The organism is Pseudomonas sp. LG1E9 (genome assembly GCF_003290225.1).
GTDB lineage: Bacteria > Pseudomonadota > Gammaproteobacteria > Pseudomonadales > Pseudomonadaceae > Aquipseudomonas > Aquipseudomonas cyclaminis.
Genome location: NZ_CP029983.1, coordinates 2852163 through 2909231, shown reverse-complemented (window position 1 = coordinate 2909231; position 57069 = coordinate 2852163). Strand labels below are relative to the sequence as shown.

Annotated in this window: 52 protein-coding genes and 1 pseudogene (2 of these 53 running past the window's edge); 28 read left to right on the top strand and 25 right to left on the bottom strand. The window is 59.3% G+C overall.

Annotated features, from left to right (window positions below; all coding sequences use genetic code 11):
• From pgsA to DNK50_RS13735, 4 genes are all read right to left on the bottom strand, one after another.
• Positions 1 to 394, bottom strand: partial view of a CDP-diacylglycerol--glycerol-3-phosphate 3-phosphatidyltransferase gene (gene pgsA / locus DNK50_RS13750; protein ID WP_099585065.1) — the 5' portion only. It extends 167 nt beyond the left edge of the window; the window shows 394 of its 561 coding nt (coding positions 1-394); it begins with the start codon at positions 392 to 394; the stop codon falls past the left edge of the window.
• A gap of 32 nt (positions 395 to 426) precedes the next feature.
• Positions 427 to 2250, bottom strand: coding sequence for an excinuclease ABC subunit UvrC (gene uvrC / locus DNK50_RS13745; RefSeq protein ID WP_112194543.1), 1824 nt, complete (start codon positions 2248 to 2250; stop codon positions 427 to 429).
• Position 2251: 1 nt separating this feature from the next.
• Positions 2252 to 2893, bottom strand: a complete 642-nt coding sequence (gene uvrY, locus DNK50_RS13740) for a UvrY/SirA/GacA family response regulator transcription factor (RefSeq protein ID WP_099585067.1) — start codon at positions 2891 to 2893, stop codon at positions 2252 to 2254.
• Positions 2894 to 3044: 151 nt separating this feature from the next.
• On the bottom strand, positions 3045 to 3410 hold the full coding sequence (locus DNK50_RS13735; RefSeq protein ID WP_099585068.1) for a helix-turn-helix domain-containing protein: 366 nt from the start codon (positions 3408 to 3410) through the stop codon (positions 3045 to 3047).
• Between the two features lie 82 nt (positions 3411 to 3492).
• Here DNK50_RS13735 and DNK50_RS13730 point away from each other — a divergent pair, with 82 nt between their 5' ends.
• On the top strand, positions 3493 to 3732 hold the full coding sequence (locus tag DNK50_RS13730) for a DNA-binding protein (RefSeq protein ID WP_034097254.1): 240 nt from the start codon (positions 3493 to 3495) through the stop codon (positions 3730 to 3732).
• A 35-nt stretch (positions 3733 to 3767) separates the two neighbouring features.
• On the opposite strand, the gene DNK50_RS13725 is transcribed toward DNK50_RS13730, so the two are convergent.
• Together DNK50_RS13725 and DNK50_RS13720 are read right to left on the bottom strand one after the other, a co-directional pair.
• Positions 3768 to 4193 carry a GNAT family N-acetyltransferase gene (locus DNK50_RS13725; protein WP_112194541.1) on the bottom strand — a complete coding sequence of 142 codons (426 nt, stop codon included), beginning with the start codon at positions 4191 to 4193 and terminating at the stop codon, positions 3768 to 3770.
• Positions 4194 to 4943, bottom strand: coding sequence for a carbon-nitrogen hydrolase family protein (locus DNK50_RS13720; RefSeq protein ID WP_112194539.1), 750 nt, complete (start codon positions 4941 to 4943; stop codon positions 4194 to 4196). It lies immediately after the preceding gene.
• 146 nt (positions 4944 to 5089) lie between these two features.
• Here DNK50_RS13720 and DNK50_RS29140 point away from each other — a divergent pair, with 146 nt between their 5' ends.
• The 3 genes and pseudogenes from DNK50_RS29140 to DNK50_RS13710 all read left to right on the top strand — a co-directional run.
• Positions 5090 to 5224 carry a hypothetical protein gene (locus tag DNK50_RS29140; protein WP_256592835.1) on the top strand — a complete coding sequence of 45 codons (135 nt, stop codon included), beginning with the start codon at positions 5090 to 5092 and terminating at the stop codon, positions 5222 to 5224.
• Between the two features lie 341 nt (positions 5225 to 5565).
• Positions 5566 to 6636 (top strand): 3-deoxy-7-phosphoheptulonate synthase, encoded by a 1071-nt coding sequence (locus DNK50_RS13715; RefSeq protein WP_112194537.1) that lies wholly within the window; start codon positions 5566 to 5568, stop codon positions 6634 to 6636.
• 142 nt (positions 6637 to 6778) lie between these two features.
• A pseudogene (locus DNK50_RS13710) lies at positions 6779 to 6988 on the top strand (aldo/keto reductase); the annotation flags it as partial.
• Here the strand turns inward: DNK50_RS13710 and DNK50_RS13705 are convergent.
• The 8 genes from DNK50_RS13705 to DNK50_RS13670 all read right to left on the bottom strand — a co-directional run bounded on the left by DNK50_RS13705 (position 6985) and on the right by DNK50_RS13670 (position 17465).
• Positions 6985 to 7407 (bottom strand): chemotaxis protein CheY, encoded by a 423-nt coding sequence (locus tag DNK50_RS13705; RefSeq protein WP_112194535.1) that lies wholly within the window; start codon positions 7405 to 7407, stop codon positions 6985 to 6987. The pseudogene DNK50_RS13710 and the gene DNK50_RS13705 sit on opposite strands and share 4 nt — an antisense overlap.
• Before the next feature lie 134 nt (positions 7408 to 7541).
• Entirely contained in the window at positions 7542 to 11159 is a 3618-nt protein-coding gene (locus DNK50_RS13700) for a transporter substrate-binding domain-containing protein (protein ID WP_112194533.1), read from the bottom strand.
• Between the two features lies 1 nt (position 11160).
• A complete protein-coding gene (locus tag DNK50_RS13695) occupies positions 11161 to 11790 on the bottom strand; it encodes a response regulator transcription factor (RefSeq protein ID WP_112194531.1) in 630 nt (209 codons plus the stop codon).
• 281 nt (positions 11791 to 12071) lie between these two features.
• A complete protein-coding gene (locus DNK50_RS13690) occupies positions 12072 to 12788 on the bottom strand; it encodes an MgtC/SapB family protein (RefSeq protein ID WP_099585075.1) in 717 nt (238 codons plus the stop codon).
• Between the two features lie 16 nt (positions 12789 to 12804).
• Positions 12805 to 15510 (bottom strand): magnesium-translocating P-type ATPase, encoded by a 2706-nt coding sequence (gene mgtA, locus DNK50_RS13685; RefSeq protein ID WP_112194529.1) that lies wholly within the window; start codon positions 15508 to 15510, stop codon positions 12805 to 12807.
• Positions 15511 to 16039: 529 nt separating this feature from the next.
• Positions 16040 to 16627: a GNAT family N-acetyltransferase gene (locus DNK50_RS13680; protein ID WP_371929500.1), complete on the bottom strand. Its 588-nt coding sequence runs from the start codon at positions 16625 to 16627 to the stop codon at positions 16040 to 16042.
• Positions 16628 to 16658: 31 nt separating this feature from the next.
• Complete coding sequence (locus tag DNK50_RS13675) at positions 16659 to 17096, bottom strand: T6SS immunity protein Tdi1 domain-containing protein (RefSeq protein WP_112194526.1); 438 nt, start codon at positions 17094 to 17096, stop codon at positions 16659 to 16661.
• A 24-nt stretch (positions 17097 to 17120) separates the two neighbouring features.
• Positions 17121 to 17465 (bottom strand): FKBP-type peptidyl-prolyl cis-trans isomerase, encoded by a 345-nt coding sequence (locus DNK50_RS13670; RefSeq protein WP_099585077.1) that lies wholly within the window; start codon positions 17463 to 17465, stop codon positions 17121 to 17123.
• Between the two features lie 396 nt (positions 17466 to 17861).
• On the opposite strand from DNK50_RS13670, the gene DNK50_RS13665 reads away from it, so the two are divergent.
• From DNK50_RS13665 to DNK50_RS13650, 4 genes are all read left to right on the top strand, one after another.
• The gene (locus tag DNK50_RS13665; protein WP_112194524.1) at positions 17862 to 18107 is read left to right on the top strand and encodes a DUF6124 family protein; all 246 of its coding nucleotides are present in this window, start codon (positions 17862 to 17864) and stop codon (positions 18105 to 18107) included.
• A 209-nt stretch (positions 18108 to 18316) separates the two neighbouring features.
• Positions 18317 to 19204 (top strand): nitrilase family protein, encoded by an 888-nt coding sequence (locus DNK50_RS13660; RefSeq protein WP_112194523.1) that lies wholly within the window; start codon positions 18317 to 18319, stop codon positions 19202 to 19204.
• A gap of 178 nt (positions 19205 to 19382) precedes the next feature.
• Entirely contained in the window at positions 19383 to 20879 is a 1497-nt protein-coding gene (locus DNK50_RS13655; protein ID WP_112194520.1) for a PAS domain S-box protein, read from the top strand.
• Between the two features lie 103 nt (positions 20880 to 20982).
• A complete protein-coding gene (locus DNK50_RS13650; protein ID WP_099585081.1) occupies positions 20983 to 21255 on the top strand; it encodes a DUF1652 domain-containing protein in 273 nt (90 codons plus the stop codon).
• On the opposite strand, the gene DNK50_RS13645 is transcribed toward DNK50_RS13650, so the two are convergent.
• Positions 21218 to 22411 (bottom strand): MFS transporter, encoded by a 1194-nt coding sequence (locus tag DNK50_RS13645; RefSeq protein ID WP_099585082.1) that lies wholly within the window; start codon positions 22409 to 22411, stop codon positions 21218 to 21220. The genes DNK50_RS13650 and DNK50_RS13645 overlap by 38 nt on opposite strands.
• Before the next feature lie 76 nt (positions 22412 to 22487).
• The gene (locus DNK50_RS13640; protein ID WP_099585083.1) at positions 22488 to 22796 is read right to left on the bottom strand and encodes an RcnB family protein; all 309 of its coding nucleotides are present in this window, start codon (positions 22794 to 22796) and stop codon (positions 22488 to 22490) included.
• Positions 22797 to 22966: 170 nt separating this feature from the next.
• On the opposite strand from DNK50_RS13640, the gene DNK50_RS13635 reads away from it, so the two are divergent.
• Positions 22967 to 25123, top strand: a complete 2157-nt coding sequence (locus DNK50_RS13635; protein WP_112194518.1) for a WG repeat-containing protein — start codon at positions 22967 to 22969, stop codon at positions 25121 to 25123.
• Between the two features lie 149 nt (positions 25124 to 25272).
• Here the strand turns inward: DNK50_RS13635 and DNK50_RS13630 are convergent, their stop codons facing one another.
• Positions 25273 to 25731 (bottom strand): transposase, encoded by a 459-nt coding sequence (locus tag DNK50_RS13630; protein WP_112194516.1) that lies wholly within the window; start codon positions 25729 to 25731, stop codon positions 25273 to 25275.
• A gap of 266 nt (positions 25732 to 25997) precedes the next feature.
• Between DNK50_RS13630 and DNK50_RS13625 the strand changes: the two genes are divergently transcribed.
• From DNK50_RS13625 to DNK50_RS13615, 3 genes are read left to right on the top strand one after another with little or no spacing between them, the layout of a single operon-like run.
• Entirely contained in the window at positions 25998 to 26555 is a 558-nt protein-coding gene (locus DNK50_RS13625) for a helix-turn-helix domain-containing protein (protein WP_112194514.1), read from the top strand.
• 11 nt (positions 26556 to 26566) lie between these two features.
• Positions 26567 to 27913, top strand: a complete 1347-nt coding sequence (locus DNK50_RS13620; protein ID WP_112194512.1) for a glutamine synthetase family protein — start codon at positions 26567 to 26569, stop codon at positions 27911 to 27913.
• A gap of 22 nt (positions 27914 to 27935) precedes the next feature.
• Positions 27936 to 29033, top strand: coding sequence for a DNA alkylation repair protein (locus DNK50_RS13615; RefSeq protein WP_112194510.1), 1098 nt, complete (start codon positions 27936 to 27938; stop codon positions 29031 to 29033).
• A 42-nt stretch (positions 29034 to 29075) separates the two neighbouring features.
• Here DNK50_RS13615 and DNK50_RS13610 read toward each other — a convergent pair whose 3' ends face one another.
• Entirely contained in the window at positions 29076 to 29966 is an 891-nt protein-coding gene (locus DNK50_RS13610; protein WP_099585088.1) for a LysR family transcriptional regulator, read from the bottom strand.
• Between the two features lie 129 nt (positions 29967 to 30095).
• On the opposite strand from DNK50_RS13610, the gene DNK50_RS13605 reads away from it, so the two are divergent.
• From DNK50_RS13605 to DNK50_RS13580, 6 genes are all read left to right on the top strand, one after another.
• Complete coding sequence (locus tag DNK50_RS13605; protein ID WP_112194508.1) at positions 30096 to 31742, top strand: GMC family oxidoreductase; 1647 nt, start codon at positions 30096 to 30098, stop codon at positions 31740 to 31742.
• Positions 31743 to 31807: 65 nt separating this feature from the next.
• Complete coding sequence (locus tag DNK50_RS13600) at positions 31808 to 33433, top strand: MFS transporter (protein ID WP_099585090.1); 1626 nt, start codon at positions 31808 to 31810, stop codon at positions 33431 to 33433.
• Between the two features lie 217 nt (positions 33434 to 33650).
• A complete protein-coding gene (locus DNK50_RS13595) occupies positions 33651 to 35600 on the top strand; it encodes a DNA topoisomerase III (protein WP_112194506.1) in 1950 nt (649 codons plus the stop codon).
• Positions 35601 to 35731: 131 nt separating this feature from the next.
• Positions 35732 to 36172, top strand: coding sequence for a CBS domain-containing protein (locus DNK50_RS13590; protein WP_099585092.1), 441 nt, complete (start codon positions 35732 to 35734; stop codon positions 36170 to 36172).
• A 9-nt stretch (positions 36173 to 36181) separates the two neighbouring features.
• Positions 36182 to 37027 (top strand): NAD-dependent protein deacetylase, encoded by an 846-nt coding sequence (locus tag DNK50_RS13585; RefSeq protein WP_099585093.1) that lies wholly within the window; start codon positions 36182 to 36184, stop codon positions 37025 to 37027.
• A gap of 506 nt (positions 37028 to 37533) precedes the next feature.
• The gene (locus DNK50_RS13580) at positions 37534 to 37863 is read left to right on the top strand and encodes a hypothetical protein (protein ID WP_032886651.1); all 330 of its coding nucleotides are present in this window, start codon (positions 37534 to 37536) and stop codon (positions 37861 to 37863) included.
• A 61-nt stretch (positions 37864 to 37924) separates the two neighbouring features.
• Here the strand turns inward: DNK50_RS13580 and DNK50_RS13575 are convergent, their stop codons facing one another.
• Complete coding sequence (locus DNK50_RS13575; RefSeq protein ID WP_099585094.1) at positions 37925 to 38830, bottom strand: LysR family transcriptional regulator; 906 nt, start codon at positions 38828 to 38830, stop codon at positions 37925 to 37927.
• Positions 38831 to 38963: 133 nt separating this feature from the next.
• On the opposite strand from DNK50_RS13575, the gene DNK50_RS13570 reads away from it, so the two are divergent.
• Genes DNK50_RS13570 through DNK50_RS13560 form a run of 3 tightly spaced genes read left to right on the top strand, consistent with a single transcriptional unit; the run spans position 38964 to position 41551 of the window.
• Positions 38964 to 39662 carry a CoA transferase subunit A gene (locus DNK50_RS13570; protein WP_017530493.1) on the top strand — a complete coding sequence of 233 codons (699 nt, stop codon included), beginning with the start codon at positions 38964 to 38966 and terminating at the stop codon, positions 39660 to 39662.
• Positions 39663 to 39698: 36 nt separating this feature from the next.
• Positions 39699 to 40358, top strand: a complete 660-nt coding sequence (locus tag DNK50_RS13565; RefSeq protein WP_099585096.1) for a CoA transferase subunit B — start codon at positions 39699 to 39701, stop codon at positions 40356 to 40358.
• Between the two features lie 11 nt (positions 40359 to 40369).
• Positions 40370 to 41551, top strand: a complete 1182-nt coding sequence (locus DNK50_RS13560; protein WP_099585097.1) for an acetyl-CoA C-acetyltransferase — start codon at positions 40370 to 40372, stop codon at positions 41549 to 41551.
• Between the two features lie 103 nt (positions 41552 to 41654).
• Here the strand turns inward: DNK50_RS13560 and DNK50_RS13555 are convergent, their stop codons facing one another.
• Positions 41655 to 42071 carry a PaaI family thioesterase gene (locus DNK50_RS13555; protein WP_112194504.1) on the bottom strand — a complete coding sequence of 139 codons (417 nt, stop codon included), beginning with the start codon at positions 42069 to 42071 and terminating at the stop codon, positions 41655 to 41657.
• Positions 42072 to 42226: 155 nt separating this feature from the next.
• Here DNK50_RS13555 and DNK50_RS13550 point away from each other — a divergent pair, with 155 nt between their 5' ends.
• Complete coding sequence (locus DNK50_RS13550; RefSeq protein WP_112194502.1) at positions 42227 to 43021, top strand: DUF4349 domain-containing protein; 795 nt, start codon at positions 42227 to 42229, stop codon at positions 43019 to 43021.
• On the opposite strand, the gene DNK50_RS13545 is transcribed toward DNK50_RS13550, so the two are convergent.
• Positions 43022 to 44107: a DUF1615 domain-containing protein gene (locus DNK50_RS13545; protein ID WP_112194501.1), complete on the bottom strand. Its 1086-nt coding sequence runs from the start codon at positions 44105 to 44107 to the stop codon at positions 43022 to 43024.
• 428 nt (positions 44108 to 44535) lie between these two features.
• On the opposite strand from DNK50_RS13545, the gene DNK50_RS13540 reads away from it, so the two are divergent.
• From DNK50_RS13540 to DNK50_RS13520, 4 genes are all read left to right on the top strand, one after another.
• Positions 44536 to 49335: an RHS repeat-associated core domain-containing protein gene (locus tag DNK50_RS13540; RefSeq protein ID WP_112194499.1), complete on the top strand. Its 4800-nt coding sequence runs from the start codon at positions 44536 to 44538 to the stop codon at positions 49333 to 49335.
• The gene (locus tag DNK50_RS13535) at positions 49332 to 49718 is read left to right on the top strand and encodes a hypothetical protein (protein ID WP_112194497.1); all 387 of its coding nucleotides are present in this window, start codon (positions 49332 to 49334) and stop codon (positions 49716 to 49718) included. Before DNK50_RS13540 ends, DNK50_RS13535 begins: the two co-directional genes overlap by 4 nt.
• Positions 49719 to 50584: 866 nt before the next feature.
• The gene (locus tag DNK50_RS13525) at positions 50585 to 50953 is read left to right on the top strand and encodes a hypothetical protein (protein ID WP_256595598.1); all 369 of its coding nucleotides are present in this window, start codon (positions 50585 to 50587) and stop codon (positions 50951 to 50953) included.
• Positions 50954 to 51102: 149 nt separating this feature from the next.
• A complete protein-coding gene (locus DNK50_RS13520; protein ID WP_112194493.1) occupies positions 51103 to 51516 on the top strand; it encodes a hypothetical protein in 414 nt (137 codons plus the stop codon).
• Positions 51517 to 51574: 58 nt separating this feature from the next.
• On the opposite strand, the gene hemB is transcribed toward DNK50_RS13520, so the two are convergent.
• The 3 genes from hemB to DNK50_RS13505 all read right to left on the bottom strand — a co-directional run bounded on the left by hemB (position 51575) and on the right by DNK50_RS13505 (position 54210).
• A complete protein-coding gene (gene hemB, locus DNK50_RS13515) occupies positions 51575 to 52549 on the bottom strand; it encodes a porphobilinogen synthase (RefSeq protein ID WP_112194491.1) in 975 nt (324 codons plus the stop codon).
• A gap of 116 nt (positions 52550 to 52665) precedes the next feature.
• Positions 52666 to 53508, bottom strand: coding sequence for a PhzF family phenazine biosynthesis protein (locus DNK50_RS13510; RefSeq protein WP_112194489.1), 843 nt, complete (start codon positions 53506 to 53508; stop codon positions 52666 to 52668).
• 3 nt (positions 53509 to 53511) lie between these two features.
• Entirely contained in the window at positions 53512 to 54210 is a 699-nt protein-coding gene (locus DNK50_RS13505) for a glutathione S-transferase N-terminal domain-containing protein (protein ID WP_099584891.1), read from the bottom strand.
• A gap of 255 nt (positions 54211 to 54465) precedes the next feature.
• On the opposite strand from DNK50_RS13505, the gene DNK50_RS13500 reads away from it, so the two are divergent.
• Together DNK50_RS13500 and DNK50_RS13495 are read left to right on the top strand one after the other, a co-directional pair.
• Positions 54466 to 55167, top strand: coding sequence for a histidine phosphatase family protein (locus DNK50_RS13500; protein ID WP_112194487.1), 702 nt, complete (start codon positions 54466 to 54468; stop codon positions 55165 to 55167).
• Between the two features lie 44 nt (positions 55168 to 55211).
• Entirely contained in the window at positions 55212 to 56267 is a 1056-nt protein-coding gene (locus tag DNK50_RS13495) for a permease (protein ID WP_112194485.1), read from the top strand.
• On the opposite strand, the gene mnmH is transcribed toward DNK50_RS13495, so the two are convergent.
• Positions 56257 to 57069, bottom strand: partial view of a tRNA 2-selenouridine(34) synthase MnmH gene (gene mnmH / locus DNK50_RS13490; protein WP_112194483.1) — the 3' portion only. Its footprint extends 288 nt past the window's final position; the window shows 813 of its 1101 coding nt (coding positions 289-1101); its start codon lies beyond the right edge, outside the window; its stop codon occupies positions 56257 to 56259. The two genes, DNK50_RS13495 and mnmH, sit on opposite strands and share 11 nt — an antisense overlap.

Below are 57069 nucleotides of genomic sequence, written 5' to 3'. Positions count from 1 at the left end.
GCGCGGCGGTTTTCCATTTGCCCATGTTGGACACGGCCACATGGGCGCGGGCGCCGATTTCGGCCATCCATTCGCGCAGCGCCGAGACGACGATCTCGCGGCCGATGATCACCGCGGCTGGCAGGGTCAGCCACAGGTTGCCATGCTCCTGCACCAGCAGGACCAGGGCGACGGCCACCATGAGTTTGTCGGCCACAGGGTCCAGGAAGGCGCCGAAAGGCGTGCTCTGTTCCAGGCGGCGGGCCAGGTAGCCGTCGAGCCAGTCGGTAGCGGCCGCAAAGGCGAACACTGAACTGGAGGCCAGGTAGCTCCATTCGTACGGCAAATAGAACAACAGTATAAAAATCGGAATGAGCAGGACGCGTAGAACGGTGATCAGATTAGGGATATTCATCGGCACAACTGGCTACGAGGTGGAAAGGCATTCTATTCGCTGTGCAGATTCGCATAAATCAGCTCAGCGAGCTTTTTACTGATACCGGGTGCTTTGGCTATCTCGTCAATGCTGGCACGGGACAGCTCCTGCAAGCCACCAAAATGTTTAAGCAAGTCACGACGTCGCGTCGGGCCGACCCCTGCCACCCCTTCCAGGGTTGAGGTTCGCCGGGTTTTGCCACGGCGGGCGCGGTGGCCGGTAATGGCGAAACGGTGGGCTTCGTCGCGAATCTGTTGGATCAAATGCAGCGCGGGTGAATCGCCCTTCAAAGTGAACTCATGGGCGGCATCATTCAAGTACAACGTCTCGAAACCGGCCTTGCGCGTGGCGCCCTTGGCGACGCCCAGCAGGATCAGATCGGGTACCGCCAACTCGTTGAGCACGTCGCGGGCCATGGACAGCTGACCCTTGCCGCCGTCGACCAGGAGGATATCCGGCAACTTGCCCTCCCCGTCCTTCAACTTGCTGAAGCGGCGCGTGAGGGCCTGATGCATGGCGGCGTAGTCGTCGCCGGGGGTCACGCCTTCGATGTTGTAGCGCCGATAGTCGGACTTGATCGGCCCTTCCGGCCCGAACACAACGCAGGAGGCCACAGTGGCCTCGCCGCTGGAGTGACTGATGTCGTAGCACTCCAGGCGCTGTGGCGGCTCGTCCAGGTTGAGGACTTCGGCCAGAGCGTCGAAGCGTGCGGCCACATGCTGTCGATTGGCCAGGCGTGCGCTCAGGGCTTGCTCGGCGTTGGTCACCGCCAGTTGCTGCCAGCGCGCTCGGGTGCCGCGTACACGGTGGCTGATGTCCAGTTCCCGGCCGCGAAGTTCGTGGATCGCTTCGATCAAGGTGGGGAAGTCTTCGTGCACCACATTGACGATCAGCTCCGACGGCAGGTCGCGCTCAGGGCTGCTCACATAGTACTGGCCCAGGAAGGCGGCCATGACTTCGGCCACTTCCTCGTCGATCCCGGTCTGCGGGAAGAAATTCTTGCTGCCCAGCACTCGTCCGCCGCGCACGCTGATCAGGTGTACACAGGCGCCGCCTGGGTTGACGAAGGCCGCGATCACGTCCACATCGCCAGTGCCACCTTCCATGCTTTGCTGGTCTTGAACCCGGCGCAGCAAGGAGATCTGGTCGCGCAATTCTGCTGCCTGCTCGAAATCCAGAGTGCTGGCCGCAAGCTCCATGGCCGTGGAAAGCTCGTCGGTCAGCGCGTTGCTGCGTCCTTCGAGGAACATCACCGAATGGCGCACATCCTCGGCGTACTCCGCCGGCTCCACCAGACCCACGCACGGCCCCTTGCAACGTTTGATCTGGTATTGCAGGCAAGGCCGCGTGCGGTTCTTGAAGAAGCTGTCTTCACACTGGCGCACAAAAAAGGTTTTTTGCAGCAGGCTCAGGCTTTCACGGATCGCCCCGGCGCTGGGATAAGGCCCGAAGTACTTGCCCTTCGCCTTCTTCGCCCCACGGTGAATGCTCAGGCGTGGGAAGTTACCGTCGGATAAAAACACGTAGGGGTAGGATTTATCGTCACGCAGCAGAATGTTATAGGGCGGTCGCCATTCCTTGATCAGCGTCTGCTCAAGTAGCAGCGCCTCGGTTTCATTGGCGGTGATGGTGGTTTCGACCTGGGCGATACGCGCCACCAGTGCGGCGGTTTTCGGCGCGAGACCGCTCTTGCGAAAGTAGCTCGCCAGACGGTTCTTCAGGTTCTTGGCTTTGCCGACGTAAAGCAGGCGTGCCTCGCTGTCGAACATGCGGTACACGCCGGGGCGGCCACTGCAGGTTGAGAGAAAGGCACTCGGATCAAACGGTGTGGTCATGTCAGGCGCTGGCGTCCACCATACCGTGGCGCACCGCGAGCAGGGTCAATTCAACATCACTGCTGATAGCGAGCTTCTCGAAAATGCGATAGCGGTAGGTGTTGACGGTCTTGGGTGACAGGCACAGTTTGTCGGAGATCGTCTGGACCTTCTGGCAACCGACGATCATCAAGGCGATCTGGATTTCCCGCTCTGACAGCGTATCAAACGGCGAGTCGCTGACAGGCTGGAAGGACTTGATAGCCAATTGCTGGGCAATCTGCGGGCTGATATAGCGCTGGCCGGCAAACACCAGGCGAATGGCCTGGACCATTTCCGCCAGGCCAGCGCCTTTAGTGAGGTAACCCGCAGCGCCTGCCTGCAGCAGACGTGTCGGAAACGGATCTTCCTCGCACACGGTCACCACTACGACTTTGATGTCCGGATGGCTGCGCAGCAATTTGGTCGTCGCACCAAGACCGCCGATCCCAGGCATCTTGACGTCCATCAACACCACATCGGGTTTCAACTCCCGGGCCTTGATCAGGGATTCCTCCCCTGACTCTGCCTGGCCGACTACTTGCAGGCCATCGATGTCAGCCAGCATTCGTGTAATGCCTGTACGAACGAGATCATGGTCATCGACTACTAGCACCCTAATCAAGCAGACACCTCGCGAAATGGTCTTATAGGTTGCTGAACACCTTAGCAAAAAACCAAGGCGCAGACCTAGTTGCACACGTCATATATATGGAGTTTGGTTAAACGACAGCCACCCGCTGGCAGGCGGGTGGCTTGATTTGCTGGGCGAAGGGTCAGGAATCCTGGGGCTGCGGCTTGGCTTTTCCGTTCATCGCGGATGAATGCTCGGCGAGGGTCGAGGTCAGACGACGGATCGCAGCCTGGTCTTCCTTGAACATTGCGCGGTAGTCCCCAAGCACCTTCTCTTCAATCTGGCTCAGGTTTTCCAATTGAATCGGCGTGGCCACACCGGTCAACACATACAGCACGTCCACGCCTCTTTCGGCGACCCGCGACAGGTAGTCCGCTTTAGGTGCCCGCCCTCCACTTTCGTATTTGCCTTGTGCGTTGGCCTCAACGCCTCCTATTTCACCAAATACTTTTTGCGACAAGCCAAGTCGCTCTCTTTCTTGCCTCAAACGCGAACCGATTCCACTCATTTGGATGTATGATCCTATTTGGCACACCCCAAGAGGTGACACACTCATCTCTTAGTTAAACAAATTTGAACGGTTTTGAACTATGCCCGGAATCCGTACTGCTGCACAAGCCAAGGCCTGGCTGGAACACCAAGGAAAATCAGTTCAAGCGTTCGCCCGAGAACATGGCGTCGATCCGGCAACCACCTATCAAGTGCTCGCTGGGCGCAAAAAGGGACGACGTGGAGAGGCCCATAAGGTAGCGGTCCTTCTGGGCATGAAAGAGGGGATTATCCTTTCTGAGGCTGATGGCCAAAACAACGATCAGGAAGTCGACTCCTGAGGCCAGTATGCGCTTATTGGGATTCAACGCAGGGTTTAACTACAGACACGTTCCATGCGCCAGAAGCAGTCTTCTTCACCCACGATATTGAACCCCATACGCAAATAAAGCGTTTTTGCCGGATTCGTCTTGAACACGGTCAGACGCAATAGGCCAAGCCTCTGTGCCTTGAGCGCCATCTGCCCCAACACCCAGGTCCCGGCGCCGATCCCGCGACAGTCTTCGAGCATATGCAACTCGCGAATGTAGAGCGCGCGGCTGTCTCGACTCAGGCTCACAAACCCCAGCACGGCGTCGTCGCGGCAGATCAGCCAATTTTCCCGACCGGCCCAGGCGGTGTCGAAGCCATCGTTGGACCACCACAGCCCGTACTGCACGTAATAGCGGGCCATCGCTTCGTGGGTGAGCGTTCGTGCGAAGGGCAAGTGCTGATCCGTCGCCGCGCGTAGGTGAAAAACCATTTAGAAGGCCATCACTTGGCTAGTCCAACGCTCACCGTCGCGACGGGCGATCAGCAACGCATCGCCTACCCCAGGCACAGCCGCAAGCAAACCGCCATCGGCGGCCCAGATCGCACTGCGACCGGCGCAGGCCCAGCCACCCGAGGCGCCGCCATGGTTGGCCATCAACACCACCATGCCATGTTCCGCAGCGTAGCCTCGGAGCAGCGCACTGTCCGTTGCGTAACCGCCCTCACTGATCAGCACACCGGCGGCATACACCGTGGCACCCGATTGGGCCGCAGCACGCGGATGGCCAGCATGGGAAAAGTCCGCACACACCGCCAGTGCAATCCGGTCATCCCCGAACTCAAGGGCCGCACCGCCCTGCCCTGGGACAAACGCGCCTTCTTCGCCATTATGCAGATGCTGCTTGGTATAGACCGCCAGTGAGCCATCTGCGCCCAACACCAGCGCACCGATCAACACACCTGTCTGCGGCGCCAGTCGGATCGGCATACCCACTACCACCGTCAGTCGCAGCTCCCGTGCCATTTCACGCAGGGGCGCCAGCATCTGGTCCTCTGGCGCGATCGCCAACTCAGCCGCCAGCGACGGTTCATAGCCCGTCAACGACAACTCGGGGAACACCAGCAATTGCACACCCTGCTGCGCCGCAGCGCGCATAAATGCCAGGTGGCGTTCGATATTGGCCGGCACATCGCCCGCAATGGAAATGGATTGAGCAGCAGCAAGGGTGAAGGCAGTCATGGTCGCGTCCAAGCAATCAATATCTAAGTGTTACCAGCATATCGGCACTCACCCCATAGCCGTAAGTACCCCACCGCAATAGAAATTACTGATTGAATCCCCCTGCGTGCCTCTAGTAAGCTCCCCCCATCATTTGGAGACATACCATGTTGCAACTCACCCACACTCAGGTTTGCCCGACTGCCAGCGCCCAGCGCTCGGTGTCGGCTACCCGTGTGAACGGTTTGAGCGCACTGGTCAGCTCTTATTTTGGGTATTGGTTTAGCCACTGGCGCGCCTGATACCTGAAATCGGCGCCCACTACTCAAGGGGTCGCCTACCAGAGAAATCTAACCCCCGGTCGGCTCCCCGACCGGGGGTTTTGTTTTTCAGGTCCCCACACACTTTTCAGCTTGATCAAGAACACTTAAAGGAATCACGACATGAACTACGCCACTTATTACCGCTACGACACTTGCACTGCATGGCGATTTAGCAAGCTCCGCTCGGGACAGCCTGCCGCCTCCGATCGGTCACCAATGGGTGGCAAGCCAACACACGTAGCCGATACGGCCAATTGTCGAACACCCCAGTAGGCCAAGCGCGCGGGAGCAACCCGCCGCTTGCCCAGGAAGCCTTGAATATGAACTCCTCCGTCGCCGCTCTGCCTGTTTCAAACCTGACCAGCGCCAATGAAGCCCTGACTCAGCGCCTGCCCAGCTCGCTTGAGCTCAAGCACCAGCTCCCTCTCAGCCCGTTCCTCAACGAACAGATCCACGCCCATCGCCAAGCCGTGCGCGCCATCCTCAATGGCGAAGATTCACGCTTGCTGGTAATTGTCGGCCCGTGCTCGATCCACGATCCGGAATCGGCCATGGAATACGCGCGAAACCTGAAGAAACTGGCCCTTGAGGTCAGCGACCAGATGTTGCTGGTGATCCGCGCCTACGTCGAAAAACCGCGCACCACTATCGGCTGGAAAGGCCTGGCGTACGACCCGCACCTGGATGGCAGCGATGACATGGCGGCTGGCCTGACCCTGTCCCGCGAACTGATACGCGAAATGCTGCGCCTGGGCCTGCCGGTCGCCACCGAGCTGTTGCAACCCATGGCCGCCGGCTACTTCGATGACCTGCTCAGTTGGGTGGCAATTGGCGCGCGCACCACGGAATCCCAGATCCACCGCGAAATGGCCAGCGGCCTGGGCATGCCCGTGGGCTTCAAGAACGGTACCGACGGCGGCGTCGCGATTGCCTGTGACGCCATGCGCTCGGCGTCCCACCCGCACCGCCACTTCGGCGTCGACAGCCAAGGCCACCCGGCCATCATCCAGAGCCCAGGCAACCCTGATACCCATCTGGTGCTGCGCGGCGGCCATAGCGGGCCGAACTACGATGCCCAGAGCGTGGCAGCGGTGAAACACGATCTCGCCAAGTCCAAGGTGATGCCACGGATCATGGTCGATTGCAGCCACGCCAACAGCAGCAAGGACCCACTGCGCCAGCCAGCCGTGTTCAACGATGTGCTGGAACAGCGCTTGAAAGGTGACACCGCGCTGATCGGCATGATGCTCGAAAGCCATCTGTTCGAAGGCTGCCAGCCATTGAGCCCGGCGATGAAATACGGTGTGTCCGTGACCGACGGCTGCCTCGGCTGGGCCGCCACCGAGCAGTTGTTGCGCAAGGCTGCAGAGCGCCTGCGCGCTCAAGAGTGATCGATCAAGGCGCTGCTACAGCGGGTACAGCGCCTCAACACCCCGCCCCACACACTTGCCATTCGTGATTTGCAGTCAAGAGTCCTTTTCGGATTCGGCTGTGTTTGCGAAGGAACGACGCGGGATACTTGACTCCATTGCCTACCACGCCACCCCGGCACAAGTGACCCTGGCCTGGGCCATGCAGTTGGGTTATGCGGTCATCCCTTCGTCGACCAAGCGCGCCAACCTGGAAAGCAACCTCAAGGCCGTGCCACTGACCTTGAGCGCTGCCGATATGGCGCAGATTGCCGGGCTGGAGCGCGGCCATCGCTTGACCAGCCCCAAGGGCATCGCGCCGAAGTGGGACTAAACCCCTGCTACCCGTGTGCGTGATAATTCACGCAGCCAGGGCAACACCCGCAGGCCGGCGCAGGCCTCGGGTGGGTCGATAATGTCCATGAAGTGTTCAAGATTGACGTTGTCCGGCACGCCGGGCAGCCGTACCAGCACCGCCGGTGTTACGCCGGGGGCTGCACCCAAATCCAGGTGATCGTAGACCAACACATGGCGCACCTGGGGTTGGGGCCCACAGGCATGAGTTGTCAGCCCCGCATTGATGATCAGCACGTCAAAGGGCTCGGCTGGGATGGCCGTCAGTATCTGGACCTCTTCGAAGGTTTGTACCGGCACGATCCGGTGGTACCCCAACTGATTGAGCATTTTCTCGATGTACAACCGTTGCAGGTGTTGTTCATCGGCAATCAGGATGGTCAGTGCTTTGTTCGGCATGGCAAACCCCTGGGCAGGCAGCGCTCGTCAGTGAGCGACGCCCATTTTCCAGACATATCCCGAAGACAAAATCAGGGATGTTCCCCCTTCGTGTAGGAGTTCTCCCAAATCCACCGAATGGCCATCCACCTCAGTCAAGCCTGATTGCGGTACCGACTCAGGCTGTGATGCAACTGTTCGATGGCCACGCCCAACGCCTCGACCGCAGCGCCCAACCCACTGCTGTCACGCCGCTCACACACGTCTTCCAACGTCTCGCAGCAAGTGATCAACACCTGGGCCTTGACCATGCGAGCGCCGCCTTTGACACGATGAGCCAAGTCATGAAGCTTGGCGATATCGCCTTGGCCGTTCAGCGCCGACAAGCGCCTACGGTCCTCTGCGAGACTGTCGAGCAACGGCAACAGCAGCTCGTTGAGGGCAGCGTTATCACCCTGCGTCAGCATAAGCAGCGGGTTTAAATCAAACGCCGGCGAGGCTTCATCCGTTACGGTTTCGGCGGTACGTGACGCCAAGGCCAACCTCAAGTCGTCAAGCCCGGTAGGCTTGAACAGGCAACCGTCCATACCTGCTTGCCGGCAACGTTCGGTCTCCTGCGGCTGGGCATTGGCGGTAAACCCCAGTATCAGGCACGGTTTCAGCCCACGCTCGCGCTCATCGGCGCGAATATCACGTGCCAGCGCATAACCGTCCTTCAAGGGCATATTGCAATCGGTGATCACGCCATCAAACTGCCCGGCCTGCCACAGTGCAAACCCTTGGATACCATCCTCGGCCGTGTTGATGCGATGCCCCAGAAAACTCAGTTGCCGCGCCAGCAGCAGGCGGTTGGCCGGATAGTCATCTACGACCAGGATGTTCAACGTGGCAGCCGGCGGAAGGTTCGCAGCCTCTGCGCCGGCCGATACCTGCGTGGTGGTCGTCAGTGCCACCGCCACGTCAACCCGAGTGCCCTTGCCCAGCACACTGGTCAGGTGCAGTTGACCGCCCATCATCTCGCACAGGTCCCGACTGATCACCAACCCCAGGCCCGAACCGCTGCGCGCCGACTGCCCGTTGTTGTGACCCTGGATAAAGGGGTTGAACAAACGCTGCTGATCTTCGGCGCTGATACCTATGCCCGAGTCTTCGACCCACAAGCGCAGGTTCAACAGGTCGCCAGCCACTGCCGGTGCGCACTGGGCGCCCAGGCGCACTTGGCCGGCGTTGGTGAACTTGATCGCGTTCCCGAGCAGATTGGACACCACTTGCTTAAAGCGCAGCGGGTCGACCAACACTACCCTGTCGATCAACGGGTCAAGCTCCACCTGCAGCATCAGGCCTTTGTCCCGCGCCAACCCTTCGAATACCCGCGCCACAGAGGCCAGCAGTTCATGCAGGTTGGCCGGCTCCAGGCTCAGGGACAGGTGACCGGATTCGATCCGCGCAATGTCGAGAATATCGCCGATCAACTCCAGCATGCTGCGGGATGCCACCGACGCAACCTCCAGCGCATCGCGGTCGGCCCTGCCATGCTCGGCGTTTTTCAGGGCCAACTCGATCATGCCGATCACCGCATTCATAGGCGTACGGATCTCGTGACTCATGGTCGCCAGGAAGGTGGTCTTGGCGCGATTGGCGGCGTCAGCCTCCTCCTTGGCCTCCTGCAGTTCGCCCAACAACCGCTGGCGCTCGCTGACATCCACCCAACCGGCAATCATGCCCACGACACTGCCATGGCTATCACGGTACGGCAGCATCCACTGGTAGATGGTCAGCACACCACCGGCAGGCAACTTGAGCACGCGGTCATGGATCTGCGGCTCGCCCTCTGCCATCAAGCGCAAGTAATCCGCATGGAACGACTGGGCCTGGGGCGGGTTACCGGTGTCGGTTTCCACCACGGTCTTACCGATGACGTCTTCCAATTTGAAGCCGAACACATCGAGATAGGCATTATTGCAGGCCATCAAGCGACCCTGGCGGTCGCGCACATAAATCGGGTGCGGCGTGCCATCGATCAGCACGCCCATAAACCGCATCTGGTCGCTCAAGGCACGCTCGGCCTGAGCGCGCTTGCGAATCAGGTTGCGCAGATAGAACACCCAGCCCAGGGTGACCAACAACAGCAGGGCGGCCAGGCCGAACCCTTGGATAATCACATTGCGATGGCGTATCCAGTAGCTGTCTTCGAGGATGATTTCACTGCGCCAGTGATTGGTCAGTTCGTCCATCTCTTCCGGGGAAATACTCAACAACGCCTTGTCGAGGATCGAGTACAACTCTAATTGGCTGCGACTGACCCCAAGGGTAAAACGCGCAGGCTCCCTACCGACGGTACTGGTGATACGCAGGCGCTCACGGTAATGGCGCGCGATCATATAGCGTGCACTGATCAGCGAAACGGCCGTCGCCTCGACACTGCCCTTGGCCACCAACTCCATGGCCTGTTCAGGACTCTCGACATCAACATACTCAATACTGGGGTAATCCCGGGCGATCTGCGCAGAAAGGCTGGTATCGCGAATAATCGCCAGGCGCTTGCCGGGCATATCTTCCAGGGTTACCAGATGTTCGTCGTCGGCGCGTACTACCAACACATAAGGGTTGGACAGGTAAGGCCGGGTAAAGCGAATTTTCTCGGCTCCCTCCACGCTCGGGGTGACGACCGCCAGCATGTCTACGCGACCTGAACTTGCCTGCTCAATCAGCTTGGGCAGTGAACTGCCGCGCTCCACATCAAATTTCAAGCCCGTGCGCAAGCTGATACGCGTCAGCACCTCGGCGCTCAACCCTTCGAATTGCTCTTGCTCGTTGAAAAAAGACAACGGCACGAGTTTGTCGGGAACCGCTACTTTCACCCGTGGGTTTTTCTCCAGCCAGCGCCGCTCACTTTCGCTCAGGCGCAACTGATCGGCCTCCAGAAAACCGCTGCCGCCAGCACTCCAACGGCGCAGGACTTCCATCTGCTGGCTGGCCGGGACAGCAGCCAGCGCGACGTTGACGATGTTCAACAGGCGCGGGTTATCTTTGGCGAAGGCAAATCCGAAAGGATTGACTTCCAACGCCGAAAAATCCGCCATGCGCACGTTATTGAGGTGGTTCTTGTTGATCAGGTAGCGGGCACTGATGGCATCGCCCAGGTAGACATCCGCCTGGCCGAACGCGACGGCCCCGATGGCTTCGAAGGTCGAGGCAAACAAAAGCAATTGCGCTTTGGGATAGAACGCCTGGACAGCGTCGGGCGGCATGTAGTGGTAGAGCATCGCTACGCGCTTGCCCGCAAGGTCGGCCGTGAGCGTGTGACTTTCCCCCGCGCGCGCTACCAGTGCGGGCTGGTCGTTGGCGTAAGAACGGGACAGCGCCAACTCAGGGTCGGCCGCCTCATACCCATTGGCCGACCCCACAAAATCCACGGCGCCGGTCTTGACGGCCTCGATCACCTCATCGCGGGTGTCGTAACGCCGCACCTCAATGGTAATGTTCAACGCCTGGGCGATCAGCGCCGCATAATCGGCGGTGATGCCCTCCAGCTCATCGTTGTTATTACTCAGATCAAAGGGCGCGTAATCGGGCGCCGACACCCCCATCGACAATGTGCGCTGGGTGCGCAGCCAAGACCAATCGGCTTCGTCCAGCACCACCGGCGGCCCTTCAAGGGTGGAGTGGCCCAACAGCCGCAGTGTGTGCGGCTCATCCAGGGCCATCACACCAGAGGGCATCAGCCCCACCAGCAGCATGGCCACGTACCTCAACAGACGGGTGGCAATCATTTCAGATCAAGTGATTGCGCTGAGCGAACTTGGACAGGTGCACCACCGATGACATTCGCAATTTCTCCTTGAGGCGCGTCTTGTAGGTACTGATAGTCTTGTGGCTCAACAGCATGTTCTCAGCGATCTCCTTGTTGCCCAGGCCAAGCGCCAGCTTCTGCAGCACGGCCAACTCACGGTCAGATAACGCCTCCACCAACTCCCGCTCAGTGGATTGCAAGTCGTCGCGCCGCACCGAGCTGGTAGGCAAGCTGGGGAAGCAGCTGTAGCCAGACCTGATCGCCCTTATCGCCTTTTGCAACTCATCGAGCTCGCCGGTCTTGGAGACGAACCCCATCGCTCCAGCGCGCATACAACGGGTGGAAAAAAACACCGCCAGGTACGAGGTCAGCACCAGGATTTTGCAGTCCAACCCAAGCGCCTTGACCCGACTGATCACCTCCAGCCCACCGAGTTTAGGCATCGCCAGGTCCAGAATGATCAGGTTCGGATGCTGTTCGCGCACAGCCTGCATGGCGTCGGCACCGTTATCCGCCTCGTAGATGCTATCGAAGCCTTCCTGCTTCAACAGGTACCTGACGGTGGCGCGTATAAAAGGGTGATCGTCCACAATTAAAGCTTTGTTGCTCATAAGAGTCCCCGGAGAACATCAGTACGCTGACATATCACGCGAGACCCAACTACCTGTGAAAAGTAACAGTTCCGACAAACGGTACTGACTACTCTGTACGACGCTTCAGGCAGAAAAGGCCCCTCCTTTGAAAAACACAGTAACTACGTGTAGTGCGACGCCTTGATTCCTGAGCAGACGCAAGCGCGCAACCTTATCAACCGTGTGCCGTTCAAAATGAAGGGATAATCTCGACTGCTTGTAGGACTTTTCCTCAATAACGCATAACCAGGTGTCCAGAACTACTCGGTCGTACTCGGGCTCCAGAAGGCCTGCACCACGAGGCTCGACCTGCAAATCCGTGCGACCAGAGCGTCCAGTTCGTCACCGTCCACAGAGGTCACCGCCAGCGTGGCTTCGATTTCCACCTCTTCGGTGCCGAACGGTCGCACATCGACATCGCTGGCCGGGTAATTGCACCGCGCCAATTCGGCTTCCAGCAACGCCAATACCGCGGTTTGCTGAGTGCGCCGGGCGATCACATAGAGGATGTTCGTGACCTCCGCAGACACCACATCAAGCGGCTGGCGGTTGATGTTATTGACGATGGGTCTCAGCAAGGTATTGGCCGCCAGCACAAACAGTGTGCCCAGCAACGCTTCAAGCACCAGGTCGGCGCCGGCACAGGCCCCTACCGCCGCCGACGCCCACAGCGTGGCGGCGGTGTTGAGCCCACGGACATTGCCTTCTTCGCGCATGATCACGCCGGCACCGAGAAAGCCAATGCCCGACACCACATACGCCACCACCCGCACCGCGCCTTCCGCGCCACCGAGGCGGCTGGCCATATCGACAAAAATCGCCGCCCCCACCGCCACCAGCACATTGGTGCGCAGGCCCGCCGTGCGCTGGCGGTACTGGCGCTCGAAACCGATCAGGCCGCCGAGGATAAACGCGGCGGTGAGGCTGACCAGGGTGTCGATCAGGGAATCGAGGTTGATGTTGTTGATTGCTTGCATCGGAAATCGTCCCTGCTCATTGCCAGCCAAACTTACGGATGTAGTAGCCCTTCACCGCCTGGGTCAGCGCCATGTACGCCAGCAGAATCACCGGCAAAAACACGAAATACAGCGACGGCAACGCCTGCAATTTGAAGTAGTGCGCCAGCGGCCCCATCGGCAGGAAAATTCCCACCGCCATGATCACGCCGGTCATCACCATCAACGGCATTGCTGCACGGCTTTGCAGGAACGGAATTTTCGGCGTGCGGATCATGTGCACGATCAGCGTCTGGGTCAGCAGCCCCACCACAAACCAGCCTGACTGGAACAGCGTCTGATGGTCTGGCGTGTTGGCATCAAACACGTACCACATGAGTGCAAACGTGGTGATGTCAAAGATTGAACTGATCGGCCCGAAAAACAGCATGAAGCGCCCCACATCCCCCGGCTGCCAGCGCTGTGGCTTGGCCAGCATCTCGTCATCGACGTTGTCGAACGGGATTGCGATCTGGGAAATGTCATACAGCAGGTTCTGCACCAACAGGTGCATCGGCAACATCGGCAGAAACGGGATAAATGCACTCGCCACCAACACGGAAAACACGTTGCCGAAGTTGGAACTGGCGGTCATCTTGATGTACTTGAGCATGTTGGCGAAGGTGCGGCGCCCTTCCAGAACGCCCTCTTCCAGGATCATCAGGCTCTTTTCCAGCAGGATGATGTCGGCCGCTTCCTTGGCAATGTCCACCGCGCTGTCCACCGAAATACCGATGTCCGCCGTGCGCAGCGCCGGCGCATCGTTGATGCCGTCGCCCATAAAACCCACCACATGCCCATTGGCCTTGAGCAGGCGCACGATGCGTTCCTTGTGGCTGGGCGTCAGCTTGGCGAACACATTGGTGGTCTCCACGGCCTTGGCCAGCTCGGTATCGGTCATGTCTTCGATGTCGTTGCCCATCAGCAGGCCCTGTTGCTCCAGGCCCACTTCGCGGCAGATCTTTGCAGTCACCAGCTCGTTGTCACCGGTCAGCACTTTGACCGCGACGCCGTGGGCTTTCAGGGCTTTGAGAGCAGGCGCGGTGCTTTCCTTGGGCGGGTCGAGGAAGGCCACGTAGCCGATCAACGTCAGGTTGTTTTCATCCGCCAGGCTGTAGGTGTCGCGCCCCGGTGCCATCGGTTGCGCGGCCACGGCCACTACACGCAGGCCTTCTTCATTGAACGCGGCGGTCACTTGGCGAATGCGCGCCAGCAGTTCCTCGGTGAGCGCTTCGTTGGTGTCGCCGTGGCGCACGCTGTTGCACACCGAGAGGATCTCCTCCACGGCGCCCTTGCAGATCAGCAGGTGCGGCAAGCCCTGCTCGGCCACGACCACCGACATGCGGCGGCGATTGAAATCGAACGGGATCTCGTCGACCTTGTGGAACGCGGTGCCGACTTTCAGCTCGCGATGCACCTCCACATGCTCCAGCACCGCCACGTCCAGCAGGTTTTTCAGGCCAGTCTGGTAGTAGCTGTTGAGGTAGGCCATTTCCAATACGTCGTCGGATTCTTGGCCCCACACATCCACATGGCGCGCCAGGAAAATCCGGTCCTGGGTCAGGGTGCCGGTCTTGTCGGTGCACAGCACGTCCATTGCGCCGAAGTTCTGGATCGCGTCCAGACGCTTGACGATGACCTTCTTGCGCGACAAAAACACCGCGCCCTTGGCCAGGGTGGACGTGACGATCATCGGCAGCATTTCCGGGGTCAGGCCCACGGCAATCGACAGCGCAAACAGGAGCGCCTCGGTCCAGTCGCCCTTGGTGAAGCCGTTGATGAACAGCACCAGCGGCGCCATCACAAACATGAAGCGGATCAGCAACCAGCTGACTTTATTCACGCCATGCTGGAACGAAGTGGTGGCACGGTCAGTGGCCGTCACACGTTGCGCCAACGCACCGAAATACGTGCTGTTGCCGGTGGTCAGGATCACAGCCGTCGCTGCACCGGACACCACGTTGGTGCCCATGAACAGGATATTGTCCAGGTCCAGGGGGTTGCGGGTGTGGGCGTCCTGCTGCTGGGCGAATTTCTCCACCGGCATCGATTCGCCGGTCATCGCCGCCTGGCTCACGAATAAGTCCTTGGCACTGAGCACGCGGCAATCGGCGGGGATCATGTCGCCGGCCGACAGCACGATCAGGTCGCCAGGCACCAACTGTTTGATCGGCAACTCGATGCGCTTGGCCGCATCGCGGCGCAGTACCGTGGCGGTGTTGCTGACCATGGCTTTCAAGGCGTCGGCGGCCTTGTTCGACTTGGCCTCCTGCCAGAAACGCAGCAGCGTCGAGAGCACCACCATGGAGAAAATCACCGTGGCGGCCTTCATGTCTTCGGTCAGCCAGGAGACCACCGCCAGCAAAGTCAGCAGCAGGTTGAACGGGTTCTTGTAGCAGTGCCACAGGTGCACCCACCACGGCAGCGGCTGCTCGTGCTCGACTTCGTTGAGGCCATATTGCACGCGCAGGGCGTCAGCTTCCTGAGAGCTCAAGCCCTCGCCATGGCTGCCCAACGTGCCGAGCAATTGCACAGTGCTGCTGTTGGCCGCGACCACCAGGGTTTGCGCCAGGGTCGGCGGCACTTCGCGGCTGACGCTGGCGTCGGTGACGGTTTCGAGCATGGCCAGGCGACGGAAATGCCGGGCAATGTGCCGGGTCCGCAGGAAGCCGGCGAAGAACTCTTTCAACAGAGTGAGGTTCATGGTGTTACTCCTGCGCGAGGAAAAAACCGTCGTGCAGGTACTGCCCATCCGCACCGTGCCTGTCAGACAGGCACAGCCGGCTTGGCCCGCCCGCCGCAAAAGGCAGGCGCGTCCGTAGCATCCCAAGGTTACTCAGGTGCTGGTCAGCGTCGATGAAAGAGGATCGAAACAGAGCCAGGACTGGCCGCTGCCTTGATGCCGCTTCTCGCTTTGATGGCGAGACAACGGCATCGGATAAATGCGCGTTACCTTGCCAAGCCTGTGCCGGTTACCGCAACCGGCCGACTACTGTCACTCGAACAAGTACCCACTGAGGGTCTCCGCTATTGATGAAAACGCGCGAAGCTTACGCCCCGATTTCAGGAGAGTAAACCGTAGGAAAGTTTCCGCCTGGTGAATAAGAAGATTCTTCAGGATGGGTTCAGGAACCGGCTCTGGGCACGCAGAAAATCAAATGCAGGAGCTGGCTTGTTGGTGAGCGGGCTTGCGCTGGGGCGCGAAGCGGCCCCAATAAGGAAGGCCATCGCGTCTAGGGTGTGCCTGGTCGATCCCGCTCAACCAACGCCAGGTAATCCTCAACCCTCCCACCCGCCAACGCCTTGATCTGAATCGACACCCTGTTCACCTGCCGCCCCATCGCAACCCCGTCACGAGTGCGCACCGGTACATACCCAAGCCTGGGCCAGAAGCGCTCGGCGCGGGTATTGCCCAGCACCACCGTCAGCCGCAGCCACTGGGCGCCGTTCCCTATCGCCCAGCGCTCAAGGTCAGCATGCAGGTGCTGCGCAAGGCCGCTGCCATGCCAGCGCGAGTCGACCAGCAACAGGCCGATATGCCAGACGCCCTCAGCGAGCAAATCCGCCGCGATATTCACCACAGCGACCAGTTGGCCGTGCGCCCCGCGATACCCCAGCCAGTAGATTCGGCTGCAACGCCAGCCCGGTGGAAGCTGGTTTAGCAACTCGTCGTGCGCTTCGGTTGGCGTGGCCGGCTCGCCATTGACCGCGATGAAGTAATCCGGCGCCTGCTCGAAAAAATGCTGTAGCTCGACATCGTCAGCCACGGTAAGCGCCACGACTCGAATATCGGGAAAGGTACTCAGAGGAAGAGGAGTCATGCAATCCATAACGTGCTGTCCTTACAAGCCACTAATCCACAATCCTGAGCTTCACCTGTGCGCCGTCAGGCAAATTCTTGATCTCACGCGCCAGATCACCGCAGAACCGAAGCTGCTCGACATGATCAAGCCGACGCACATTGTCGCTGGCGTATTCGCCGCCCAACACCGGCGAAATAACGAAATGGTAAACCTCACCCTGCGCCAACGGTCCCAGCATCTCCTCGGCGTGATCCACCATCGGTTGCAGATACCAGTCGTGCAGAAAGACCTGATCTTTGGAAACTTCATCCAAGGCCGCGCGGGTCTCGGCGATCACTTCGCAGGAAAGCGCCTCGGGGCAGACTCGCCAGTAGTGGCCCTGTTCGTCCCTGACCATCAAATTGCCGAACGCCGTAGCGCCTACGACCTCAACAGGGTCAATGCCCGCCCAACCCCAGCTGTCGCGCAATACGTGAAGTATGTTCATGCAGCCTCCTTGCGTCGAAACGACTCAATCATCCCGCGTCAGTACTTCCAGCAACTCAATCTCAAAGCGCAGATTACTGTGGGGCGTGATATGCGCACCCATCGACCGCTCGCCGTAGGCCAGGTGCGCCGGCACGTATAAGGTGCGCACCCCGCCGACCTGCATGCCCATCAGGCCCTGGTCCCAGCCTTTAATGACGCGCCCGGTGCCGATCACACACTGGAACGGCTTGCCCCGTTCCCAGGATGAATCGAACACCGTGCCATCTTCCAGGGTGCCGGTGTATTGAGTGGTGATCAGCGCGCCCTTCACCACGGCTTTGCCGGTGCCCTGGCGGATGTCGGTGATCTGGAGTTCGTCGTGATTCATCGGGTTCTCGTTGAAGGCGTAAAGGCTGGGGTTTTCCCAGAATCGGTGGGGTTTGGCAAGTGTAGGAAAAGTTGGAGCAGCGACATTTCCCTTTAACTTGCGGGACGTTTCCGAGAGAATCCCAACCGCTTGCGCCGCTCAAATCCGCTGGCTAGTCTTCGCCGGTCACTGCCAATTCAGTGATTCGGGGTTTGGTAGACCACGAGTGATTAGGCGCTAAGCGCCCCCTTCTGCAAGGCGCTTTTTTTCGGCCCTGCGTTATGGTGGCCGTGCGCAGGGCACCTTCGGGTGCACCGGGTCCTAATCACCGGTCTACCAATCTGCGTACGGTCACCACCCTAAAGTCGTTTGGTAGCGACGGTGGTGGCTTTCCAACTTAGATTAGGAGTTGAACCCATGGACAAACTTGTCCCCGCACCACCCACTTCAGAACTGCATTTCTTCACCACCACCCCAGACGTCAGCTTCGAAGACGCCCTGGCCCACGCCAGCAGCGTACTGCGTTGCGCAGCCGTGGCCGCACAAACGGCGGGGGATCAATTGGACGGTACTTCACGCACGCTGGTGCTGTCGGTCATGCATCTGGTGGACATGGCAAGCGTGATGGTGGATCGCTCGCTGGAATGCGTGCAGCCGCGCTAACCCTGCGCGACCTTATGACGAGCAAGCTTGCTGTGGCGGAGCGAGCTTGCTTGCACTGGGCTGCGCAGCAGCAGCAGCAGCAGCAGCAGCAGGACCTTCGCTTATTTCAGGAGCTACCTGACCCCCCAAGCAGAAGCGCCCGATATTCTCCGGCCTGCGCATCACCTCTTATGGACAGCCAACCCTATTCCCCAAAGAGGATACCCGTCATGAACCCATCCATAAGCCCTGTCCGTGTCGCTGTCGTGCAATTCGATCCCCAGGTGGGGATTGACCACCGCCGCGCAAACCTGCGCCTTAGCCTGGAGCTGGCGGCGCAGGCCGCCAACGGTGGCGCCAAATTGATCGTGTTGCCGGAGCTTTCAAACTGCGGCTATTTCTTTGCTGACCGCCAGGATGCCTTCGCCCACGCCGAAGCGGTCCCAGGGGGACCTAGCGTAAAAGCATGGGTCGACTTTGCCTGCAAGCATCAGGTTTACCTGGTGGCCGGTCTCAATGAAGTCGATGAACTGCAATTGTTCAACACTGCCGTGCTGCTAGGCCCGAACGGTATGATCGGAAAGTACCGCAAGGCTCATCTGTGGAACCTGGAGAAGTTATGGTTCACCCCCGGTAATACCGGTTTTCCAGTGTTCGACACGCCCATCGGCCGCATCGGGATGCTGATCTGCTGGGACATATGGTTTCCCGAAGTGCCGCGCATTCTCGGTCAGCAAGGTGCCGATATTATTTGCAGTTTGAACAACTGGGTCTGGACGCCTCCCCCACTGTTCGACGAAGCGGGCAAGTGCATGGCGTCTTACCTGACGATGACGGCGGCACACGTCAATAACGTATTTATCGCCGCCGCAAGCCGAATCGGCCAGGAACGTGATGCGCGTTATCTGGGATGCTCACTGGTCGCAGGCACCAACGGTTGGCCGATCGGCAAGGTGGCATCCGCCGATCAGCAAGAGGTGCTGTTTGCGGATGTCGACCTGAGCAGGGCACGCAGTGCGCCGATCTGGAACAACTTGAACGACTTGCAACGGGATCGACGTGCGGATCTGTACGATCAAATGTTGGGATACACCCGGCACCACGCGCTGCCTCGTTGAAACCAATATGCCTGCGGGGCTTGTTGTGGTTGTCGCTCGGCGCCGGCACAAAGGGCTAGCCCTGGCTCAAATGCACACTCCAATCGCGTGCATTCATACCTCCCCCCGACCGCATTTTCTTTGCACTATCCGGCCCCCTGGCTGTCGGAGTTTGCATGCGCTTTCCCAGGGAGACACCATGAGCCAGGACGTCCTTGCCAAAGAAACCAACCGCCGCCAACTGCAGCAGATCATCTCCGGGCTCTCGGATGGGATCATCCTCGCGGAAGTCGACCAGACCATCCTGTGGGCCAACGAAGCCGCGCTGACCATGCACGGCGTGGATGACGTGCAGGCACTGGGCGCCAACACTCAAGCCTACGCCGAGCGTTTCGCCCTGCGGTACCGCAACAACCATCCCGTACAGCTGGATAACTACCCCTTGGCCCGCGCGGCGGCCGGTGATGAATTCAGCGATGTGGTGGTGGAAGTCACGCCCACCGCCGACCCGGACAAAACCTGGGTGCACCGCCTGCGCAGCCTGGTGATCAGTGACTCCCACGGCGAGCCGGAGCTGCTGGTGTTGATCCTCAGCGACGCCACAGAATGGGCCAGCGCCGAGCAGCGCTTCGAAAAAACCTTCAACGCCAACCCCGCGCCTGCGGTGATCTGCCGCTTGAGCGACTTGCGCTACATCAAGGTCAACCAGGGCTTTTTGGAGATGACCGGTTACAACCGTGACCAGGTCATCGGTAAATCAGTGTATGAATTGGACGTGCTGGAGCAGGCCGAGCGCAAAGACCTGGCTATCCAGCGCCTGGGCGAAGGCGCGACGATCCCGCAGATGCAGGCCGAACTCAAACTGCCCGACGGCGGCAGCAAATTGGTGATCGTCGCCGGCCAGCCGTTGGACATGAACGAGGAAGACTGCATGCTGTTTTCGTTCACCGACCTGGAGCCGCGACGCAAGGCCGAAGTGGCCCTGCGCCAGAGTGAAGAACGTTTTGCCAAGTCGTTCCGCCTCACGCCGGTGCCCACGCTGGTGTGCAACGCCGCCAACCGCCAGGTGGTGGACGTCAACGAAGCGTTTATGAGCATCACCGGCTATATCAGCGAAGAGCTGATCGGCAAATCGATCGAAGACATCGACTTTATCGACAGCCCCCAGGCGGGCACGCAGTTGTTCACCACCCTGGAGAAAGCGGGCAACCTCGACGGCCAGGATCTCAAGGTGCGCAAAAAAGGCAACGAGGTGATCGACTGCGTGGTGTCCGCCGATACCGTGATCATCGAGGACGTGCCCTGCTACCTGCTGGTGCTGATGAACATCACCGAACGCAAGCGCTCGGAGCTGGAATTGGTGGCGGCCATTGAGGAAGTGATGCAGGACGCGTCCTGGTTCAGCCAGACCCTGATCGAGAAACTGGCCAACGCCAAGAGTGTCAACAGCCCCAACGCGCCGAATATCAGCTTCACCGACCTCACCGCCCGTGAGCGCGATGTGCTGGGGCTGATCTGCGAAGGCCTGGCCGACAAAGAAATCGCCTCACGCCTGAAACTGGCGCCCAACACCGTACGCAATCACGTGGCCACGGTGTACTCCAAGCTGGGGGTGCACAGCCGCAGCGCGGCCATCGTTTGGGCCCGTGAACGCGGGCTGTTTGCCGGCGAACTGCGCCTGAAAAACAAGTCCTGACAGTGCAAATGCACTAGAGCGCCTAGTGCGAATTCAACTTATGGCGCAGCAGTGCACGCAATAACCTTCAAGGCATCTAACCGGACGTCTTGAAGGAACACGCATGTTTACCCTCGCCCAACTGCGAAATTGCATCGAAGAAGGCCTGTCGCCACTGACCTGCGAATTCACCCTGTGCCGGGATGCGTCCTTGACCCTCAAGGTCTATGACGCCGATACCGGTCGGGTTGACCTGGTGGTGACCGGGATCAGCACCAACCGCCTGCAGACCCCGCAAGAAGTGGAAAAAATGGTGGAAGAGCTGCGCTACGAACTGCACAGCAACACCATGGGCAAACTTACGTTGGATGACTTTCCTTCAACGACGAACCAATGAAATAGAACACCCCGCCCGCCACAATGAACGCCCCCAGCATGTAGAACATGGTGTGCGCCGGCAGGTTGGCCAGCACCAGCCCACACAACACCGGCCCCAGTGCAGCGCCGAGGTTGGACAGGTTCTGCGCGCCGTAGTACATGCCCCGCAGGTGGTCCGGGGCGATTCGGTCGATAAACATGTACTCGGCCGGAAACACCACAATCTCCCCCACCGTGAACACTGCCATTGCCAGCACCCACCAAAGCACGCTGGTGGACAGCGCAAAGCCAATCAACCCCAGCATGAACATGCTCAAGCCGAAGATGAGCCATTGGCTCAAGTAACGGTGCGAGATGCGTCGGCCGATCACATATTGCAAGGCGATCACCATCACCGCGTTGGTGGTGAGCACGGCGCTGATCACCGTGTAGGTGTATTCAGCCGTGGTTGTGGTCACCAGGTACTGCGACAGGTAGGCCGTGAACTGGCCGAACACCACTGCGCTGAGCAAGCCGCCTATCGTGAAACACACCAGCCGACGGTCCTGCAGCAATACACGGCCAACGGCGAGAAACGACACCGGCTTCTGCGCCACGTCCACCGTGGTTAACCTGCGGTCGCCCCAGCGCCAATACAGCAGGAAGAACCCCGCCCCCAGCAGTGCTGACAACATGAACGGCAGGCTGATATCAAGCTTCGCCACCATCGCCCCGAAAAACGGCCCGACCGCGTAGCCGATATTGGTGAGGGTGTACTTGATGGAAAACACTTCACTGCGCGCGTCTTCCGGCAGCAGGCTGGCAAAACCGGCCTTCACCGCAATGTCGATGACTGCGTAGGCCAGGTTGATCAGGATCAGGCAGCTATAAAACGCCCAGATGTTCTGCGCCAATAGCGTGCCGACAAACCCCAGCACAAACAGCAGGCTCATCCAGAGCAATAAGCGGTAGCTGTTGATACGGTCGACGAGGAAACCGCCATACACACTCAGTAGCGAACCGACAATCAGCGAGCTGCCGATGACGAGGCCAACTTGAGTGATGTCGAGAGTGAAATGGTGGGTGAGGTAGATCACCAGGTACGGAAACGTGATGGCCTTGGCCAGCGTCAGCAGCAACGTGGCGCCCAGCAGCAGGTTCACGGTGCGGGGGTAGTTTCTTATTGTGGCAAGCATCCTGCTCTCATTCTTCGAAGGTAACGCGACCATTGCGGCCGGTTACCTTAACGCAAGAACAAGGCAAAAAGGAGGGTCACTTCTTGACGGGGGTGATCTCCAGAATAGTGCCGTTGGTGGTCTTGAGCAGCACGAACTTATCGCCTACCCGCGCCCATTGGCTGTCTTCCTCGGGTTGCTTGAGGCCGCGCTTTTTCCAGTCACTGACGGCCGACTCCTTGCGCATCAGGATATCCGGGGCGCGGTCGCCTTCTTTTAAATCACGGGCATTGATGTTGGAAGGTTGCACGGTTTCCTGGGGCGTATCACCGGCCTGGGCCACAAAGCTGACGGTGGACAGGCTGGCAGCGACTAAAACACAGGCTGCGAGGGTTTTGGACTTCATGGGTACTCCTTCAATGAATGGCGCGTACCCAGGTTCCGACCGCAGGCGCGCGCAATCATTCACCGTATGAAATCCGCCTGGTATCGCGCACTGTGCTTATGCCACTCCAGGTTCCCCGCCACCGTTCACCTGCTAACCTTGCGCCAGCCCTATTCTCGAGTCTGACAATAATGAAAACCGCCCTGACCCGAACCAAACTTCTTGCCAGCGCCCTGGTGGTGGTCGCCGTCATCGGCGGCGCGGCCTATTACCTGTTTGACCGGCACGTCATCACGGGCTTGGTCAGCGGCACCGAATACAGCGATGAGCAGCTCAATGAAGGCGCGGTGGACGACCTTCACAGCCTGACACTGGCGCAAGCGAAAAAACGCCTGAACTACCTGGAAATGGACGCGCGCGACAGCATCAACCAGATCGCAATGATCGAAAGCATGCGCCTGGAAATTTCGCCGGTAGCCGACACTGCCGCGTCGCCCGGCGAGAAAAAACAGCTGCGCTATGACGAACCCTTCGTACCCTTCCCCGCTGCCGAGCTGAAAACCGCGCTGGAAGATCTCGCACAGAAAAAGCCGACGTTCGAGCAGTTCTTTTTCGACAATCACTCGGGGCTGAAACTGGACGTGGAGCCGATCCGCGAGCTGCTCAAGCGTGGCGCCCTGCCCGACCAGCGCGAAGAGGAACGTTACGCGGTACACACCCTGTACTTTCGCGACGGGACGCAGCAGGCGTTTGCCGACGCTGGGCCCGACATCAGCGAAGAACAGGACACCTCCAAGGTCGAACTCAAGGTCAATAAGCCGGTAGAACGCGTCAGCGTCACCCTCACCTACCCAAGCTACCCTGGCTTCAAAAAGATCGTGCTGGACCCCAAGCATCCGAAAGTTACCGGCGACAACGGCGAGGTCTACCAATTGACCGCCCTGGCTGACGAGCGTGCGTCCCTGCTGCTGGCCACGCCAAAGGACAAGACCTACGTGATCGAGGGCTTGAGCGCCGACGGCAAGACACTCTACAGCGGCGGCAACAGCAGCAACTCCTCGCCTACCGCCGAGCAAAAGGCCAACCTGCGCGCTTACTACGACGAACTGCTGCGCATGCAGGACCAGTTCTCCCGCTATACCACCAGCGCCGAACTGCAGGAACACCTGGAGCAGTTCGTCAAAGGCCTGCCGGACAGCGACGGTGCCCTGACCAACGTGCAAGCCACCTACCAGTTCGAAGACACCCCGGCGAGCATCGTCATCTACTTGCTGGACCCCGCCCAACCGCAACCCCTGACGCTGGAGATGCACAACAGTGTGCCGGCCCAGGCTCGCTATATCGCTTACGACAATGCCACGAAAAAAAGCGGCTTTATCGACAGCAACGGCCAATGGGTGGTCAAGCCGCGCTTTGAGCGCATCGAGTACAGCCCCATGCCCGGTGTATTCAACATGCAGGTGGGCAGGACACCGCAGAAAGATGGCTGGAGCCAGTTGCAATTCAAGTACTTTGCGTTCGTGCCCGGCGGGCACACCTTGAAGGAGTTACCGTTCGAGATCATCGAAAAACCGCTCAATGATGAGCTGATGATCGTCGAACGCGAAACGAACGGGCCCTACGGCGTATACGACGTGAAGAAGCAGCAAGTGGTGGTGCCGATGAAGTACGTCAATGTTCAGGTAGTCGGCGACCTGTTCATTGCCCGGCCTGGGCTGAAGACCTACGGTGGCGACTCCTCCTACGGCGTGTGGAACCTGGCCGGCAAGGAACTGCTGGCGCCGCGTTTCTCCAACATCGACGTCGTCGGTGACCACCTCTACACCACCTCGGCTGACGGGGGGCAAATCGACATCTATACGCTGAAACTGCAAAAGCTCAATCCACCAGGCAGCACGGCCATTGGCGCGTTTATCCAGGGCCAGCCGCAACTGCTGCAAGACCGCAAAAACCGGAAATACCGCTTTATCGACGCCGAAGGCAAACCCTTGCCCATCAGCTTGCCCTATGACGAAGTCGAGCCGTTCTCCAATGGCATGGCCGTGGTCAAAAAAGGTGAACGCTACGGCGCGCTCGACCTGACCGGCAAACTGCGCGTGCCCCTGAAGTACACCCGTCTCAACCCCTTCCAGAAAAACCTCGCCTCGGCGGAAATGGACGGTTTCAGAGGCCTGGTGCTGATCGACAAAAACAACACCCTGGTGAAAAAACTCGGCTCGTACACCACCTACAGCCTGCCCACCAACAGCAACGACGCGACGTACAGCATCTGGGACGCGAAAGACGAAAACCGGGTGAATGTGTTCAATGCCGACGGCGTACAGGTGGACAGCTACCTACGCGAGTAACCGCCCCCGTGGCGAGGGCGCTTGCTCCCGCTGGGCTGCGCAGCAGCCCCAAAAGCCCCACCGCAGTCCGCCTGAGCGAACGCGGTGATCGGGTTGGGGCCGCTTCGCTGCCCAGCGGGAGCAAGCTCCCTCGCCACAAGTGCACCACCTTAAAGCCAGGCGGCATCCCAAAGCGGGTAGTCGCCAATATGCTCGACCAAGCCAGCACGCAACGGGTTGGCAATGATGTAGCGGGCGATACGGATCAAGTCTTCTTCGGCACGGACCGCACGGTCGTGGTAACCGCTTTGCCAAAAGGCGCCTCGGGTACGACAGGCTCGATTGATGGTCAACGTGCTGCATGACTTCACTTGCCTCATCACTTGAGACAAGGCCGCGTCTCGCAACTCAAACAGCCAATGGAAATGATCCGGCATGATGACCCACGCCAGCGAGTTGACCCGTTTCAGATCATGAACCTGCTTGAGTTCCGCAACCAATAACCGGCCGAGCTGAACGTTGGTGAATACTGGACGGCGCTGATAAACCACAGCAGTTACCAGATACGCACGGCCCGATTCCGAGTAACGGCCACGCCGTAATAAATGAGAGTTGGGTTTTTGACGCAATCCTTTGCTCACTCAAATCGATAAATGATTAATTCAAGCTAGCAGGCGCACAGGGTGACCCTGCCTGACTCAATTTCTCAATGTGTCACCCCCTGTGGCGAGGGAGCTTGCTCCCGCTGGGCTGCGCAGCAGCCCCAAAAAGCCGAACCGAAATCCCTCTGGAAAAACCCAGTGGCCGGAGGGGGGCTGCCTTTGAATCTCGGCCACCCATTGCCTGCGTGAAATTTATGCTGTAATTTTTCATGAAATTTCTCGATATAAATTTCATGAACCAACAAGAAGAACTCGACGCCCTGGCGAGCCTGGTCCACGACCTTCGCAAGCATAAGAAGCTGACCCTCGCCCAACTCGCGCAAAAGATCGAGCGTTCAGTAGGCTTCCTGTCCCAGGTAGAGCGCGGCCTGTCGCGCCCGACCGTGGCAGACCTGACTGCCATCAGCCACGCCCTCGACGTGCCCACCACTTATTTCTACAGCCAACCCAAGCCCAAAGCGGTGGACTGGATCACCCGTCCCAACGAGCGGCGCACGGTGTATTACGCCAATGGGATCACCGACATCCTGGTCTCCCCCAGCATGAAGGGTGCGTTTTCGATACTCGACAGCCTGTTGGCGCCCGGAGCCAACAGTGGTGAACAGACCATGAGCGACCGCGCCGAGCAGGCCGGTTTTGTGCTCGAAGGTGAATTGACACTGTGGGTCGAAGGCCAGGCCGACTCGGTCACCCTCGGCCCCGGCGACAGTTTCCACCTGGCCAGTTTCGCCCATTGCCGCTACGCCAACCTGACCGCCCTGCCCGCCCGCGTGTTGTGGGTTTACAACTAGGAGCTGCACCCGTGAAAAGCCATGCCGCCACGTTACTGGCCGAAGTACGGACCTTTCGCCAGAACCACCCCGACGTGCGCTACGTCGACCTGATCGCCCTGGACCTTCCCGGGCATTTCTACGGCAAGCGCTACCCGATCGAGATGCTGGAAAAGGTCGCCGCCGGCAGCCCGTTGAAACTGCCGCAGAACGCTGTGCTGCTTGGCGCCCAAGGCGGGCTGTTCAAGATTGGTGACTACTGCTTCAACGACGGCGACCCAGACGCCAACCGCCGCCTCGTGCCGGGCACGCTCAAGCCGGTGAACTGGGAATCGCAGCCCCTGGGGCAGATGCTGATCACTTCCGACGGCACCGAAGCGCCCATCGAGTTCGAGCCGCGTGAAGTGCTGGCCAAGGTGCTGGAGCGCCTGCACCACAAGGGCATTCACCCGGTGGTGGCGTTTGAACTGGAGTTCTACCTGTTCGACAAAAAACTCGACAACGGCCTGCCGCAATTCGCCCGCGACCCGCTGAGTGATGACGCCGACGACCAGCCCAACCTGCATATCGAACGGCTGTCGCGTTTCAGCGAAGTACTCGACGACATGGCCCAGACCGCCAGGGACCAGGGCATCGACATCACGGTGATCACCGCCGAACTCGGCCCCGGCCAGTTCGAGATCAATTTCGGCCACCAGGGCGACGGCCTGTGCGCCGCCGACTGGGCTGCCCTGTTCTGCCGCAGCACCCGCGGCGTGGCACTCAAGCACGGCTACCGCGCCAGCTTCATGGCCAAGCCTTACCTGCAATTTCCCGGCAGCGGCATGCATGTACATGTCAGCCTGTATGACGGCGCGGGCAATAACCTGCTGGCGGCGCATCAACAGCAGCCGCTGCGCCATGCCGTCGCCGGTTGCCTGGAACTGCTGCCCCACTGCATGCCGATCTTCTCGCCCAACCACAACGCCTTTCGCCGCCTGGGCGGTACGGTCAACGCCGCCACCCGCGCCTGCTGGGGCTTTGAAGACCGCGACGCGTGCGTGCGCGTCCCCGAGTCCGACCCGCGCAACCTGCGCATCGAACATCGCCTGGCCAGCGCCGACGCCAACCCGTATCTGGTACTGGCGGCGATTCTCGTCGGTCTGGAGCATGGCCTCGACGCCAAACAGGAGCCCATCCCACCGTTGAACGAGGACCGCGCAAGCGGCACCGACTTCCCCGTCGAAATGCTCGACGCTGTGCGCGCCATGCAGCATCAAGCGGTACTGCGCGATAAGCTGGGCGCCGAATTTGTCGACGTGTACTGCGAGAACAAGCGCCAGGATCACCTGGCCTTCCAGCAAGAGATCCACGCGCGGGAATACCGCTGGTTTCTCTGACTCAACCGCTAAGGAATCACCGATGACCGACCCAAGCGCCCCGGCCCTCAAGGACATCTTCAACGTCGAACGCCTGCAACATATCGCCACGGAAATGACGGCGGTGTACCCGGCGTTCGACGCCAACGGCTTCCTAGCACACGCCAAGGCCGGCTTGGCCGAGCTGTCGGTGATGCAGCGCGTGGCACGGGTCAGCGAAAGCCTGCATGCGTTGATCCCGCTGGATTATCCGCAAAGCCTCAAACTGCTTTACGCCCTCGCGCCCCGCCTGAACAGCGGGTTTGTCAGCCTGTTTCTGCCGCACTACGTGGCGAGCTACGGCCTGGCGGACTTCAAGCGCTCCATGGCGGCACTCAAGTACTTCACTACCTTTGGCTCTGCCGAATTCGCCATTCGTCACTTCCTGCTTCAAGACTTCCCACGCACCCTGGCGGTGATGCAGCAGTGGTCGCTGGATGACAACGACCACGTGCGCCGCCTGGCAAGCGAAGGTTCGCGACCGCGTTTACCGTGGTCGTTTCGTCTGGCCGACGTGCAGGCCAACCCAGCGTTATGCGCCTCGATCCTCGACAACCTCAAGGCCGATCCAAGCCTCTACGTGCGCAAGTCCGTGGCCAACCACCTCAATGACATCACCAAGGACCATCCCGAGTGGGTGCTTGGCCTGATCGAAGGCTGGAACCTCGATACCCCCCACACCGCCTGGATCGCCCGCCATGCGCTGCGCAGCCTGATCAAGCAAGGCAACACCCGCGCACTGACGATCATAGGCGCGGGGGCCAAGGCCGAGGTCAAGCTCCATCACCTGAGCGTGACGCCGGCGGTGATCAGGCTGGGGGAACGGATCAACCTGTCGTTCAGCCTGGAATCCACCGCGGTCACTGCGCAAAAACTGGTGGTGGATTACGCCATCGACTATGTGAAAAGCGCCGGGCACAGCGCGAGCAAGGTATTCAAGCTCAAGGCGTTTACCCTGGGGGCCGGAGAACAGCAGCGCATCAGCCGCGAGCAACACATCCGCGAACTGACCACACGCAAGCACTATCCCGGTCGGCATGTGGTGCATGTGATGGTCAATGGCGAAAGACTCGGCAGTGCTGCATTCGAATTGCGCGACTGAACCCACACCAGAGCACCCATGTGGGAGGGGCGGTTTCTTCAGTCAAGGTTCGCCGAGCAGCAATCCCTGCTCCCGCGCGCACAGTTCCACCACGTAATCCCACAACACCCGCAATCGTACTGACTTGTGCAGCTCCCGACGCGAGCTGATCCAGTAGCTGCGCTGGATCCCCTCCCCCGGCAACACCGCCACCAGATCCGGGTCGCCCGAGGCCATGAAGCACGGCAACACCGCAATGCCCAACCCGGAGCGCGCGGCCTGGTGCTGGGCGATGACGCTGGTGCTGTGAAACACCACTTTGGGATTGCGGCAGAAGCTGCTGAGGAGTTTCAGCTCCTGGCTGAACAGCAGGTCGTCGACGTAATCGATCCAGGCATGGGCGGCGAGGTCTTCGCGTTTTTCGATGGGTGGGCTGCGGTCCAGGTAGGCGCGGCTGGCGTAGAGCGCCAGGCGGTAATCGGTGAGTTTGCGGGTGACCAGTTGATCGACGCTGGGGCGTTCGAGATGGATGCTGATTTCCGCTTCGCGGTTGAGGATGCTGACAAAGCGCGGCACCGCCACCAGCTCCACCTCCAATCCCGGATAACGGTCGAACAACCCGCCCATGCGACTGGCGAGGAACATCACCCCCAGCCCTTCAGCCACGCCAAGGCGAATCTTGCCCAGGGGCGCGGCGCAATGGGTGAGTTCGTCTTCGGCCAGCAGTGCGACGTTTTCCATGGCTTCGGCGTGTTTGAGCAGCGCTTCGCCGGAAGGCGTCAGCTCATAGCCTTGGGCATGCTGCACGAACAACGCGGTGCCGAGGCTCTTCTCGATGGCCTCGATATGCCGGGCCACGGTGGCGTGGGTGGTTTTCAGGCGCTGCGCAGCGGTGAGCAGGCGGCCGCTGCGCTGGAGCTCAAGAAAGAACCGCAGGTCATTCCAGTCGAACATGTCGCCTCCATTCCATCAGCCAGGGCAGCGCTGTTTAAAAACGCACAGCAGCTGGGTAAAAACTAACATTTTTAAGACGAAAACTAACAACTAGGATGGAGCCAATAAGAAAAACAAGCGAGACCTCAGATGCCCATTGCAGCTGCTGAATACGATTACGTGGTAGTAGGCGCCGGCCCCGCAGGCTGCCTGCTGGCCAATCGACTGTCCGCCAACCCCGCCCACCGCGTGCTGCTGCTCGAAGCCGGTGGCCGCGACAATTACCCCTGGATCCATATCCCGGTCGGCTACCTCTTCTGCATCGGCAACCCGCGCACCGACTGGTGCTTCAAGACCGAAGCCCAGGAAGGCCTGCAAGGCCGTGCCCTGAGTTACCCGCGCGGCAAGGTGCTGGGCGGCTGCTCGTCCATCAACGGCATGATCTACATGCGCGGCCAGGCCCAGGACTACGACGGCTGGGCCGCTGAGGGCAACCTCGGCTGGGCCTGGAAAGACGTGCTGCCACTGTTCAAACAAAGCGAAAACCACTTTGCCGGTGGTTCCGAGTTCCACAGCGACGGCGGTGAATGGCGCGTCGAGCAGCAGCGCCTGTCGTGGCCGATCCTGGATGCGTTTCGCGAGGCGGCGGCGCAAAGTGGCATCGCCACTATCAATGACTTTAACGAGGGCGATAACGAAGGCTGCGGTTACTTCCAGGTCAACCAGAAGGCCGGCGTGCGCTGGAACGCCGCCAAGGCGTTTCTCAAGCCTATTCGCCAACGTCCCAATCTCACCGTGCTGACTGAAGTCGAAGTCGACCGCGTGGTCCTGGAAAACGGCCGCGCCTCGGCAGTGGTCGGGCGTCAAAACGGCCAGCAGATAAGCTGGAAGGCGCGCAAGGAGATCGTGCTGTGCGCCGGCTCCGTGGGCTCGCCGGGCATTCTGCAACGCTCCGGCATCGGCCCGTCCAGCGTGCTCAAGCCCTTGGGCATCGACGTGTTGCATGAACTGCCGGGCGTGGGCGGCAACCTGCAGGATCACCTGCAATTGCGGCTGATCTACAAGCTGGAAAACGCCCGCACCCTGAACCAGATCGCCGGCACCGTGTGGGGCAAGATGGGCATGGGCCTGCGCTACCTGTACGACCGCAGCGGCCCGCTGTCGATGGCACCCAGTCAGCTCGGCGCCTTTGCCCGCTCCGGCCCGGAACAGACTTCGGCCAACCTTGAATACCACGTGCAGCCGCTGTCCCTGGAGCGCTTCGGCGAACCGTTGCACGCGTTCCCGGCGTTCACCGCCTCGGTGTGCGACCTGCGCCCGCAAAGCCGTGGCCGTATCGATATTCGCTCGGCCAACCCGGCGGATGCGCCGCTGATCCGGCCCAACTACCTCAGCCATCCGCAAGACTTGCGCGTGGCCGCCGACGCGATTCGCCTGACTCGACGCATCGTCGCCGCCCCCGCCCTGAGCCAGTTCAAACCGGTGGAATACCTGCCCGGTGATTCGCTGCAAACCGAAGAGGAACTGCACGAAGCCGCCGCCCGTATCGGCACGACGATTTTCCACCCGGTGGGCACCTGCCGCATGGGCAGTGACAAAGACGCAGTGGTCGATGCGCAACTGCGGGTGCATGGCGTGCCCGGCCTGCGCATCGCTGATGCCTCGGTCATGCCGCGCATCACCTCCGGCAACACTTGTTCACCCACGCTGATGATCGCGGAGAAAGCCGCGCAGCTGATCCTTTCGCCGCCTACAAGGAGCCTCGCCCCGGAGAAAGAACTGGTTCATGCAATCTGAATAGCGGCGCCGCACCTGGCGCCGACAGTGGAACAACAATAAATAATCACTGTGAGGGCTACCCGATGTCAGAACATGCTCAACCCTTGGGCTCGACGGTCAACACCGCCAGCAGCACCAACGACTCAAAAAAGGTCATCTTCGCCTCGTCCCTGGGGACGGTGTTCGAGTGGTATGACTTTTTCCTCTACGGCGCCCTGGCGGCCGTGATCAGCAAGCAGTTCTTTGCCGGGGTCAACGACACCACGGCGTTTATCTTTGCCTTGATGGCCTTCGCGGCCGGCTTTGTGGTGCGCCCGTTTGGCGCGCTGGTATTCGGCCGCCTGGGCGACATGATCGGGCGCAAGTACACCTTCCTCGTCACCATCATCCTGATGGGCGTCGCCACCTTCTGCGTCGGGCTGCTGCCGACTTACGCCAGCATCGGCATCGCGGCGCCGATCATCCTGATCGTGCTGCGCATGCTGCAAGGCCTGGCGCTGGGCGGTGAATACGGCGGCGCGGCGACCTATGTGGCCGAACATGCACCGGCCGGCAAACGTGGCCTCAATACCAGCTGGATTCAATCCACCGCGACCATCGGCCTGCTGTTGTCGCTGCTGGTAGTGCTGGCCTGCCGTTACTTCACCGGTGACCAGTTCGAAGTGTGGGGCTGGCGGATTCCGTTCCTGTTTTCCATCGTGCTGCTGGGCATTTCCACCTGGATCCGCATGAGCCTGCACGAGTCGCCAGCGTTCCTCAAAATGAAAGAGGAAGGCAAGGCCAGCAAGGCGCCGATCCGTGAGTCGTTCGGCAAATGGGAAAACCTCAAGGTGGTGCTGATTGCACTGTTCAGCATCAACGGCGGGCAAGCGGTGACCTTCTACGCGTCGCAGTTCTACGTGCTGTTTTTCCTCACGCAGTTCCTGAAGATGGACCCGGCGCTGGCCAACATGCTGCTGATTATCAGCGTGGTGATCGGCGCGCCGTTCTTTATCTTCTTTGGCTGGCTGTCGGACAAGGTCGGCCGCAAGCCGGTGCTGATGCTCGGCCTGCTGCTGGCCACCGTGCTGTACTTCCCGATCTTCAAGAGCCTGGCGCACTACACCAACCCGGCGATGGACCAGGCCAGCACTCAAGCCCCCATCACCGTACTCGCCGACCCGGCCACCTGCACCTTCCAGTTCGACCCGGTGGGCAAGGCGAAATTTGACAGCCCGTGCGACAAGGTCAAGACCTTCCTGGTCAAGCAAGGCCTGCCCTATAGCAGCGCCGCCGCACCCGCCGGCAGCCCGGTGCAGGTGAGCGTGGGCGAGGTGCGCATCGACGGTTTTGACGAAAAGGCCCTGCGCGGCGCCGTGACCCTGGCCGGTTATCCGACTTCGGCGGATGTGGCTCAGGTCAACAAGGTCATGGTGGTGGTGCTGATCGTCGCACTGATCCTGATCGCGGCCATGTGCTACGGCCCGCTGGCGGCGCTGATGGTGGAATTGTTCCCGACGCGCATCCGCTATACCTCGATGTCCTTGCCCTACCACATCGGTAATGGCTGGTTTGGCGGGTTCCTGCCGACCGTGTCGTTTGCGCTGGTGGTGTACACCGGGGATATCTTCTACGGGCTGTGGTACCCGGTGGTCGTGACCGGGGTAAGCCTGATCGTGGGGATGATCTGCCTCAAAGAAACGCGGCATGTGGATATCGATAAAAACTGATCCCGAAGATCCCCTGTGGGAGGGGGCTTGCCCCCGATAGCGATGGTTCAGTCAGCGTTGCAGTGACTGGTATGCCACTATCGGGAGCAAGCCCCCTTCCACATTCATTCCCCAGCGCCTACATAAATAGCTGTATATCCATACAGATAATAGTTGCTCAATTCCCTTCTTATGCCCATCCTGCTCTCCATTCAACTGTGAAACGAATGGGCTGACCATGCGGCTGTACCTCTGTGAAAAACCCTCCCAGGCCAAGGATATCGCGGCCGTGCTTGGCGCCAGTCGCCGGGGCGACGGGTGCTGGCTGGGCAATGGGGTCACAGTCACCTGGTGCATCGGCCATCTGCTGGAAACCGCTCCGCCCGACGCCTACGACGAAAAGTACAAGCGCTGGGTGCTGGCCGACCTGCCAATCGTCCCGGAAAAATGGAAGATGCGGGTCAAGCCCAAGACCGCCAGCCAGTTCAAGGCAGTCAAGCGCCTGCTCGGGGAAGCCCAGGAGCTGGTGATCGCCACCGACGCCGACCGCGAGGGCGAGATGATCGCCCGCGAGCTGGTGGAGCACTGTCGTTATCGCGGGCCGATCCAGCGTTTGTGGTTATCGGCGCTGGACGACGCTTCCATTCGCAAAGCCCTGGCAGCGCTCAAGCCGGGTGCCGAAACCTTCAGCCTGTATCACTCGGCCCTGGGCCGCTCCCGTGCCGACTGGCTGATCGGCATGAACATGAGTCGTCTATTTACCTTGCTGGGGCGTCAATCCGGTTATCAAGGTGTGTTGCCGGTAGGCCGGGTGCAAACCCCGACCCTGCGCCTGGTGGTGGACCGCGACCGCAGCATCGCCGATTTCGTGCCGGTGGCTTATTGGGCCATTGATGTGGACCTGCGTCACGAGCGCATGACCTTCACCGCCCAGTGGCGTGCCGCCGAAGACGCCTGCGACGATCAAGGCCGCTGCCTCAATCCTCAGCTGGCCCGTGAAGCCGCCGATGCGATGAGCAACGCCGCCAGCGCACGCCTGGTAAAACTGCGTACCGAACGTATGCGCGAAGTGGCGCCCCTGCCCTTCGATCTCGGCACATTGCAGGAAGTCTGCTCCAAGAAGCTCGGCCTCGGCGCCCAGGAAACCCTGGACATCGCCCAATCCCTCTACGAAACCCACAAAGTCATCACCTACCCACGCAGTGACTGCGGCTACCTGCCCGTGAGCCAGCACAGCGATGCGCCGAAGATTCTTGCCGCTCTGGGCCGGGCCGACGCAGCGGTCAACGAGCTGATGCCCCATATCGATCCCCAACGCCGCTCGCGGGCCTGGAACGACGCCAAGGTCAGCGCCCACCACGGCATCATTCCAACGGGCGCCGGCAAGGACGTCGGGCAGCTCACAGGCAAACACAGAGCGGTGTACACGCTGATTCGTGCGCGCTACCTGGCGCAGTTTCTGCCCAACCATGAATACGATCGCACGCAGGCGGATTTCGACTGCGCGGGCTTTGCCTTGCGCGCGGTGGGCAAGGTGGTGATCGAAGCAGGCTGGAAACGCGCCTTGCCCGAAGCCCTGGCGCCGACCAAGGGCCGTGAAGCCCCCGCACCACAAGCCTTGCCGACGTTGGTACAGGGCCAGGACTATGCCGTGGCCAAGGTCAACCTCAAGGACTTGTGGACCCAGCCGCCCAAACCCTTTACCGAAGGCGACCTGATCAAGGCGATGAAAAACGTCGCCAAGCTGGTGGAAGACCCGCTGCTCAAGCAAAAACTCAAGGACACCACCGGTATCGGCACCGAAGCCACCCGCGCCGGGATTATCCAGGGCCTGCTCGACCGAGGTTACCTGGTGAAAAACGGCAAGGCGCTGTCGGCCACCCCGGCGGCGTTCAGCCTGATCGACGCTGTGCCTCGGGCCATTGCCGACCCTGGCACCACTGCCATCTGGGAGCAGGCACTGGACATGGTGCAAAGCGGTGAAATGAGCCTGGAAGAATTCGTCGCCAAGCAGGCGGCGTGGATGAGCAAGCAAGTGGCGCGCTGCAATGGGATGCGCATGACCATTACCGGGCCGGCGAGCCCCGCGGGTCGAGGCGCCACGCAGTGGAAAAAGAAGCGCAAGGCCGCCCCACGTAAGACCGCCGCCAGCCCCAAGCGAGCTAAAAAGCCAACAAATGCAGGCTAAATGCAGAAAAAATCCGGCGAATGACGTTTTTCGACGGGTTTAGCGCCGCTTTGGACCTTGCTCCCGCGTTGGACGTCTAGGATTCTGTAGGGACCTGCTGATTTCCTAACAACAACACCGGAGTGGCCGCCATGAAAACCGTTGCACAAGTGCTCAAAGCCAAGGACCAGAAGAACCAGGACGTCCACACCATCCGATGGGACCACACCGTGTTTGAAGCGCTGGTGCGGATGTCGGAGAAAAACGTCGGGGCCTTGCCGGTCGTCAAGGAAGACGTGGTGGTGGGGATCATCAGCGAACGTGATTACGCACGTAAAATCATGCTCAAGGGTCTATCGTCGGTCACTACCAAGGTCCACGAGGTGATGAGTTCCCCGGTGATCACCGTCGATACCCACAAAAGTGTCGACGAATGTATGAACATCATGACCGACAGCCACCTGCGTCACCTGCCCGTGGTTGAGGATGGCAAATTGCTCGGCTTGCTCTCCATCGGTGACCTGGTAAAAGAAGCCATTGCCGAACAGGCCGATCTGATCAAACAACTGGAGCAATACATCCGCGGCGAATAGGGAGCCCCCATGCTCGACAGCCTGCAACACCAGGAAGACCACCTCGACACCCTGCTCCGCGCCATGGCCGAACGGCGCTTTCTGGTGCTGACCGGTGCGGGGATCAGCACATCGTCGGGCATCCCCGATTACCGTGACAGCGAAGGCGTGCGCCGGGGCAAGGCGCCGATGATGTACCAGGAATTCCTCGCCACCCCACAAGCCCGCCGCCGTTACTGGGCGCGTGCGATGCTGGGGTGGCCGAGGGTACGTATTGCCGAGCCGAACAAGGCGCACCTGGCACTGGCGACCCTGCAACAACGCCAGCAAATCAGCGGACTGATCACCCAAAACGTCGACACCCTGCATGATCAAGCAGGCAGTCACGATGTGATCGAACTGCATGGCAGCCTGCATCGGGTGCTGTGCCTGGATTGCCAGCAACGCAGCGAGCGCGATGTGATCCAGCAACTGATGGAAGGCCAGAATCCCTACCTGGCTGGCGTCGACGCGGTGCAGGCACCCGATGGCGATACCCTGCTTGATCCTGCGTTTGAAGAGCGCTTCCTGGTTCCGAGTTGCCCCCATTGCGGCGGCCAGCGGCTCAAGCCGGACGTGGTGTTTTTTGGCGAGAACGTCGCTCAGGACACCGCAGCCAAGGCGATGGCTGCCGTGGAGCACGCCGAGGGGTTGCTGGTGGTGGGTTCATCGCTGATGGCGTATTCGGCGTTCCGCCTGTGCAAAGCCACGGTTGAACAAGGCAAACCGGTGATCGCCATCAACCTCGGCAAGACCCGTGGGGATGGGTTGTTGCAGGTGAAGATCCAAGCGTCGTGCGAGCGGTTGTTACCCCTGCTTGTCGATCGATTGACCTGACCTGCCGCAAGCCCGCTTGCCACAAAAGCGCCTTTACGGCTTGACCGTCAGCTCCAGAAAATGACGCCCAAGTCACGTTTTCCCGCATTTCCCCGTCCCCACGGCAATTTATGTAGTGACTAAAAATAATCACTACATAATCGTTGACGTAACCTTTTTGTCCTTGCATTATCGAGACGTCTCCCGGATCGGGAGCGTTGGTAACAAGCGTTTTGAAAGAGCTCGTCTGACCGCCGAGCTGTTTTTTCCGGATGTGCACTGCCCACAAGGCAGATTGATGAAGCTGACCCGTCTCGAAAGGGATAGGTACAAGGAGCTCAAACGCTGCTTGTCTTCGTTATGAAACCATTGCGTAGCAGTTCATCAGCAAGACTACATGCATCAGGTTCAAGACCCTGCCCGTATTCGGCAGACCGTCACTGACGCCCGGCTTTCAACGCCGGAGACAACTAAGCAGTTTTAACGGAATCAACTGATAGATCGCCAACTGGTCAAGGGGCTTACACATGAATCTGAACAACCAACCAACTATCGACGAATTGGCTGAGATGTTCGCAGCGCAGAAAGACACACTCGACGACCATATCCTGTGGATTGGCAAATCGGGCGAAGTGCAACTTGACTGCCTGGAGCCCAATACCGAAGAAGCCGAGTTTGACCGCAATAACCGTGAGCTGGCAGCGCGCCTGAAGGTGTATCGCCGTGGCCAGGGTTATGTCGGCAAGAAGGCCGCGGCTGATCGCAACTTTATCGAGCAGGTCTTTCATACATTGAATACCGAATGGCAGAACCTTAAAGGCCAGTCGCAAGTCAAGGTGATTGATAGATACTGCTGATCACTCAGCATTTAACATTCAAGCCCGCTCGTTAGTTCGAGCGGGCTTTTTAATTGCACTCTTACAACACTGCCGGAAATCGTCCTTTGCCGGCTTCGTCGCGAAAAATATCAAACAACACTTGTGCCGCCGCCGACAGCTCATGCCCCGGCTTGGTGAGCACACCAATCGGCCGCTCGATCACTGGACTGTTCAAGGTGATGCAATGGGCACCTGCCTCTTCCATCTGCCGTGCACACAATGCAGGCACGGCACTGACGCCCAGGCCACTGGCAACCATCTTGCCCACCGTTGCCAATTGATGGCTTTCCAACGCCACGGGCAGTTTCATCTGTAAGGCGCCCAAGTGTTCTTCCAGCATTACCCGCACCGTGGACGGCCGCTGCAAGGTGATGAACGGCTGCTCCAGCAAGGTCGCCCAATCGATCTCGGCACATTGCGCCAGAGGTGAATCACCCGGCACTACGGCAATGAAACGATCCAGGTACAACGGCGTGAACGCCAGTGACGAGCCTTCCGACGGCTCAAACGCTACGCCCAGTTCCACCTGGCGGTCGCGGACCATTTCCAGTACCTGTTCGTTGATCAAGTCGTGCACCGTCACATTCACCTGGGGGTAACGTGCGCGGAATATCTTCAGGATCGGCGGCAGCAAATTGCCCGCAAACGATGGCATCGCCGCCACAGTGACCCGTCCGCGTTGCAGGGTGAACCGTTGGCGCAATTCGTCCTCGGCATTGTCCCAGTCGGCAATCAGCCGGCGCGCCAGGGGCAACAGGGATTCACCTTCCGGCGTCAGCGCGACATTGCGGGTGTTACGGCTGAACAAGCGGCCCCCCAAGCCTTCCTCCAAACCTTTAATGGTCAGGCTCAACGCCGATTGAGAGAGGTGCAAGCGCTCGCACGCAGCGGCAAAACTCAGGCTTTGGGCCACGGCGAGAAACGCACGCATCTGCTTAACGGTCATGACGCTGCTCCGAACGGGAATGGACTATGCTGTTTTCTAAAACAATCAACCTTAAAAAACAACTTAACAAATCAATCCGTCGGCGCAACACTCGGTTCATTGGCTGGCCCACACACAATAACTAGAGGTGCATATGGCAGGTTTCGATAAACGCGTGGCGTCCTACGAGGAAGCGCTGGCAGGCCTGGAAGACGGCATGACCGTGCTCTCCGGCGGTTTTGGCCTGTGCGGTATTCCAGAGAACCTCATCAATGAGATCAAGCGCAAAGGCACCCGCGACCTCACCGTGGTTTCCAACAACTGCGGCGTCGACGGTTTCGGCCTGGGCGTGCTGCTGGAGCAAAAGCAGATCAGTAAAGTGATCGCCTCCTACGTAGGTGAAAACGCGCTGTTCGAAAAGCAACTGCTCAGCGGCGAGATCGAAGTGGTCCTCACCCCTCAAGGCACCCTCGCGGAGAAAATGCGCGCAGGCGGCGCCGGCATCCCGGCCTTCTTCACCGCCACCGGCGTCGGCACGCCAGTGGCCGAAGGCAAGGAGACCCGCGAATTCAACGGCCGTCCGTACCTGATGGAAGAGTCCATCACCGGCGACTTCGCCATCGTCAAGGGCTGGAAAGCCGACCACTTCGGCAACGTCATCTATCGCCACACTGCCCAGAACTTCAACCCGCTGGCCGCCACTGCCGGCAAGATCACCGTGGTTGAAGTCGAGGAAATCGTCGAACCGGGCGAGCTGGACCCGGCGCAGATCCACACCCCTGGCATCTACGTCGACCGGATCATCTGCGGCACGTTCGAGAAGCGCATCGAACAGCGCACCGTGCGCAAATAATCCGCCTGCGGCCCTAAGAATAAGAGGAACACAACCATGGCTCTGACCCGCGAACAAATGGCTCAACGCGTCGCCCGCGAAATGCAGGACGGTTTCTACGTAAACCTCGGCATTGGCATTCCGACCCTGGTGGCCAACTACATCCCCGAAGGCATGGAAGTGATGCTGCAATCGGAAAACGGCCTGCTTGGCATGGGCCCGTTTCCTACGGAAGAAACCATCGATGCCGACATGATCAACGCCGGCAAGCAGACCGTCACCGCACGCGTCGGCGCCTCGATCTTCTCCTCCGCCGAGTCCTTCGCGATGATTCGTGGCGGCCACGTCGACCTCACCGTGCTCGGTGCGTTTGAAGTCGACGTACTCGGCAACATCGCCTCCTGGATGATTCCTGGCAAGTTGGTCAAAGGCATGGGCGGCGCCATGGACCTGGTGGCCGGCGCGGAAAACATCATCGTGATCATGACCCATGCTTCCAAGGATGGTGAGTCCAAGTTGCTCAGCCAATGCAGCCTGCCGCTGACCGGCGCCAACTGCATCAAGCGTGTATTGACGGACCTGGCATATCTGGAAATCGAAAATGGCGCTTTTGTCCTCAAGGAACGCGCACCTGGCGTCAGCGTTGAAGAGATTGTGAGCAAGACCGCCGGTAAACTGATCGTCCCGGACCACGTTCCAGAAATGCACTTCCAGTGAGGACAGATTCCATGCAAGACGTCGTGATTGTTGCTGCCACCCGCACCGCCGTGGGCAGCTTTCAAGGTTCACTGGCCAACATCCCGGCACCGGAACTGGGCGCCGCCGTGATCCGCCGCCTGCTGGAGCAGACCGGCCTGGACCCGGCACAGGTAGATGAAGTGATCCTCGGCCAGGTGCTTACCGCTGGCTCGGGCCAGAACCCCGCGCGCCAGGCCTCGATCCTCGCCGGCCTGCCCCACGCTGTGCCAGCCATGACCCTGAACAAGGTCTGCGGCTCGGGCCTCAAGGCCTTGCACCTCGGCGCCCAGGCCATCCGATGCGGCGACGCAGACGTTATCATCGCCGGCGGCATGGAGAACATGAGCCTCGCCCCGTACGTATTGCCGGCCGCACGCACCGGTTTGCGCATGGGCCATGCCAAGATGATCGACAGCATGATCAGCGACGGGCTGTGGGATGCATTCAACGACTACCACATGGGCATCACCGCCGAGAACCTGGTGGACAAGTACGGCATCAGCCGTGAAGCCCAGGACGCCTTCGCTGCCGCCTCCCAGCAAAAAGCCAGCGCGGCCATCGAAACCGGGCGCTTCGCGGATGAAATCACGCCGATCCTGATCCCCCAGCGCAAGGGCGACCCAGTCGCCTTCGCCGTGGATGAACAACCGCGTGCCGGCACCAGCGCCGAATCCCTGGCCAAACTCAAACCCGCATTCAAGAAAGACGGCAGCGTCACCGCCGGCAACGCCTCCAGCCTCAATGACGGCGCCGCCGCCGTGCTGCTGATGAGTGCCGACAAGGCCAAGGCACTGGGCTTGCCGGTACTGGCACGTATTGCCAGCTACGCCAACGCCGGCGTCGACCCGGCGATCATGGGCATCGGCCCGGTCTCGGCCACCCGCCGTTGCCTGGACAAAGCCGGCTGGAAACTGAGTGACCTGGACCTCATCGAAGCCAACGAAGCCTTTGCTGCTCAAGCATTAGCCGTGGGCAAAGAGCTGGAATGGGACGCTGAAAAAGTCAACGTCAACGGCGGCGCCATCGCCATCGGCCACCCCATCGGCGCTTCAGGCTGCCGTGTGCTGGTGACCCTGCTGCATGAAATGATCAAACGCGACGCCAAGAAAGGCCTGGCAACGCTGTGCATCGGTGGCGGCCAGGGCGTAGCCCTCGCTCTCGAACGCAGCTGATATTGACGATCTGTGGTGAGCGGGCTTGCTGTGGTGAGCGGGCTTGCTCCGCGCTGGGCTGCGAAGCAGCCCCAATAGGAGTATCTCTTTTATATCGGCATTTTCAGTCCGAGCGCGGCACCGCAAACACCGCATTCGCCCGCGCCACCACTTTGTCCCCCACCTGCAGACTCACCGTCCCAAACGCCATCTGCCGCCCACGCTTGTGATGCTCCAGCCGCACCACAATCCACTCCCCCACCTGCACCGCGCCCAGGTAATCCACGGTCATGCTCGCAGTGATCAGCGGCAACGGCGGCTCACTGGAAAACGCCATCGCATAGCCCATGCCGATATCCGCTAGCGTCGCCAACACCCCGCCATGCACCGTGCCGCGCCCATTGGCGTGGCGATTGTCGGCGCGCAGGCCGACTTCCAGTTGCAAGCCTTCAGCCCGGCAATACGCCGGGCCAAGCAGGTCAAGCAATGGGCTGCTGCGAGGCAGTGGAACAAATCCTTCAGGCACGGCGTGAGCAATCATGGCAAGTCTTCCTTGGAGTCAGGCTTGACGTGTACGCCACGCTCCGAACGCTAGCCATCACCATCAGCCGCACAAATCTTGCGCGATGCTTTGCGTTAATCCGCCAGACCGGCTTTAATCGCCGCCCATTTCCCCGCACACCTCAAGGAACAGCAATGCGCCATCAGGACGGCAACCTTCACTCGCTTCGCGCGCCTCTGTTGATTTTGCTGGCCGGCATGGCCCTGGTCGGTTGCTCGCCCAAGGATCACTCCCGCGCCACGGTGGTCAATGGGGAACAAGGCAAGGCCGGCGCCCAATTGGCCTATGAGCATGGGCTGACCCTGGCTCTGCCCGGCGCCCTACTCGTGCCACGGATGCAGGCCACCCGTGAGGCCTGTGAAACGGCGCGGTTCGGCACGTGCAATATCCTGGGGATCACCGAAGACAGTAACGGTGGCGAGATGATCCTGCGTATCGCGCCAGCGGGTGTTGAGCCAATGGTCGCCATGGCGGCTGAAGGCGGCACGCTCGGCCAGCGCATCACCACCGCCGAAGACCTGGCCGATGCTGTCGACGATGTGAATCGCCGCCGAGACCGTCTGCAAGCCCAGCAAAACCGCCTCGATGAACTGGCCAAGCGCAAGGACATCACCGTCAGCGACCTGATCGTCTTGAGCAAGGAACAGGCCGGCATCGAAAACGACCTGCAGGCGCTGGCCCAGATTGCCGCCGGCCAGCAGCGCCGCCTGGATACCAACCGTGTCACCCTCAACTTCCGCTCTTCGGACGGCGCGAACCAACCGTCACGCTTCAGCCGGATGTTCAGCAACCTGGGCACGAATATGGTGGAAGGCACGGCTGACGCCCTGGAACGCGCCAGCTATGTCCTGCCCTTTGTGATCCTGGCATTCCCGGTGGTCTGGTTGTGGGTGTGGCTGTGGCGCAGGTTTGTGCGCCGCCGCCCCTGATCAGCGCTTCATACAGCGCTGATAGCGCTCATCCACGCGCTTGGCGAACCAGGCCGTGGTGAGGTTACGGGTGATCTTCGGGCTCTTGAGCACAATGCCCGGCAAGATCGCCCGTGGCAGCGGTTTACCGGCAGCCTTGTCGGCCAGGGCAAACACGCGCTTATAGAGCGTGGTGTCCTCAAAATCCAACTGTTCGCCCTGCTCCAACTGGCTACGGATGCTGGGGTTGCGCATATCCAGCTTGGCACCCAGGGAGCGCACTGCCAGCTCAGTGGTGCCGGGCAGCAGTGAGCCATAGCGGATCAAATCCCCGTCCAGCGCCAGCTCAGTGCCGGAAGCCCGGCTGACCGCCGCCTGGAACGCCGCGTTGCGGCTCGCATACCAACCCGCATTGAAATCGGCAAAGCGGTACAGCGGCTGGTCGTAATTCACTGGATAACCGAGCAAATGGGCGATGCCAAAGTACATACCGCCACGGCGGGTGAAGACCTCCCGACGAATCGTGCCATCCACCGTGTAGGGATAACCCCGCGCCTGTTTCTGTGCAAAGTCGATGCTGACCTGCATGGGGCCAGCGGTGTGCACCGGGTTGAAGCCGCCAAACAGTGTATTGCCCAAGGGCACCATGCTGATGAAGTCATCGAAGATGCCGCTGAGGTCTTTCTCGGTGCGGGCAGCATTCAACCGATCGGCGTAGGACTTGCCGGTGGGCGACCTCAATTGCAGCGCGCTGCGCACCACGAAGGCCGGCACATGCACCTTGCCAGCGCGGCGCAGGATCTCGTCCTGGGCGATCTTGCCCATATTGGGCACGGGCGGGTCGACCTGATAGGTCGACTCCTGCTCCGTCACCGCCAGCACAGCGCAGATATTCTCGGTGCTGGGGTAGATTTTCTGGGTGTCGAAAGCCGTGTAGATATCCTGAGCCCAACCATTGCGATCCGCCACCTTGGCCGGGAGCAGGCGCACAATCTGCGCCTTCACCTCGGCCTCGCTGCGCTCCGGTTGCTGCGGGCCGCGTGAGGTGGAGCAACCGGCCAGCACCAGCAAGGGGATGAGGCACAGGATCAGGCGGCGTGGGGACATGGGGCTTCCTTGAAGAACAATGGGCCGAGCGTTGCGGATATGGACAGGTAAGTCTAACGCGGGTTCGTCAACTCGCCCTCTCGCCAGCCCGAGCCGATCATGACAGGATCTTTCTTCGACCATTCGTACAAGGAGTTTGAATGCCATGCTGAGCCTGAACTTCCTCGTCACCCACCGCGACCGTCTGTATTCGCAATGAATCACGTGTTTCACTGCTGCGTTTGCAGGGCTGGAATTAGGCCTTGCGTTTGCGCGTCACAAAAGGCTTTTTTCAAGCTGACAAAAGCTGTCGAAGCTTCCCACGTGGACGCCGGATAAGCTCTACAGCTTCCCCCTGAAAACCTCTGCAAAGTCCCTCGCCTGAATACACAGTGCGAGGGATTGCAGATGGTTCTTTTCGTTAAGGCCCTGGTTGACGGGGCTGTCTCATGATCAACGCCACCAGCCAAGCCATTGGGTATCTGGTGCTGGCGGCCATGGATTCAAAGACGCGTGACGTCGAGTCCGTGCTCAGTGATTTCCGCAGTTGCCTCAATCACTACGATGCCTGGGCCGAAAGCTTTTTCAGTTTTTCGGCGCTGGATATCGAGCAGGTGTTCAAGGTTGGGGATGAGGTGGCGCTGGTGGCGCCAATCAACCGCTCCCTCTTCCCCAGTGCGACCGTTGCACAGTGTCCAGCCAGTGGGACGTTGACGCTGGTGCATATGTTTCAAAGTTCACGCTTCGTGCCCATTGGCAATACGCCGGTGGTGCTGCAGCGCATCGACCCAAACGGCGGCCCATTGGGCGAGCCCATTCATAAAACCATTGGCCCCAGCGGCATTCTTGAAATCAAAGAATGTGATCGCAACCAGCGGTATCGGATTAGCTTCTACCCCAACGTTTCCAAGGAACACTTCAAGACGCTCTACGCATCTTATCGGTTGGTGATCACGCCACTGGAAGTGTGGTTGCGTACTGAATGGAGCGAAACGTTTGAACCATTGTGGAAGGGCTATTCCGAGGCGGACTTCCTCAAGCGCTATCTCTCATTGCATCAAGCCTATGCCCGTGGTTTTGGCGACGCGCTGTACACACTCTGGGACAACCTCCAGCAGCTTTGCCAATGGCTGAGCGACCCCTTGGCCAACGCCGAAAAGCTGCTGCAATACCTGACCCAGGATGAATTTGAACAGTTACTGGCGTTGAGCACAGAGACCATCGCCAAGGGCCTGCTGGTGCTCAGTGATGAGCCCTTGATGTTCATCCATCTGGCCGCGCTGGTCAGCTGGATGAGGATGTTGCCGCCTCCGTACATGAACGAAATGCTGGGGGAGATCGGTGCCGAGGTGCTGATCTATCTACTGCTGGGGTTTGCTACCGCGGGCATGGGCATGGCGGTGCGTATGAGCACGAAAGTGCTCGGCAGTATCAAGTCTCAACGTGTGCGCAAGTGGCTGGAGCAAATAGCCAAACAGTTTGGCACCGCTCAACTGGATGGCCATGCCGAAGCGCTAAAGCCGGTGTTGTTCAAGAGTGAGGCTGTGCCAATCAAGGTGGTACCCGCTGCGCCGTTGAAGGCTGGGGAGAATCTGGTTTCGAACGCGGTGCCGGCGGTTCGTAACAAGACTCAGCGGACGGTGTTGGTTCGCCAGGAACATGTCGACGACGCGCCTGCCGTGGCGACGAATCCGAAGGGGGATGCTGCTGCGGCTTCGGATAAGACCGTGACCAACGGCTGCCCGGTGTCGATGGTCACCGGCGAAGAATTACTTACGCTGACTGACGGTGTTTTAGACGGGATTCTGCCGTTTGAGTGGACACGGTTGTATCGCACCAGTGCGGTGGAGGTGGATGTCGGGCTGGGGTTTGGGTGGAGTCATTCGCTCGCGCATCGGCTTTCGGTTGACGGTGATTCGGCGGTCTGGATCGACCATGAAAACCGCTCGACTGAGTTTCCACTGCCGACAGTGGCTCGACCTGCAATCACCAATAGCCTGGCCGAAGCTGCGATCTACTTGGGCTCGGAGCCAGATGAGTTGGTGCTGGCGCAGGCGTCGCGGTTTTATCACTTTCGCGATGGGGTGCTGGTTTCGATCAGTGATGCGTATGACAACCGGCTGCGGATTAGTCGGGACTATTTAGGGCGCATTGAACGGCTGGATAACGGTGCCGGGTGTGCGCTGTTTTTACGCTATGAGTCGGGCCGCATTGTGGCGGTGGACTACCAGGTTCAGCGGGCCAAGGGACATGAGCCTTACGTCTGGATCACAGAGCACAGCGTTGTTTCCTACGTCTACGACGACATAGGCCGACTGGTCTCAGCGACCAATGCCGTCGGCGAAAGCGAGATTTATCGCTACGACGATCAGCACGTGATTCTGGAACGTGGGTTGGCCGGTGGGGCGAGTTTCTTTTGGGCGTGGGAACGGTCTGGCAAAGCGGCGCGATGTGTCCGGCATTGGGCCAGTTTTTCGCAGATGGATACGCGGTATGTGTGGGGGGATGACGGCAGCGTTGTGGTGCACAACGCCGATGGCAGCCAGGAAGTGTATGTCCACGATGACCGCGCACGGCTGGTGCAGCGCATTGATCCGGACGGTGCCGAGCATTTCAAATCCTACGATGACAAGGGTCGGCTGACGGTCGAGCAGGACCCGTTGGGCGCGGTGACGGCGTATCAGTACGACGAGGCCGGACGCTTGGTGGCGTTGTTTCCGGGGGACGATGAGCCGACATCCTACGAGCATGACAACGGCTTCGTACGGGTTGTAAGGCGAGGCTCAGCGGTTTGGAAGTACGAGCGCAACGATCAGGGCGACGTGACGCGTAGGACCGATCCCGACGGTCACATCACCGACTACAGCTACAACAAATACGGGCAACTGATTGGGGTGTGGTACCCGGATCACAGTTGCCAGCGGCTGGTGTGGAATGACCGCGGCCAGTTGGTTGAAGAGCAACTGCCCAACGGGGGCATCAAGCGCTATCGCTACGACGACCTGGGCCGGCAGATTGCCCGTGAGGATGAACAAGGCGCGCTGACCCAATACCAGTGGGATGCAGCCGGTCGGCTGACTCGCCTCGTACTGCCCGGCGGTGCGTGCAGGGAATACAGCTACAACCCCTACGGAAAAATCACCGCCGAACGCGATGAACGGGGCCACGTCACCCGCTACGAATACGCGGACGGCCTGCACCTGATCAGCCGCCGCATCAATGCTGATGGCAGCCAGGTCAAGTACCGCTACGACAACGCGCGTCTGCTGCTGACCGAGATTGAAAACGAAGTTGGCGAAACCTATCGGCTGGCTTACCACGCTAACGGTCGGATCCAGCAGGAAATTGGCTTTGATGGGCAACGCACGGCCTACGCGTATGACCTCAATGGCAACCTGCAGGAAAAAACTGAACACGGCGATGATGGCAGTCAGCTAATGACTCGTTACGAGCGCGACCACGCCGGCCGTCTCGTAAGAAAAACCCTGCCCGACGGCAACAAAATCGATTACGCCTACGACCGCCAAGGCAATCTCCTAAGCGTCGACGACGGCCACTGGGCGCTGGCCTACGAGTATGACGTCCAGAACCGCCTCACCGCCGAACACCAAGGCTGGGGCACCTTGCGCTATGGCCATGACGCCTGCGGCCAGCTTCAACACCTGCGCCTGCCAGACAACAACCGTGTGGCGTTCAACCATGCCAAGGGCGGTCATCTCGCCACGGTAGAACTCAACGGTAAAACCCTTACCTCGCACCTGTTCAAAGCCGGTCAAGAACACCAGCGCCAACAAGGCCAACTGCTCAGCCATTACCACTACGACGACCAACAGCGCCTGCACGCCCATGCCGTAACACAGCAAGAACATCACCTGCTCCAACGCCACTACGACTACGACAGATCCGGAAATCTCACCCGCCTCAACGACACCCGCAAAGGCGAACACCACTACCACTACGACCCGCTCAACCGCCTGACCCGAGTCGACCACTCCCAAGACCTGCAGGAACGCTTCGGCCACAACCCGGCGGGCAACCTGCTCATGCAAGACCGCCCCGGCCCCGACATCGTCGCCGGCAACCGCCTGATGATCCAGGGCGACCGGCATTACGACTACGACGCCTTCGGCAACCTGATCGGTGAACGCAGAGGCAAAGGTCACCAACTGGTCACCCAGTACCGCTATGACTGCCAGCACCGCCTGATCGGCATTACCCAACCCAACGGGCAAACCGCCAGCTACCGCTACGACCCGTTTGGACGGCGTATCAGCAAAACCATTGATGGCGTAACGACGGAGTTTTTCTGGCAAGGCGACAAGCTGATTGCCGAGCACCATGCAGATCGCCACAGGAGCTTCGTCTACGAACCCGACAGCTTTCGCCCGCTAGCACTACTGGAAGGCTTTGGGCCAAGCGAAACCCAGCCCTACCACTACCAACTCGACCACCTCGGCACGCCACAGGAACTCAGCGACCCAGACGGCGAAATCGTCTGGTCCGCGCACTACCGCGCCTACGGCCAGATCAGTCGCCTCGACAAAAGCAAAATCGACAACCCGCTGCGCTTCCAGGGTCAGTACTTTGATCAGGAAAGCGGGCTGCACTACAACCGCCATCGCTACTACAATCCGGATATTGGGCGCTACCTGACGCCAGACCCGGTGAAGTTGGCGGGCGGGATCAACGCGTACCAGTACGTGCCCAATCCTACCGGGTGGGTGGATCCACTGGGGCTGAGCTCTTGTCCGGCTGAGGACGGGTGTAAACGTAAACAATGGTCTAAAACTGATAGCCCAAACGAACAGGTCAAATTTGATACTCAGTCACCATTACCTCCTGCGCCACATAAAAAACGTAGTTACCTGTATCGTGGAGATTTGAGAGAACCGGATGAGATATTTGAAAAAGGGTTTGAAAGCAGAGGAGAAAGCACCAATCTTTTCCTGCATTCTTTAAATAACGCCAGCCCGCCAAGTAACTTTGTTCCTACCTCAACATCTAGGAAACAAGCCTTGGTATTTGCGTCAGGCTTCGGATTTGAGGAAGGTTTTCTATACACACTCAGAAGAATCCAAGGAAGAGACGTGAATAAGGAGCTAGGCATACGATCAAAGCACAAGAATGAAGTAGAAATCGCTATACCTGGACGTATAGATTCTAAAGACATTTTAGGAGCCTCACCGGTCAACGAAGACGGCTCCTTCAAGGGATACACAATATTGAACCCCAAAAGAGAATACCCATGAAGTCACGTGAAATAACCATTATCCATAACGGCATACGTGACAGCGCAGTAGTCGAATACGAAGCGGGAAAGCCAACACTTAGTCTGCTTTTGAATAATGGCAAACGAAAAACCTATACAGCACCAGACCTGTTCGAAAGCTTTGGCTTATTGAGAGCCGAGTTGAAAAATATTAGTTTTTTGTGCAAAGGATCAAAAATCAATGTTCACACATCTGGAATGTCCTCACATATGTCGAATGGCCTTATTGCCTACGAACTGACTATGGGCAACCCAGACGGCGAATTCGTACATATTTTTACTTACGAGGAACGCAACCTCACCAACGACATTCAGCAACAACGTGATTTCTGCCAACGCTGGTCCGAATCAATTCAAGATTAATAACCTCAGCTCAACCTGCGTTGGGCTCAGAAGCAGCTCCCTCAGACAGATGCGAACCCGGTGAAGTTGGCGGGCGGGATCAACGCGTACTACCGTTTTCCCTAAGTGAGCACACAATGCTTAAATGTCCATTCATGAATACTCCTTACACCCCAAATATTTCTCACTTATTAGGAGCCCTATCGATATACGACCTTGAAAATACAGCTGGAAAAAAACTTCGGAAGTACAACCCCAACAATGAAAAGGATAGAGAAACCATCATAATTACCTTTATCCTAAAGGACCTTATGTATCTCTCATATAGGCATCGCTTCGCACTAATATCTGCACTCAGGGATACACTAAACAGATCCGATTTTGACTTTTCGAAAGAGTTCGAAAGCGATTACGACGAATACAGAACTATGGCTTGGAACGAAACTGAAATCGCCGACCCTCGAGGTTTCTTCGCCGATATTTAACGCCTAGCTAATGAGGTCTGGAAAGATGATCTCCAAAAAGCCAGCCTTGAAGACCAGTCAGCCTGGTGAGAACGGAATTAAATTTCATACTTATAAGCTCGTGTCCGGGTGGGGATGGATGCAAACCAGGAACAACCGCGCCCTCAAAACGCAAAGCGTTGATCACGGAGAACCGGCTTCACCGCAACTGACACGTGCGGAGCGACAGGCAAGGATTGATGAGATTGCAGAGTCAAATATCCACCGACGTCTATCAGATTTGGAAAAATTAATTCCGGACGCACACGTCTTGGAAAACACGGAGTTCGAACTTCATTAGGATCTCAACTTGAACGAGTAAAAACAGCTAAGAACCCTACTAACGGCACAGAGACGAAAAACCAATCACTGCATATGCGGAGTTTGAATAATGAAAAAAAACCAAGCCTACCAATATTGCGAGGCCTGCTATTCACTTACTGCATAGAAAACACTAAAAACTTAGAGAGAGAGGAAATAATCTCCTCAAAAAATATTAATGATGAAAGCGAACTCTCTGAGCTTTTTCATACTTTAACCAAACCGGAATTTCTTTCATATCGAGAAGATGAACAGAAGTGGTTTATAGAAACAATTGAAAACTACCTATCAACTGACGAAAGCCTTGAATCTGTTTTTCATCTTTTCGATACTTATTTTGAAGATGAAATCCTTGACAAAAGACGCTTCATAAAAGTTCTTTTAGACTGCCTCAAGCTCTATAGACTTGAGTTGAACGACACCAAAACCTAAGACCTTAAAATCTTACTCACTTTTTATTGAAGATGGAGAGTTCGCTACCCATAACAAAATCGACACCGAGGATATATTAGTCGCCACCCCAGTAAATCCTGATGGAACTTACGTCGGATACTCCATACCAAACCCCAACAGGAAATAAAATGAAAACTAAAAATATAAAAGCAATAGTCAACAAAGAACACAAGCAGGTCACCATCAAATATGACACAACGAAGCTCACGATGACATTTTCAGAGGCCGACAATTTTGAAAAGGTTTATGAAGGGCATGACCTATATATTTGCTTCGCGAAAATCCGGGCAGACTTCCCGCATATAACGTTTTTATGCAAAGGGGCAAAAATAAACGTTAAACCGTCAAGAATGGCTTCTCAGATGAGCGCGGGACTCGTCGCATACGAAATGACTTTAGGTCAGCAAGCTACCAACGACGACATAGTCCATTTGTTTGACTACGAAGAGGAGAATCTAACAAACGACCTACAGGAACAAATAGATTTCTTCAGGAAATGGTTGGCGTCATTAGGTGCTCAAGATTACGAAAAATTTAACTGATTCATGATTGCCCATCCCCTGTGATAAGCCAGTTCACCACAGGGGAGAAACGATGTCCTTAAATCCCCGCCAACGCCAAATCCATCGCAAAGTAAGTAAAAATCAAATCCGCCCCCGCCCGCTTGATCGACCCCAACGTCTCGCGTACCACTCGATCCTCATCAATCGCCCCCGCCTGGGCGCCAAACTTGATCATCGCGTATTCACCGCTCACCTGGTACGCCGCCACCGGCAGGCGTGAGGCTTCGCGGATGTCGCGGATGATGTCGAGGTAGGCACCGGCCGGTTTGACCATGAGTGCATCCGCGCCTTCCTGTTCGTCGAGCAGCGATTCACGCACGGCTTCGCGGCGGTTCATGGGGTTCATCTGGTAGCTTTTGCGGTCGCCTTTGAGGGCGCTGCCGCCGGCCTCGCGGAAGGGGCCGTAGAGGGCCGAGGCGAATTTGGTGGAGTAGGCCATGATCGGGATATGGGTGAAACCGGCGTCATCCAGGGCGCGGCGGATGGCTTGGACCTGGCCGTCCATGGCGGCCGACGGGGCGATCACGTCGGCGCCGGCGCGGGCAGCGGCCACGGCTTGTTTGCCGAGGTTGACCAGGGTCGCGTCGTTGTCGACGTGGGCGCCGTGCATCACGCCGCAGTGGCCGTGGTCGGTGTATTCGCAGAAGCAAGTGTCGGACATCACGATCATTTCCGGCACGGCGTCCTTGATGATCGAGGACATGCGCGAGACCAGGCCGCGTTCTTTCCAGGTGTCGCTACCGTTGGCATCCAAGTGATGAGACACACCGAAGGTCATCACCGACTTGATACCGGCACGGGCATAACGCTCGATCTCGGCGGCGAGCTTCTTCTCGGGGATGCGTTGCACACCCGGCATGCTGGTGATCGGCACGAAGTCGTCGATTTCTTCTTCGACGAAGATCGGCAGCACCAGATCGTTGAGGGTGAACTCGGTTTCCTGGAACAAACCACGCAGCTCCGGAGAGCGGCGCAGGCGGCGTGGGCGGGCTTGGGGGAACTGGCTGGTCATGGTTTTCCTGACATAAAGACTCAAACTTTGGGGCGAAAGCTTATGCCCACAGGCCCCGGCAGCACAAATACCAAGGGGCCAACAGTGTATTGCGGCGCTCGCAATAATGTATTGATCTAGAGCTGTAGACGCCCGTCGATGCACACCGCTACGGCGCCGCCGATCCAGATTTCCTCGCCCTGGCGCTCGACGCTGATACGCCCCGCGCGCCCCATGGCCGTGCCTTGGCTGACCACATAGCGCTCAGGCGCCAGGCCTTCACGCAACAGCCATTGGGCGACGCCGGCATTGAGGCTGCCCGTGGCCGGATCTTCCGGCGCGCCGTCGCCTGCGACAAAACCACGCACTTCAAACTGCGTATCCACATCGTCCTGCGCAGGGTCACAGGGGGCAATCACGCCCACGGCCAGCCCCATAAGCTGTGAATAATCAGGCTGTAACGCCAGGACCTGATCACGGTCCGCCAACATCACCACAAGCCACCCTGCGCCATTGTCGACCCATTGACTGCGTACGATACGGTCCGGCTCCAGGCCCAGTCCCAGGCGCACACGCTCCAACACATCGTCCTCCACCGCGCCGGAACGCAACAACGGCGGTGCTATAAACGCCAGTTCATCGCCTTGACGACGGATACGCACCAGGCCGATTTCGCACTCCTGGACGATCTCCTCGCCTTTAGGCACCCCGCCCGCTGCCAGCCACGCATGGCAACTGCCCAGTGTCGGGTGCCCGGCGAATGGCAGCTCCTGCAAGGTGGTGAAAATTCTCACCCGGTAGTCAGCCCGGGGGTCGCGCGGCGTCAGTAAAAACGTGGTTTCACTGAGATTGGTCCACTTGGCGAAGTCCGCCATCTGCTGGTCGCTGAGGCTGTCGGCACCCAGAACCACTGCCAGCGGGTTGCCCTTGAGGGACACGCGGCTAAAGACATCCAGTTGTTTGAAATCGAAAGTCGGCATGCTTCAGCTCGGACTATTCAGTCCACGGATCACTGCCGGCCGGGCCACAAAGCTGTCCAGCACGCGCAGTACGTTAGGGAAATCGGCAATGCCGACGATATCGCCCGACTCATAAAAGCCAATCAGGTTGCGAATCCACGGGAAGGTAGCAATGTCGGCGATGCTGTAGTCATCACCCATGATCCAGGTGCGACCGAGCAGGCGTTTTTCCAGCACTTCGAGCAAGCGACGGGATTCGGCAGCGTAGCGGTCGCGAGGGCGCTTGTCTTCGTAGGCCTTGCCGGCGAATTTGTTGAAAAAACCCAACTGGCCAAACATCGGGCCGATGCCGCCCATCTGGAACATCAGCCATTGAATCGTTTCATAACGTGTCGCCGGATCTTCGGAGAGCAACTGGCTGGTTTTTTCCGCCAGGTAGATCAGGATCGCGCCGGACTCAAACAGCGCCAGAGGCTGGCCGGCTGGGCCCTCGGGGTCGATGATCGCGGGGATTTTGTTGTTCGGATTGAGGGACAGGAACTCAGGGGACAACTGGTCCTGGGTCTCGAAACTGACCTTGTGTGCCTCATACGGCAGGCCCAGCTCTTCAAGCATGATCGAGACTTTTACCCCGTTGGGTGTAGGCAACGAGTACAGTTGCAGGCGCTCGGGGTGCTGGGCAGGCCATTTGCTATTAATCGGGAACGCGGCGAGTGGGTTCATCGGTAAGTCCCTGGCTAGGCAGAAAGTCCCCATGATAGCCATCTACCCGGTGTCCTGCATGGGTCATCAATGCGCAACATCGGCGGGCTATTATCCCGCGTGGGCGAACCAATACGCCCGCGTGCACTCTTAAGTGCGCTAAAACGGTGAATGGAGGCTCCTCGCTATACCGACAGGGAACACCGCAGGACGCCCCGGCGTCATTGGGGCCAGGCTTGTCCGCCTTAACGTGACGCACGAAGACTCGAACCTATAATGACGATCAAGCCTCTGCGCCTTGTGCAACGACTCAAAGACTATTCATACATCATGCTGCCGCTGCTGCTGGTCAGCGGTGCCATGGTTGCTGCCCTCGACGCCCGTGAAAGCCGCGCCCAGCCTGTGGACGGTGTGCAAACCCTGGTGTTCCTGCGCCACGGCGAAAAACCCGCCGGCGGCCTCGGCCAGCTCAATTGCCAGGGCTTGAACCGCGCAATGAACCTGGCGACCCTGCTGCCGGAAAAGTTCGGCAAGGCCAACTTTGTATTTGCCGCCAACCCGACACGCAATGTCGAGGAAGGTGAGCTGGACAATTCCTACAGCTACATTCGCCCACTGATGACCATCAGCCCCAGCGCTATCAAATTGGGCCTGCCGGTAAACATTAAATTCTCCGCGAATGACACCAGCGACCTCGCCGATGAGCTGGTCGAGGACAAATACCACAACGCCACCATCTACACCGCCTGGTCCCACGGCTACCTGCCGGAGCTGATCAACAAGGTGGCGAGTGAAGCGTCCGGCGAAAAACACACGATTACCGACGACTGGTCCGGCAGTGACTACGACACGCTCTATGTGCTGACGCTGACCTGGCACAACGGCAAGGCCTCGCTGCTGAGCCGCAACTACAAGCAGGGCTTGAACGACGGCGATGAAACCTGCCCGGAACCGACACAGGTGAGTGCTGACAGCTGACAGCGTATGATGCGTCGCTATTGACTCATCGGCGGATCATCAGCATGTCCAACCTCTCCTCCACCCAGCCCGTCCGGGGCTGGTCGTTCTGGTGGAAACCAGCGCTATTCCTCTTGGTGGCCTGCGTAGGCCTCTATTACGTTAAGTGGTCGCCCTACTACTTCAAGGCGTTTGTGGCGGCCGACAATCACAGCATCGGCGCCTCGATTCTCAACGATCAACAAAGCTCGCCACTGGCGGCAGCACTGGCCTATGCCCAGGTGTATTTCCTGGCGATCTGGAAAGCCGCGGTGCTGGCGGTGATCCTTGGCTCCCTGCTGCAAGTGCTGATCCCCCGTGACTGGTTGCTACGCCTGTTCGGCCGCGCCGGCCTGGGCTCGACTGTGCGCGGCGGGCTGTTCGCCTTGCCAGGCATGATGTGCAGTTGCTGCGCCGCGCCGGTGGCGGCGGGCATGCGCCGCCAGCAGGTGTCGGTGGGCGCGGCGCTGGCCTTCTGGATCGCCAACCCGGTGCTGAATCCGGCCACCCTGGTGTTTATGGGCTTTGTGCTGGGCTGGGGTTTTACCGCGGTGCGGTTGGTGGCGGGCATCGTGTTGGTGGTGGGTGTGTCGCTGGTGGCGCAGCGTATTGCCCGGCCGGATCAGGTGCCGGAAGCGGCATTGGAGGCTGTAGCCGAAGTCAGCAGCACGGAGTCGCAACCATTCCTGAGCCGTTGGCTGCGCACGTTGTGGCAGTTGTTCTGGAACACGATCCCCATCTACATCCTGGCGGTGCTGGTCCTGGGCGCGGCGCGGGTATGGCTGTTCCCCCATGTCGACGGCGCCATGGCCAATAGCCTGGTGTGGTTGGTACCGCTGGCGATTGTCGGCACGCTGTTTGTAATTCCTACAGCGGCTGAAATCCCCATCGTACAAACCATGATGGCGCTAGGCATGGGCACCGGCCCGGCCGTGGCCTTGCTGATGACCCTGCCGAGCGTGAGCCTGCCGTCGCTGTTGATGCTGCGCAAGGATTTCGATGCGCGGGTGCTGGTGACGGTAGCCGGGTTGACCATGCTGGTGGGCGTGGTGTGTGGGTTGATCGGGGCGTTTATCCTCTGAGGGCTCGCTCGCGCAGATAGGCCGTGACGGCGCCCTGCTCTCCCGCAAACTCGATCCGTGCGCCTTTGCTTTCACGCTGGAAGGCGTACATCGGGTCGTAATATTCGCGCAACAGCCCTTCTATCCAGGCGCGATGCAGGTCCACGGCGCCGCTGCGCGCCTGCTCCGCCAGGGCGTCCTGCATGATCGCGTGCAAGCGCTGGAAGCGCTCACCGCCCAGCCGCTTGTGTATATTCGCCAGACTTTGGGTAAGACGTTCGGCGAACAATGCGTAGCCGTCTTCGCCAAACACCGTATCAAACTCAACACACAGGTCGACTACATAGTCACGCAGGATACGTTCGACACGCCCTTCGACGCTGTCTTCCAGCCACACCATCGAGTAGCCCTGCATGCCTTTGTGCAGTGGCAGCGGCAGCGCGCAGCTGCCGATCATGCGACTTTCGTCCTCGACCACAAACTGCTCAATGCCGCCCGCGCGTTTTTTCAGCAGGTCCACCGCCAGACGGTTCTCGAAGTCGATGTTGGACGGCTGCGTGGTGGCGCGCTTGCCGAAGCTGGAGCCACGATGGTTGGCGTGGCCTTCAAGGTCCAGGGCATTGGGCAACTGGCCGAGCACTTCGGTCTTGCCGGTGCCGGTCATGCCGCCGAGCAACACGAAATCACACTGAACGGTGGCCTGTTCAATAGTGTTCACGAGGAACGTTCGCATGGCCTTGTAGCCACCGCCGACCCGTGGGTACTCGATGCCGGCGTCGGTTTTCAACCATTGCTGCACAATCTGCGAACGCAACCCGCCGCG

Coding starts and splice junctions, on each gene's coding strand:
- uvrC (WP_112194543.1), bottom strand. CDS start 2,250: ATGACCACACCGTTTGATCCGAGTGCCTTTCTCTCAACCTGCAGTGGC.
- DNK50_RS13735 (WP_099585068.1), bottom strand. CDS start 3,410: ATGAGTGGAATCGGTTCGCGTTTGAGGCAAGAAAGAGAGCGACTTGGC.
- DNK50_RS13730 (WP_034097254.1), top strand. CDS start 3,493: ATGCCCGGAATCCGTACTGCTGCACAAGCCAAGGCCTGGCTGGAACAC.
- DNK50_RS13725 (WP_112194541.1), bottom strand. CDS start 4,193: ATGGTTTTTCACCTACGCGCGGCGACGGATCAGCACTTGCCCTTCGCA.
- DNK50_RS13720 (WP_112194539.1), bottom strand. CDS start 4,943: ATGACTGCCTTCACCCTTGCTGCTGCTCAATCCATTTCCATTGCGGGC.
- DNK50_RS29140 (WP_256592835.1), top strand. CDS start 5,090: ATGTTGCAACTCACCCACACTCAGGTTTGCCCGACTGCCAGCGCCCAG.
- DNK50_RS13715 (WP_112194537.1), top strand. CDS start 5,566: ATGAACTCCTCCGTCGCCGCTCTGCCTGTTTCAAACCTGACCAGCGCC.
- DNK50_RS13705 (WP_112194535.1), bottom strand. CDS start 7,407: ATGCCGAACAAAGCACTGACCATCCTGATTGCCGATGAACAACACCTG.
- DNK50_RS13700 (WP_112194533.1), bottom strand. CDS start 11,159: ATGATTGCCACCCGTCTGTTGAGGTACGTGGCCATGCTGCTGGTGGGG.
- DNK50_RS13695 (WP_112194531.1), bottom strand. CDS start 11,790: ATGAGCAACAAAGCTTTAATTGTGGACGATCACCCTTTTATACGCGCC.
- DNK50_RS13690 (WP_099585075.1), bottom strand. CDS start 12,788: ATGCAAGCAATCAACAACATCAACCTCGATTCCCTGATCGACACCCTG.
- mgtA (WP_112194529.1), bottom strand. CDS start 15,510: ATGAACCTCACTCTGTTGAAAGAGTTCTTCGCCGGCTTCCTGCGGACC.
- DNK50_RS13680 (WP_371929500.1), bottom strand. CDS start 16,627: ATGACTCCTCTTCCTCTGAGTACCTTTCCCGATATTCGAGTCGTGGCG.
- DNK50_RS13675 (WP_112194526.1), bottom strand. CDS start 17,096: ATGAACATACTTCACGTATTGCGCGACAGCTGGGGTTGGGCGGGCATT.
- DNK50_RS13670 (WP_099585077.1), bottom strand. CDS start 17,465: ATGAATCACGACGAACTCCAGATCACCGACATCCGCCAGGGCACCGGC.
- DNK50_RS13665 (WP_112194524.1), top strand. CDS start 17,862: ATGGACAAACTTGTCCCCGCACCACCCACTTCAGAACTGCATTTCTTC.
- DNK50_RS13660 (WP_112194523.1), top strand. CDS start 18,317: ATGAACCCATCCATAAGCCCTGTCCGTGTCGCTGTCGTGCAATTCGAT.
- DNK50_RS13655 (WP_112194520.1), top strand. CDS start 19,383: ATGAGCCAGGACGTCCTTGCCAAAGAAACCAACCGCCGCCAACTGCAG.
- DNK50_RS13650 (WP_099585081.1), top strand. CDS start 20,983: ATGTTTACCCTCGCCCAACTGCGAAATTGCATCGAAGAAGGCCTGTCG.
- DNK50_RS13645 (WP_099585082.1), bottom strand. CDS start 22,411: ATGCTTGCCACAATAAGAAACTACCCCCGCACCGTGAACCTGCTGCTG.
- DNK50_RS13640 (WP_099585083.1), bottom strand. CDS start 22,796: ATGAAGTCCAAAACCCTCGCAGCCTGTGTTTTAGTCGCTGCCAGCCTG.
- DNK50_RS13635 (WP_112194518.1), top strand. CDS start 22,967: ATGAAAACCGCCCTGACCCGAACCAAACTTCTTGCCAGCGCCCTGGTG.
- DNK50_RS13625 (WP_112194514.1), top strand. CDS start 25,998: ATGAACCAACAAGAAGAACTCGACGCCCTGGCGAGCCTGGTCCACGAC.
- DNK50_RS13615 (WP_112194510.1), top strand. CDS start 27,936: ATGACCGACCCAAGCGCCCCGGCCCTCAAGGACATCTTCAACGTCGAA.
- DNK50_RS13610 (WP_099585088.1), bottom strand. CDS start 29,966: ATGTTCGACTGGAATGACCTGCGGTTCTTTCTTGAGCTCCAGCGCAGC.
- DNK50_RS13605 (WP_112194508.1), top strand. CDS start 30,096: ATGCCCATTGCAGCTGCTGAATACGATTACGTGGTAGTAGGCGCCGGC.
- DNK50_RS13600 (WP_099585090.1), top strand. CDS start 31,808: ATGTCAGAACATGCTCAACCCTTGGGCTCGACGGTCAACACCGCCAGC.
- DNK50_RS13595 (WP_112194506.1), top strand. CDS start 33,651: ATGCGGCTGTACCTCTGTGAAAAACCCTCCCAGGCCAAGGATATCGCG.
- DNK50_RS13590 (WP_099585092.1), top strand. CDS start 35,732: ATGAAAACCGTTGCACAAGTGCTCAAAGCCAAGGACCAGAAGAACCAG.
- DNK50_RS13585 (WP_099585093.1), top strand. CDS start 36,182: ATGCTCGACAGCCTGCAACACCAGGAAGACCACCTCGACACCCTGCTC.
- DNK50_RS13580 (WP_032886651.1), top strand. CDS start 37,534: ATGAATCTGAACAACCAACCAACTATCGACGAATTGGCTGAGATGTTC.
- DNK50_RS13575 (WP_099585094.1), bottom strand. CDS start 38,830: ATGACCGTTAAGCAGATGCGTGCGTTTCTCGCCGTGGCCCAAAGCCTG.
- DNK50_RS13570 (WP_017530493.1), top strand. CDS start 38,964: ATGGCAGGTTTCGATAAACGCGTGGCGTCCTACGAGGAAGCGCTGGCA.
- DNK50_RS13565 (WP_099585096.1), top strand. CDS start 39,699: ATGGCTCTGACCCGCGAACAAATGGCTCAACGCGTCGCCCGCGAAATG.
- DNK50_RS13560 (WP_099585097.1), top strand. CDS start 40,370: ATGCAAGACGTCGTGATTGTTGCTGCCACCCGCACCGCCGTGGGCAGC.
- DNK50_RS13555 (WP_112194504.1), bottom strand. CDS start 42,071: ATGATTGCTCACGCCGTGCCTGAAGGATTTGTTCCACTGCCTCGCAGC.
- DNK50_RS13550 (WP_112194502.1), top strand. CDS start 42,227: ATGCGCCATCAGGACGGCAACCTTCACTCGCTTCGCGCGCCTCTGTTG.
- DNK50_RS13545 (WP_112194501.1), bottom strand. CDS start 44,107: ATGTCCCCACGCCGCCTGATCCTGTGCCTCATCCCCTTGCTGGTGCTG.
- DNK50_RS13540 (WP_112194499.1), top strand. CDS start 44,536: ATGATCAACGCCACCAGCCAAGCCATTGGGTATCTGGTGCTGGCGGCC.
- DNK50_RS13535 (WP_112194497.1), top strand. CDS start 49,332: ATGAAGTCACGTGAAATAACCATTATCCATAACGGCATACGTGACAGC.
- DNK50_RS13520 (WP_112194493.1), top strand. CDS start 51,103: ATGAAAACTAAAAATATAAAAGCAATAGTCAACAAAGAACACAAGCAG.
- hemB (WP_112194491.1), bottom strand. CDS start 52,549: ATGACCAGCCAGTTCCCCCAAGCCCGCCCACGCCGCCTGCGCCGCTCT.
- DNK50_RS13510 (WP_112194489.1), bottom strand. CDS start 53,508: ATGCCGACTTTCGATTTCAAACAACTGGATGTCTTTAGCCGCGTGTCC.
- DNK50_RS13505 (WP_099584891.1), bottom strand. CDS start 54,210: ATGAACCCACTCGCCGCGTTCCCGATTAATAGCAAATGGCCTGCCCAG.
- DNK50_RS13500 (WP_112194487.1), top strand. CDS start 54,466: ATGACGATCAAGCCTCTGCGCCTTGTGCAACGACTCAAAGACTATTCA.
- DNK50_RS13495 (WP_112194485.1), top strand. CDS start 55,212: ATGTCCAACCTCTCCTCCACCCAGCCCGTCCGGGGCTGGTCGTTCTGG.